Annotated in this window: 46 protein-coding genes, 1 pseudogene and 4 riboswitches; of the genes and pseudogenes, 8 read left to right on the top strand and 39 right to left on the bottom strand. The window is 37.3% G+C overall.

The window, feature by feature from the left end; genetic code table 11:
• Nucleotides 1–245 precede the first annotated feature (245 nt).
• The gene (locus IEO70_RS03270; protein WP_190996924.1) at nt 246–1,541 is read right to left on the bottom strand and encodes an NCS2 family permease; all 1,296 of its coding nucleotides are present in this window, start codon (nt 1,539–1,541) and stop codon (nt 246–248) included.
• A gap of 153 nt (nt 1,542–1,694) precedes the next feature.
• Nucleotides 1,695–1,796, bottom strand: a riboswitch (purine riboswitch).
• 373 nt (nt 1,797–2,169) lie between these two features.
• On the opposite strand from IEO70_RS03270, the gene IEO70_RS03275 reads away from it, so the two are divergent.
• Both IEO70_RS03275 and IEO70_RS03280 read left to right on the top strand, forming a co-directional pair.
• Complete coding sequence (locus IEO70_RS03275) at nt 2,170–2,799, top strand: nitroreductase family protein (RefSeq protein ID WP_190996925.1); 630 nt, start codon at nt 2,170–2,172, stop codon at nt 2,797–2,799.
• Between the two features lie 45 nt (nt 2,800–2,844).
• A complete protein-coding gene (locus IEO70_RS03280) occupies nt 2,845–3,273 on the top strand; it encodes a MarR family winged helix-turn-helix transcriptional regulator (protein ID WP_190996926.1) in 429 nt (142 codons plus the stop codon).
• Nucleotides 3,274–3,479: 206 nt separating this feature from the next.
• Here the strand turns inward: IEO70_RS03280 and IEO70_RS03285 are convergent, their stop codons facing one another.
• Together IEO70_RS03285 and IEO70_RS03290 are read right to left on the bottom strand one after the other, a co-directional pair.
• Nucleotides 3,480–4,091: a hypothetical protein gene (locus tag IEO70_RS03285; protein WP_190996927.1), complete on the bottom strand. Its 612-nt coding sequence runs from the start codon at nt 4,089–4,091 to the stop codon at nt 3,480–3,482.
• Between the two features lie 553 nt (nt 4,092–4,644).
• On the bottom strand, nt 4,645–4,911 hold the full coding sequence (locus IEO70_RS03290; RefSeq protein WP_190996928.1) for a hypothetical protein: 267 nt from the start codon (nt 4,909–4,911) through the stop codon (nt 4,645–4,647).
• 638 nt (nt 4,912–5,549) lie between these two features.
• On the opposite strand from IEO70_RS03290, the gene IEO70_RS03295 reads away from it, so the two are divergent.
• Nucleotides 5,550–7,001, top strand: coding sequence for an ABC transporter permease (locus IEO70_RS03295; protein ID WP_190996929.1), 1,452 nt, complete (start codon nt 5,550–5,552; stop codon nt 6,999–7,001).
• Between the two features lie 12 nt (nt 7,002–7,013).
• Nucleotides 7,014–7,691 carry an ABC transporter ATP-binding protein gene (locus IEO70_RS03300; protein WP_190996930.1) on the top strand — a complete coding sequence of 226 codons (678 nt, stop codon included), beginning with the start codon at nt 7,014–7,016 and terminating at the stop codon, nt 7,689–7,691.
• Nucleotides 7,692–7,789: 98 nt separating this feature from the next.
• Here the strand turns inward: IEO70_RS03300 and IEO70_RS20495 are convergent.
• The 5 genes and pseudogenes from IEO70_RS20495 to IEO70_RS03325 form a co-directional block, all read right to left on the bottom strand.
• Nucleotides 7,790–7,987, bottom strand: a pseudogene (locus IEO70_RS20495) (IS110 family transposase); the annotation flags it as partial.
• A 149-nt stretch (nt 7,988–8,136) separates the two neighbouring features.
• Nucleotides 8,137–9,450: an ABC transporter ATP-binding protein gene (locus tag IEO70_RS03310; protein ID WP_190996931.1), complete on the bottom strand. Its 1,314-nt coding sequence runs from the start codon at nt 9,448–9,450 to the stop codon at nt 8,137–8,139.
• A gap of 18 nt (nt 9,451–9,468) precedes the next feature.
• The gene (locus IEO70_RS03315; protein WP_190996932.1) at nt 9,469–10,512 is read right to left on the bottom strand and encodes a FecCD family ABC transporter permease; all 1,044 of its coding nucleotides are present in this window, start codon (nt 10,510–10,512) and stop codon (nt 9,469–9,471) included.
• The gene (locus tag IEO70_RS03320; protein ID WP_190996933.1) at nt 10,499–11,452 is read right to left on the bottom strand and encodes an ABC transporter substrate-binding protein; all 954 of its coding nucleotides are present in this window, start codon (nt 11,450–11,452) and stop codon (nt 10,499–10,501) included. The genes IEO70_RS03315 and IEO70_RS03320 overlap by 14 nt, the downstream gene beginning before the upstream one ends.
• Nucleotides 11,453–11,511: 59 nt before the next feature.
• Nucleotides 11,512–12,054, bottom strand: a complete 543-nt coding sequence (locus tag IEO70_RS03325) for a cob(I)yrinic acid a,c-diamide adenosyltransferase (RefSeq protein WP_190996934.1) — start codon at nt 12,052–12,054, stop codon at nt 11,512–11,514.
• A gap of 284 nt (nt 12,055–12,338) precedes the next feature.
• Nucleotides 12,339–12,529, top strand: a riboswitch (cobalamin riboswitch).
• A gap of 132 nt (nt 12,530–12,661) precedes the next feature.
• Here IEO70_RS03325 and metE point away from each other — a divergent pair.
• Together metE and IEO70_RS03335 are read left to right on the top strand one after the other, a co-directional pair.
• Nucleotides 12,662–14,962, top strand: coding sequence for a 5-methyltetrahydropteroyltriglutamate--homocysteine S-methyltransferase (gene metE / locus IEO70_RS03330; protein WP_190996935.1), 2,301 nt, complete (start codon nt 12,662–12,664; stop codon nt 14,960–14,962).
• A 22-nt stretch (nt 14,963–14,984) separates the two neighbouring features.
• Nucleotides 14,985–15,458 carry an acyl-CoA thioesterase gene (locus tag IEO70_RS03335; protein WP_190996936.1) on the top strand — a complete coding sequence of 158 codons (474 nt, stop codon included), beginning with the start codon at nt 14,985–14,987 and terminating at the stop codon, nt 15,456–15,458.
• Nucleotides 15,459–15,911: 453 nt separating this feature from the next.
• Here the strand turns inward: IEO70_RS03335 and IEO70_RS03340 are convergent, their stop codons facing one another.
• The 19 genes from IEO70_RS03340 to IEO70_RS03435 form a co-directional block, all read right to left on the bottom strand.
• Nucleotides 15,912–16,217, bottom strand: coding sequence for a hypothetical protein (locus IEO70_RS03340; RefSeq protein WP_190996937.1), 306 nt, complete (start codon nt 16,215–16,217; stop codon nt 15,912–15,914).
• 73 nt (nt 16,218–16,290) lie between these two features.
• The gene (locus tag IEO70_RS03345) at nt 16,291–16,866 is read right to left on the bottom strand and encodes a class D sortase (protein ID WP_407948407.1); all 576 of its coding nucleotides are present in this window, start codon (nt 16,864–16,866) and stop codon (nt 16,291–16,293) included.
• A gap of 1 nt (nt 16,867) precedes the next feature.
• Entirely contained in the window at nt 16,868–17,572 is a 705-nt protein-coding gene (locus IEO70_RS03350; protein WP_190996939.1) for an ECF transporter S component, read from the bottom strand.
• Complete coding sequence (locus tag IEO70_RS03355) at nt 17,545–19,224, bottom strand: ABC transporter ATP-binding protein (RefSeq protein ID WP_190996940.1); 1,680 nt, start codon at nt 19,222–19,224, stop codon at nt 17,545–17,547. The genes IEO70_RS03350 and IEO70_RS03355 overlap by 28 nt, the downstream gene beginning before the upstream one ends.
• Nucleotides 19,206–20,027 (bottom strand): energy-coupling factor transporter transmembrane component T, encoded by an 822-nt coding sequence (locus IEO70_RS03360; protein ID WP_328820858.1) that lies wholly within the window; start codon nt 20,025–20,027, stop codon nt 19,206–19,208. Before IEO70_RS03360 ends, IEO70_RS03355 begins: the two co-directional genes overlap by 19 nt.
• An 84-nt stretch (nt 20,028–20,111) precedes the next feature.
• On the bottom strand, nt 20,112–22,541 hold the full coding sequence (locus tag IEO70_RS03365) for a transglutaminase domain-containing protein (protein WP_190996942.1): 2,430 nt from the start codon (nt 22,539–22,541) through the stop codon (nt 20,112–20,114).
• A gap of 13 nt (nt 22,542–22,554) precedes the next feature.
• On the bottom strand, nt 22,555–23,724 hold the full coding sequence (locus tag IEO70_RS03370) for a DUF58 domain-containing protein (RefSeq protein ID WP_190996943.1): 1,170 nt from the start codon (nt 23,722–23,724) through the stop codon (nt 22,555–22,557).
• A gap of 1 nt (nt 23,725) precedes the next feature.
• Nucleotides 23,726–24,673, bottom strand: coding sequence for an AAA family ATPase (locus IEO70_RS03375; RefSeq protein WP_190996944.1), 948 nt, complete (start codon nt 24,671–24,673; stop codon nt 23,726–23,728).
• The gene (locus IEO70_RS03380; protein WP_190996945.1) at nt 24,663–26,360 is read right to left on the bottom strand and encodes an ABC transporter ATP-binding protein; all 1,698 of its coding nucleotides are present in this window, start codon (nt 26,358–26,360) and stop codon (nt 24,663–24,665) included. The genes IEO70_RS03375 and IEO70_RS03380 overlap by 11 nt, the downstream gene beginning before the upstream one ends.
• Nucleotides 26,333–27,208 carry an energy-coupling factor transporter transmembrane component T gene (locus IEO70_RS03385; RefSeq protein ID WP_190996946.1) on the bottom strand — a complete coding sequence of 292 codons (876 nt, stop codon included), beginning with the start codon at nt 27,206–27,208 and terminating at the stop codon, nt 26,333–26,335. The genes IEO70_RS03380 and IEO70_RS03385 overlap by 28 nt, the downstream gene beginning before the upstream one ends.
• Before the next feature lie 33 nt (nt 27,209–27,241).
• Nucleotides 27,242–27,772, bottom strand: a complete 531-nt coding sequence (locus IEO70_RS03390; protein WP_190996947.1) for a DUF4430 domain-containing protein — start codon at nt 27,770–27,772, stop codon at nt 27,242–27,244.
• 21 nt (nt 27,773–27,793) lie between these two features.
• Nucleotides 27,794–29,704, bottom strand: a complete 1,911-nt coding sequence (locus tag IEO70_RS03395) for a prenyltransferase/squalene oxidase repeat-containing protein (protein ID WP_190996948.1) — start codon at nt 29,702–29,704, stop codon at nt 27,794–27,796.
• Between the two features lie 22 nt (nt 29,705–29,726).
• The gene (locus tag IEO70_RS03400) at nt 29,727–31,814 is read right to left on the bottom strand and encodes a DUF4430 domain-containing protein (RefSeq protein WP_190996949.1); all 2,088 of its coding nucleotides are present in this window, start codon (nt 31,812–31,814) and stop codon (nt 29,727–29,729) included.
• Nucleotides 31,815–32,000: 186 nt separating this feature from the next.
• Nucleotides 32,001–35,783, bottom strand: coding sequence for an InlB B-repeat-containing protein (locus IEO70_RS03405; RefSeq protein WP_190996950.1), 3,783 nt, complete (start codon nt 35,781–35,783; stop codon nt 32,001–32,003).
• Nucleotides 35,784–35,951: 168 nt separating this feature from the next.
• A riboswitch (cobalamin riboswitch) is annotated at nt 35,952–36,141 on the bottom strand.
• A gap of 730 nt (nt 36,142–36,871) precedes the next feature.
• Complete coding sequence (locus IEO70_RS03415) at nt 36,872–38,218, bottom strand: MFS transporter (RefSeq protein ID WP_328820859.1); 1,347 nt, start codon at nt 38,216–38,218, stop codon at nt 36,872–36,874.
• Nucleotides 38,219–38,336: 118 nt separating this feature from the next.
• Nucleotides 38,337–39,440, bottom strand: a complete 1,104-nt coding sequence (locus IEO70_RS03420) for a 5-methyltetrahydropteroyltriglutamate--homocysteine S-methyltransferase (protein ID WP_190996952.1) — start codon at nt 39,438–39,440, stop codon at nt 38,337–38,339.
• Between the two features lie 98 nt (nt 39,441–39,538).
• Nucleotides 39,539–40,456, bottom strand: a complete 918-nt coding sequence (locus tag IEO70_RS03425) for a LysR family transcriptional regulator (RefSeq protein WP_190997003.1) — start codon at nt 40,454–40,456, stop codon at nt 39,539–39,541.
• Nucleotides 40,457–40,693: 237 nt separating this feature from the next.
• Nucleotides 40,694–40,886, top strand: a riboswitch (cobalamin riboswitch).
• Between the two features lie 333 nt (nt 40,887–41,219).
• Nucleotides 41,220–41,792: a hypothetical protein gene (locus IEO70_RS03430; protein ID WP_190996953.1), complete on the bottom strand. Its 573-nt coding sequence runs from the start codon at nt 41,790–41,792 to the stop codon at nt 41,220–41,222.
• Nucleotides 41,793–41,825: 33 nt separating this feature from the next.
• Nucleotides 41,826–42,224 carry an outer membrane protein assembly factor BamD gene (locus tag IEO70_RS03435; protein WP_190996954.1) on the bottom strand — a complete coding sequence of 133 codons (399 nt, stop codon included), beginning with the start codon at nt 42,222–42,224 and terminating at the stop codon, nt 41,826–41,828.
• A 321-nt stretch (nt 42,225–42,545) separates the two neighbouring features.
• Between IEO70_RS03435 and IEO70_RS03440 the strand changes: the two genes are divergently transcribed.
• On the top strand, nt 42,546–43,049 hold the full coding sequence (locus IEO70_RS03440; protein WP_190996955.1) for a hypothetical protein: 504 nt from the start codon (nt 42,546–42,548) through the stop codon (nt 43,047–43,049).
• 705 nt (nt 43,050–43,754) lie between these two features.
• Here the strand turns inward: IEO70_RS03440 and IEO70_RS03445 are convergent.
• The 9 genes from IEO70_RS03445 to IEO70_RS03485 form a co-directional block, all read right to left on the bottom strand.
• Nucleotides 43,755–44,879, bottom strand: a complete 1,125-nt coding sequence (locus tag IEO70_RS03445) for a YcjF family protein (RefSeq protein WP_190996956.1) — start codon at nt 44,877–44,879, stop codon at nt 43,755–43,757.
• 457 nt (nt 44,880–45,336) lie between these two features.
• Entirely contained in the window at nt 45,337–46,320 is a 984-nt protein-coding gene (locus tag IEO70_RS03450) for an aromatic ring-hydroxylating dioxygenase subunit alpha (RefSeq protein WP_190996957.1), read from the bottom strand.
• A 14-nt stretch (nt 46,321–46,334) separates the two neighbouring features.
• Nucleotides 46,335–47,459, bottom strand: coding sequence for a BMP family ABC transporter substrate-binding protein (locus IEO70_RS03455; RefSeq protein ID WP_235973479.1), 1,125 nt, complete (start codon nt 47,457–47,459; stop codon nt 46,335–46,337).
• A gap of 32 nt (nt 47,460–47,491) precedes the next feature.
• Nucleotides 47,492–48,421, bottom strand: a complete 930-nt coding sequence (locus IEO70_RS03460) for an ABC transporter permease (protein WP_190996958.1) — start codon at nt 48,419–48,421, stop codon at nt 47,492–47,494.
• A gap of 12 nt (nt 48,422–48,433) precedes the next feature.
• Nucleotides 48,434–49,537: an ABC transporter permease gene (locus tag IEO70_RS03465; RefSeq protein ID WP_190996959.1), complete on the bottom strand. Its 1,104-nt coding sequence runs from the start codon at nt 49,535–49,537 to the stop codon at nt 48,434–48,436.
• Nucleotides 49,534–51,072 carry an ABC transporter ATP-binding protein gene (locus tag IEO70_RS03470; RefSeq protein ID WP_328820857.1) on the bottom strand — a complete coding sequence of 513 codons (1,539 nt, stop codon included), beginning with the start codon at nt 51,070–51,072 and terminating at the stop codon, nt 49,534–49,536. Before IEO70_RS03470 ends, IEO70_RS03465 begins: the two co-directional genes overlap by 4 nt.
• Before the next feature lie 3 nt (nt 51,073–51,075).
• Entirely contained in the window at nt 51,076–51,591 is a 516-nt protein-coding gene (locus IEO70_RS03475; protein ID WP_190996960.1) for a (2Fe-2S)-binding protein, read from the bottom strand.
• Nucleotides 51,582–53,843: a xanthine dehydrogenase subunit D gene (pucD, locus tag IEO70_RS03480; protein WP_190996961.1), complete on the bottom strand. Its 2,262-nt coding sequence runs from the start codon at nt 53,841–53,843 to the stop codon at nt 51,582–51,584. The genes IEO70_RS03475 and pucD overlap by 10 nt, the downstream gene beginning before the upstream one ends.
• A complete protein-coding gene (locus IEO70_RS03485; RefSeq protein WP_190996962.1) occupies nt 53,830–54,702 on the bottom strand; it encodes an FAD binding domain-containing protein in 873 nt (290 codons plus the stop codon). Before IEO70_RS03485 ends, pucD begins: the two co-directional genes overlap by 14 nt.
• A 239-nt stretch (nt 54,703–54,941) precedes the next feature.
• Between IEO70_RS03485 and moaC the strand changes: the two genes are divergently transcribed.
• Nucleotides 54,942–55,439, top strand: coding sequence for a cyclic pyranopterin monophosphate synthase MoaC (moaC, locus tag IEO70_RS03490; protein ID WP_190996963.1), 498 nt, complete (start codon nt 54,942–54,944; stop codon nt 55,437–55,439).
• 192 nt (nt 55,440–55,631) lie between these two features.
• Here moaC and IEO70_RS03495 read toward each other — a convergent pair whose 3' ends face one another.
• The 3 genes from IEO70_RS03495 to IEO70_RS03505 form a co-directional block, all read right to left on the bottom strand.
• On the bottom strand, nt 55,632–56,282 hold the full coding sequence (locus tag IEO70_RS03495; protein WP_190996964.1) for a hypothetical protein: 651 nt from the start codon (nt 56,280–56,282) through the stop codon (nt 55,632–55,634).
• Between the two features lie 101 nt (nt 56,283–56,383).
• A complete protein-coding gene (locus IEO70_RS03500) occupies nt 56,384–56,734 on the bottom strand; it encodes a hypothetical protein (protein WP_190996965.1) in 351 nt (116 codons plus the stop codon).
• Nucleotides 56,735–56,912: 178 nt separating this feature from the next.
• Nucleotides 56,913–57,569 (bottom strand): NUDIX hydrolase, encoded by a 657-nt coding sequence (locus tag IEO70_RS03505; protein WP_190996966.1) that lies wholly within the window; start codon nt 57,567–57,569, stop codon nt 56,913–56,915.
• Nucleotides 57,570–57,671 lie beyond the last annotated feature (102 nt).

Raw genomic sequence — 57,671 nt, forward strand, 5'->3', positions numbered from 1 at the left:
TTGTTTTGTTAAGCAAACTCATCCAATGATACTTAGCCTTCTATGAAGTTCGTGTTCCTCAGACCGGAAGTTTGCCGCCCGCTTCCTTCAGATTCCGCGTCACCACGGACATCCTTGCGTTAAGCTAACTGTTACTTCTGCCTTCACAGCTCGGGACTTTCACCCTATAGATTGCACCCATGCCGGGCGCACTTAAAAAAGACATAGATTAGTTAAGCTAACCTATGTCTTTATATTGCTCTTCCCTATACGATAAAAGCAAAGTATAAAAGGAACAATAAACAAAGCACATACATAATTGGATGAACTTCTTTATAACGCTTTTGTGCTACTAAACAGATTGGATATAGAATAAAGCCTAATCCAATACCAATCACTACACTAGAAGTTAGCGGCATCATAATAATTGTTAAGAAAGCTGGTATAACCACTTCTAGCTTCGTCCAGTTGATTCGACGAATTTCCATAGCCATTAGTGCACCTACAACAATTAATGCAGCTGATGTTACTTCAACTGAAATAACGTTAACAAGTGGTGAGAAGAATAAAGCAACTGCAAAACAAGCCGCAGTAACAATAGCCGTAAAGCCAGTCTTACCACCGACTGCTATACCAGCAGAAGATTCAACGCTTGTCGCCGGTGTTGATGTACCTAAAATAGCACCAATAACACCCGCAGCTGAATCAGCAAGTAAACCTTTGCCGATGTTTGGAATTTTATTACCTTTCATCATGCCTGCTTGACTCGTTAATCCAATTAAAGCACCAGCAGTGTCAAAGAATGCAACGATTAAAAATGTGAAAATTACTGTTAAGGTTTGAGCATTAAAAATGTCGCCTAAATGGTTAAATACAACACCAAATGTTGGCTCTAAGCTTGGAATACTACCTACTACTGATGAAGGAACATCAATCAATCCAAAGATCATACCGATAACTGTAGTAATAACCATTGCATAGAAAATGCCGCCGTTAATGCCTCGCACTAACATAATAACTGTAAGAATAATACCGATAATCGCCAGTAAAGTCATCGGTGAAGTTAAATCACCAATCGCTACGAATGTATCTGGGTTACCAACAATTATGCCTCCATTTTTTAAGCCGACAAATGTGATAAAGAAACCAATACCAGATGCGATTGCATATTTTAAATCGATTGGAATAATCTCAATAATTTTCTCGCGGATTTTTAATAAGCTTAAAATCATAAAGATGATTCCAGCAACAAATACGCCAGTTAAAGTAACTTGCCAGTCAATCCCCATACCAATACATACTGAGAATGTAAAAAATGAGTTTAATCCCATACTAGGCGCAATGGCGATTGGGAAGTTTGCAAGTATACCCATCAGAAGTGAACCGATGATTGCCGTAAGTGCCGTTGCAGTGAATACAGCACCATGATCCATACCAGATTGACTTAGTATTACTGGGTTCACGATTAAAATGTACGCAATTGATAAGAAAGTCGTAATTCCGGCAAGTGTTTCCGTTTTATAGGAAGTACCTCGCTCTGCAAATCTAAAAAAGTTTTTCATGTTGTAATCTCCTATTTGCTAAATTAAAGATCGATAGGGAATGATTTTAAGATTAGTTTTCCAACTAATTCATTTTATTTTCTCATTAGGCAATAAAAAAAACTTTGACCACTATTTGGCCAAAGCTTTTCTACAAAAACGGAATAAAAATATCATTAATTTCCCATTCCTTGTAGACAAGCTATTTAATGGTAGCTGGTAGAAACTTTCAAGCCGTATTCTTGAAATTATACAAGGTATATCTATTCTTTTTAAAAACAATAGGAGAATAATATCAAGTTCAATTTAATATGTCAATTAATATAAATCGGAATAAGGTTTTCCTGTAGTATCAGCAAGAATATTCAGAATGATAAATAAATTCAAGAGGTATTAACCCAATAAAAATTATAGTGCAAAAACTTGGAGCGAAAATTAGAAAAACCTAAGTTCGAATAGACGGACCCAAATTCGATTGGGCTGACCAGCTATCTTTTGGTCCCCGCTATTAATACTACTAATCTATCTTTACAGTAAATTTTTTCAGCTAGGAATCCTAGTTTTTTTAAAAAACATATGACTTGTCAACTATTGATAAATCAACTAAAATAATAACCGCTTCTAAATTTAAGGGATAAAGGTGAAAACAATGCTAAAACAACAAACAACTTTACAAAAACTAATGGAAGAACGTAAATCTGTCCGTAAATATGATCCTGATTTTAAAATTCCTCGCGAAGAAATTGAGCATATTTTACAACAAGCTACATCTGCCCCTTCATCAAGCAACTTACAACCTTGGCGCTTCCTTGTAATTGATGATACTGAACAAAAGAAAGAATTACGTATTGCCGGATTTAATCAAGAGCAAATTGAAACATCTTCTGCGATTATTGCCGTATTAGGTGACACAGAAATGTACAAAAACGCACAACAAATTTACGATGCAAATGTTGAACTTGGATACATGCCACGTGAAATTGCAGATATGCTGATTGCGAACGCTGAAGCAATGTATAGCGGTCTATCTGAAGAAGCTCGCTCTAATATTGCACACTTAGACGCAGGATTAATTTCAATGCAAATTGTTCTACTTGCTAAAGATATGGGTTATGATACTGTTATTATGGGTGGATTTGACAAAGCTGCATTTGCGCAAAAATATGAACTGCCTGCTAACGAATTACCAATGATTTTAATTGCAATCGGTAAAGCTGCAGCACCAGCACGTAATACGTCACGTCTACCATTCGAACAAATCATTCGTTTTTCTAACTAAAACAATTAAGTGCGAAATAATATAATTAACGCAAGGAGGATTCAGATGGAAGTTTGTTTAAATGACAAAAAGCAAATGATGATGACACTAAAAAAGTTAGACCGCCATATAACACAAACGTTCGAAAAAAGAACAGAAATCAGTCTAACTCGATATGAAATTTTAGTTTCTTTACTAGAAAAGGATTGTGTCACACAAAAAGTCCTTCAACAATCTTTAGCGATTGATCAGGCAGCTATTACACGTCATTTAAAAATACTAGAGCAACAGCAATATATTGAACGTAAACGTAATGAAAAAAATAATCGAGAAGTACTTGTCACGATTTCAAATAAAGGACGTGCCGCACTAGAAAGTTGCACGATGTTTAAAGATCAATTTTTAGATAACCTTTATAACGGATTTTCAAATAGTGAATTAAAGCAACTTAAACAATCTCTCGCTCGTTTAAGTGACAATATTAAAAAGCTGTAACAACACCAAAGTTTCTTCTCCTTGCTTAATGTTAAATAGCATTTCCAATACATTTAAATAAAAGCTGTACCAAAATCCTTGTTTACTCGGAGATTGGTACAGCATTTTGGGTTTTATTAAAGTAACTCTAACCACTCCACCGCCTCACAATGTGTGGAGTGAGTGTGACAATATATGGTGTCGGCGGTTTACCTGTCCCCCTCAATTTATTCTGCTGTTTCTGTTTCCTCTTCTTCTAGATCATCCGGATAAACGATTGTATTATAGACTTCTGATGTTGTACCATCCTTTAAATGTATCGTTGCCGTAATATCATCGGATTTTCCACCGTTAAATAACTGATAGTACATCGATTGCAGTCCAATACCGAATATGGCAAAGCCCTCAAAGCTATTCTCGAATTCCTCGCGGCTCGTTACGGTAATCGTAAATTCATTAAGAGACTTATTATAGTCTACACTTTGAATGGAAGGATACTCTTCACTCGTTTCCATTTCTTCAATAGATTGTATAACTTCCTCTTTCATTTCCTTCATAAGCTTTTTATGCTCCGCTTTAGACATAATGTACGTTACAGAACCGTCGTCATTTTTAATGACTTCTTTTACGCCTTCTTCTTTCGCATTCGCAATAGCTTCATCTAAATCTTGTCCTTCAAAGAGGGATGCAGGCAATGTCACTTCTACATTCAGTAGACCTTTATCCACTTCAACAGACTCATTATCCTCTTTCTTTGACTCACTCTTATCTTCTTGAGATGAACAAGCAGCCAAAGAAAGCGCCAACAACAGTAATAGTATTATTTTAAATTTCTTCATAATGTAGCCTCCACTTTTTAGTATACTAAAAGCCTATCAGAAATCATTAATAAATGTCTAGACCAACTTCATTGAGAATAAATTCAAGTCACTTATTAAGATAGTTAAAAAAACAATAATGATAGCTTCCCCCTACACTATTCTGGTAGCGGGGGCTACTAAATTTCATTTACTGTCCATTCAATAAACAGTTACTGTGCGTACAGGGAAAAATCCTAAGGTGGCATGTGAACGATTGGGGCATGCAAGAACCGGCATTTCACTCCGTATTATTCACTATTCACATACAAATGAGGAGTTGCAACGAAAAAACGCCAAATGATTTGGCCAGAACTTTTAGACATAATGGGCAAAAAAGAAAAAATGAAACACACTGGAACCCTTGATACTAAAAGTTCTATTTAGTCCTGCCAAATAGTTTAATGTTAGTTCCAATACGGGTAAACCACTACTGGATATTCATTTGACATAATAAATAAAGCACCTCGTGTATGAGATGCTTAGACTCATTATTTATAATTATAGTTCTGAACATGTTGCTGACTAATTGAACTTATAAAAAACGATTAGCAATGTCCTCAATATAATTAATTCCACTCACAGTGGGGATGTATTCTTCCCCAGTAATACCTTTTTTAATCAGATTACTGTCTTCCAAATATAATAATGCTAAATCCAACTCACGATCCTTGATACGCTCTTTCTTATCTATACTATAATGCTTCGGTGAACTAAAATACTCATTGTATATTTTTATCAACAAATCATTTCTTAGTATCTTTCTTTCTCTAACATTACTTTCGATTACTTTGTCATTCATATAAATCCCACTTCCTTCTATGTACTTAAATTCGACAAAAAGTAATGAATCCCTTCAAATCTTAGCAAATAAATATATCTGGTAATCTCTACTATTGTTGAAGTAAAGACAAGAATCCACAATTAAGCGTAATCTGGTCCATTGATGAAGCTATCCGAGATATAGAAGGGAAATAGATTGTGATACATTATTACTTAAAAATAATTCAAGAGCGTGAGGCCATGCAAGTTTAAAAATCACAATTGATATCTATGGACATGTAACTAAAAAGCCAATAAAGCACATAATCACATACCCTTACCTTAATAAAATAATTCTGTTAGCATTCGGTTCGTAAGTGGCTTTTCCTCTTCCTACAACCTCAAACAAATTTCTTCTATAACTCCACATAAAAAAAGCCATTCTCAAAATCTATTGATTCAATTAATTTAAAAGTGAAAGTTATATTTTAAATTTTCTACTAAAAATCATGCTTTTACCGAAAAGTCTAAAAAGATTTCAGAATTCTTCTTTTCCTTGAAATAGTTTGGTCATTTTTTATTCATAAAACAATGATAATCTTCCAATTAAAGGGAGCAAGTAAGTTTATATTTTCTTACATAACATCTCTCTGTTGTTAATAGAAAGGAGATTCTAAAATGAATTTTATAAAACGTGCTTTTTTAAGTGTCAAAGCAAGAAAGGGCAAAACTTTACTGCAACTATTTATTTTTTCGGCTATTTGTGTATTAGTTTTGTCTGGTTTATCTATTCAAACAGCTGCAGATAAAGCAGCTGATCTTGCACGTCAGCAATTAGGTGGAGATGTTACCTTACAAGTCGATATGACGAAAGCAAGAGAACAAATGAAAGAACAGATGGAATCAGGGGAGCGCGAACGCCCTTCTTTCACTTCAACACCAATAACAGTTGAAAATGCAGAAGAACTAACATCATATGAACATATTAAAGGGTACAACTTTTACTCTACAACAACAGCTTTAGCATCTGATTTTGAGCCAATTGAAAGTTCAACAACTGTTGATTTTGTAGCAGGTAATAATAATGGTCCAGATATGCCAGGTGGTATGTCCCAAGGTGACGTTAGCATCGAAGGTGTCTCCTACACAGATTCTGTTTCAGATTTTATGGATAGTGTGGCCTCTTTAGTTGATGGACGTCATATTACAATAGATGATCTTGATTCAAACGTTGCAATAATTGAACAAACATTAGCCGAAGATAATGAGTTAGCTGTTGGAGATACCATTACAATAACTAATCCATCAGATAAAGATACTAGTTTAACACTTGAAATTGTAGGAATTTATGAAACAACTTCTACTGGTTCAAATCAAGGAATGAATTTTACAGCATTAAATCCTTATAATAAGATATATGTGCCATACACAGCTGCCTCTACTTTAAAAGGAGAAGATTATGCAGGAACTATTGATAGTGCAATCTACTATCTAGAAGATGCTCAGTATGTAGATTCTTTCATTAAAGAAGCAGAAGAAAACAGTTCTATCGATTTTAATACATTTGCATTAAGTGCAAATACACAATTGTACGATCAAATGATGGAGCCTATTGAAAATGTTGCCTCTTTTTCTGAAAATGTTGTTTATTTAGTGTCTATTGCTGGTGCTATTATTTTAGGTTTAATCGTCATGATGGGTATTCGTGAACGGAAATATGAAATGGGTGTTTTATTAGCACTTGGAGAAAAGAAGTGGAAACTAATTGGCCAATTTGTTGTAGAAATTTTACTAGTGGCAATCTTAGCAATTGGTATTGCTTCTATCAGTGGAAACGTCGTAGCTAACGCTATTAGTGATCAATTACTTACTCAAGAAACTGCTATTTCAGAATCATCTTCTAGACCTGAATCATTTGGTGGACCTATGGGTGGTGACATGGGCAAAATGTTGGGGCAACCTTCTAATACAGTGGCGGAAACAACAACTGAGTTTGATGTATCAGTTACTGCTAAAGATATCGGATTACTTTCTGGAATTGGCTTATTAATTACTTTTATCGCGGCATTAATTCCGTCACTGTCTGTACTTCGCCTACAACCAAAAACGATATTATCCAGACAAGATTAAGGAGGCCTATATATGAGCACTTTATTACAATTTGAAAATATCAGCTACTGGTATAAACATGATCAGAAACAACATGATATTTTAAAAAATATTACTGTTTCATTTGAAAAAGGAAAGTTTTATACAATTATAGGACCTTCCGGCTCTGGTAAAACAACGTTTCTCGCTCTAGCAAGTGCCCTAGATGTTCCAAAAGAAGGAAAAGTACTTTATAAGAATAAGGATATTAAAAAAATTGGTTTAACAAATTTTCGAAATAAATATGTTTCCATTGTCTTTCAGGCCTATAATCTACTACCATACATGACAGCATTGCAAAATGTTGTTACAGCTATGGAAATTACAGGTTCTAAACAAAATAACAAAGTGGAATTTGCATTAAAAATGTTAGAAAAAGTTGGAATCTCTCACAAACAAAGCATGCAAAAAGTATTAACACTTAGTGGAGGACAACAACAACGTGTTTCTATAGCACGTGCCCTTTGCTGTGAATCTGAATTAATTGTTGCGGATGAACCGACTGGAAACCTAGACGAAGAAACTGCTTCCGAAATTGTGCGTATTTTACAAGATTTAGCACATAAAGAAGATAAATGTGTTGTGGTTGTTACACATGACCATAATATTGCTGCAGCATCTGATGTTACAATTAAACTATCAAAAGGGCAAATTACTGTTGTAAACTATTAAAATAACAAAAAAGACACCAAGGTGTCTTTTTTTGTTATTTTAAACATACTATCTATAAAACGTTCATCCTTACTCCACAATAACCACTTACATATTTTATTTGTCAGTATCTCTTGTTGTCTCGATAGATTTCGAAAGTTTAGAAGGTGAATTCCTCTCCTTTTTTGGGGTTCAAATTTCTCTTTGTAGTAAAGAACACACAATTGAAACGTATCAAATGCGTCTGTTTTTACCTTTCTAAAACTGGATTTCTTTGCTTGATTCGAAATGATAGGATTCAACAAATATATTGTGATTTAAACAAAGAACCTTCACACTCCTTTACGTTGTGAAGGTTCTAAGCCGTAAACCAAAATAATCAATTAGGATAGATGTAAAACCGCTTCGAAGACTTTCAGCTAATGAGTTCTTCCAAAAACAAACACCCTATTTTATAACTTTCCACTCACAATAAATGTAGACCACACTGAACGTTTTTTTTCTGGCTGTGATCACGCCCAAATAACCATAATTGCTGCATTTCCTCAATGACAGACTTTCGCGTTTCTTTTCTGTCATAATTGCATGAACTAATAGTTAATAATGAGAAAGGTGATTCTTCTTTCATATTGTCCTCTTCAGTTATAGAATATTTTTTCATGAAAGAAGTAAGTTGAACAACACTGTTCATCATTTCTATGTCATCTATATTTTCTTCCGTCACAAATCCAACTCGGACATTATTGTTTTCATTAGAAAAAAACATTAATGTTGACCAACTTTCTGGAATCGTCCTACTAAATATTTCACAGCATTTTTTCTTCGCATTATAGCCAATTACATGAACAGATTCATTTGTGAAGCTCCAACCTTGCGCCCAATCAATACCTCTTCCTTCCTGGCCAACAGATATTGTTCGAAGAGCATGTTTAAATACAATTTCATTCTTCTGTACAGATACGTATTTCTTTAACGTATGCTTCTTATTTTTTTGTAAAAATTGTGGCAACAAAAAGATTTGATTTTTAGCTACTTTAGGATGCTGTTGGAACTCCATTTGCACTTCGTATACTTCACTGAAGTCTTTTTTATCCTCATTTTTAAAGCCATCATATATTCCTTGCAATTCACCAGTACGTAATAAGCAGATATGATCTGCGTACAAGGATGCAATATTTAAATCATGTAAAATCGCTAAAATAGTTAACTGATTTGCGTGCTGTAAATGCTTCAACAAATCTAATAGTTCCATCGAATGGCGAATATCCAAATGATTGGTAGGTTCGTCCAACAATAAGACAGTCGGTTCTTGTGCTAGAGCTTTCGCCAATAAGACACGTTGCTTTTCTCCGCCGCTTAAAGCCGTAAATGATTTATCTCGATATTTCCAGATATTTGTTTGCCTCATCACCTTTTCAATCACTTGTTCATCCTGCTTAGAATTTTCCCAAAAAAGCATAGAATTTTGATATGGATATCGACCTGTTGCAACAATTTCCTTTACAGTGAAATCAAGTCCTATTTCATGCTCTTGCGTCATAACAGCCACTTTTTTTGCAAGCTCTTTAGGTTTATACTGTTTAACATTTTTACCATCTATAATAACGTCGCCTGAATGTAAACTTAAAACACCCAACATTAAACGAATGATCGTTGTTTTCCCGCTGCCATTCGGCCCTAATAACGCAAAAAAACTTCCTTTTTCCACTGTCAAGGATAGGTTGCGAACAATTGCATTCTCTTTGTTGTATCCGCCTGTCACATTATGAAGTGTAATCATTATCTATCCTCCTTGCGGTTAAGCACTCTTTCTTTTCATTCGTTGTTGTATCAGCAAAAAAGCAAAAATTGGAGAACCAATTAAAGCCGTCACCACTCCAATCGGCAACTCACTAGGCGCAACAACTGTTCGAGCAACAACGTCCGCCAACACCAAGTATCCCCCTCCAATCAGAAGTGAAAAAGGTAACACATAACGGTGATTTGCTCCAACCAATAAGCGAACCAAATGAGGAATAACCAAACCAACAAAACCAATGGCTCCTGACACGGCTACCGCTCCACCCGTCAATATGGAAGCACCTATTAAGATTATTTTTTTCTTCCTTTTGACATCCATACCGGTAAACTGTGCAGATTGCTCACCTAAAGCCATATTGTTCAATTCACGATAATGAAATAAAATCATTATCAACCCTACAATGAAGAAAGGCAATATAAGTTGTACGTGACCCCAACCTCTCATCGCCACGCTTCCCATTGTCCAATACAAAATATTGCTTACATCCTCGCGAGGTGTAAGTGCAATTAACAAAGAGATAATAGCGCTAAAAAAGGAGGACAAAATAATCCCTGCTAAAATAATCGTTTCATTAGATAGCTTTCCTGTCGAAACATTCGTAATGAATAGAACAATTAATAACGTTAACATCCCAAATATAACCGCCACGACTGATTGCGTATATCCTCCAATTAAAGTGGCTGGTATTTGTAAAAACATAACAAGAACAGCGCCAAGCGATGCACCTGACGACACACCAATCGTATAAGGATCGGCAAGCGTATTGCGCAATAATCCTTGGAAGGCAGCTCCAGCTAATGCTAAAGAAGCACCGACAAGAAACGCCAATACAACACGCGAAAAACGGATATTCCAAATGATGAGTTCTGTACTTTTAGAACCATCATAAAAAGAGGTATGAAAAATCTGATCAGAAAAAATATCTAAAATATCAGGGACAGTAATAGAAACTGCCCCTACAAATACTCCTATAACAATAGAAAGTAACACAAAAGCAAGTGCTAACAGCGTTATAGGGAATATCTTTTTATTGGAAAACATCTGGATACACTGCTTTTGCGATTTCTTCCATACCTTCTACTAAACGTGGACCTGATCTTGTGACCATATCACTATCCACATCATATACATCACCGTTTTTCACAGCTGTTACTTCTTGCCAACCATCACGGTGCAATATTTGCTCTGTAGCATCCTCGACATAATAACCATATGTTGTTAGAATCACATCAGGATTCATATTTACTGCTTCTTCCTCACTTACTTTCGGCCAACCTTCTAAATCACCTGCTACATTTACAGCACCAATCATCTCAAGCATTTCATTGATGTATGTACCATTACCTGCTGTATAAATATCTGGTTGAGGAGAAATTTCTACCCAGACCGATTTCGTTTCTGTAATTCCTTCTGCCTTTTCCTTCAATTCGTTCACTTTATCTTTCATGTCTGTGATAATCTCTTCTGCTTCCGTTAATTTTCCTGTAGCTTGTCCAATCATTTCAATACTTTTATATACCGAATCAAACGTCGAACCGATCTCTACAATTACAACTTCAGTACCTGCCTCTTGCAACTGTTTAATACCATCATTAGCATTTGTTACATGATAATCTTGTAGAAATGCTACATCAGGTTGTAATGCCAAAATCGCTTCCAAATTTAAATCCATTGAACCTACTTTTTTCTTATCAGCTGTCTCAGCAGGATAGTTATCATAATCCGATACACCGACAATTTCTTCGTCTAAACCAAGAGCAAACAATGTTTCTGTTACACTAGGTAAAAGAGAGACAATGGAATCAGGTTGTTCTTCTATCGTCACTTCATTTCCAGCATCATCTGTTATAGTAACGGGAAATGCTGCTGTTTGCTCGTTATTCTTATTAACCTCATTTGATTCTTCTGTCGAACCACAACCAGCTAGGATCGCTAGCATCAAAACCAATGTAAGAGAAAATTCCCAAAAACACTTTTTCATGTATGTTGTACCTCCAATGTAGTTATCATTTTTCTTTTGAAACATTAGCCCATGATTTGTTAATATTCAATTCCATATATGGCATCGACACCATCTTGATAGTAATGTTTTTCTTCAGTGATGACGGATACAAGATCTGCCGCCTCTTTAATTTCTGGCTTCGCATCTCTTCCCGTAATAATCAAATGGGTTGTCGCCGGTTTATTTTGAATAGTTTCCACAACATCCTTAATCGGCATGACGTCCTCAATCGGAAAAGAATCAATCGCTAATGCATTGTTCAACTCATCCCAAATGACAACGTCCCACTCACCACTCATCAATTGTTCTTTAGCCTTTTTCCAAGCAGCTTCTATTGATACTCGATGTTCTTCAGGGGTTTTTAACCATGTAAAGCCAATTCCTAATTGTTCTACTTTCGCTCCTAGCTTTTCAAGTGCAATTTGTTCTCCGTACGTGTTTTCAGGAGATTTAATAAATTGCAGAATTAATACTTTCATATCTCTTCCAAGCGCTCTGGCTGCCAATCCAAAAGCCGCCGTTGTTTTCCCTTTTCCATTACCTGTATAAACAAGTACTTTCCCTATTTCTGTTTTTCCCATCAATTTTCCTCACTTTTTCATGATTTCTTTACACAGAAAATAACCTTGTCAGAGCAAGGTTTTTAAAGTAACTGCTCCATATATAACAGACAGTTTACTTATTTTCATAGTATAAAAGGCATACTTTTTGTAATTATGAATTTTCAGTGGCAATATTGTATACAAGTATACAAGTATTTGATATTTAACCTTATGCTTTTCTATTTACCTATTAGACTAGAAGAATTGACGATAGTAAATAAAAGTGTTATGATTTGATGGATTTATTTAGAATTATCTGAAAATGAATATTTGTGGGAATAGGTTTCTTAATATGTATTAAGAATTAAAAGGGAAGTTTGGTGTAAATCCAACACGGTCCCGCCACTGTAAAAGAGAAGTTAGCACATTTATATCACTGATCATTATTGATTGGGAAGATTGTGTCTAATGTTGATCCTTAAGTCAGGAGACCTGCCTATTCCGACAACACTGTTTTTTACCTACGGGAGATAGGGAGGTGTTAGAATGAATAAACCTGTACATACATATAGGCATTTCTAACTTTTTTCTATGAACAAAGTTTGAAATGCCTATTTTTATTTTAATATATTTGAACAACAGGGAGATGAATTTGTTGAAAACAAGTAACTTAGGGTATCCACGTATCGGTGAAAATAGAGAATGGAAAAAAGCACTAGAACAATATTGGGCTGGGAAAATTGATGAACAAACACTAGAGCAATTAACAGAGAAGGTATTGTTATCTAATATTCAAAAACAAATTAAACAAGGAATTGATTTCATTCCAGTAAATGACTTTACTTATTATGACCATATGTTAGATACTGCTACAATGTTTGGTGTAGTTCCAACTCGTTATGGAGATATCAATGACACAATAACTTTAAATCAATATTTCTCAATGGCTAGAGGAAATAGTACAGCTGTTGCCTCTGAAATGACAAAATGGTTCAATACAAATTATCATTACATCATTCCCGAACTCAATGATGTTACATTTCGACTAGTAGAAAATAAGCCATTAAAGGCTTATCGGAAAGTAAAAGATAAATTAGGGATTGAAGGGAAACCTGTAATGGTAGGACCTTATACATTTCTAAAATTGTCTAAAGGATATAATGAAAAACAAATTCCAGGCATTCTTTTACAACTAATACCTTTATATCAACGAATTCTTAAGGAATTACAAAATGAAGGTGTTCAATGGGTACAAATAGATGAACCGATTCTTGTTACGTCCATTACATCTGATGAATTAAAGATTGTTCAATATATTTATAATCAATTACATGAAGCTACTCCTTCTCTAAATATTATGCTTCAAACGTATTTTGATTCCGTAGATGCTTACGAAACAATCACCTCGTTACCTGTACAAGGAATTGGATTAGATTTCGTTCATGGATTAGATCATAACTTACGAAATATACAAACATTTGGTTTTCCAGAAGATAAAGTACTTGGTCTAGGAATTATTGATGGTCGTAATATATGGAAAGCAGACTTAAATAAAAAGAAGGAGATCATCGATACTATTTTAGAATTGGTTGATACAGAAAATGTTTGGATTCAACCATCTTGTAGTCTACTACATGTTCCGATCACAACGAATAATGAATCTTCAATAGATGAAATGTTAATAAATGTTTTAGCTTTTGCTGACGAAAAATTACATGAAATCCAACTGCTAAAAAATAGTTATGAAAGTGATTCAAATGACTTAGAAGAAGTATTTACAAATAACAAACGAGATATCCAAATAATAAATATGTCTCCTGCTCGCAATAAATCATATGTCCATGCAGCAATAAAAAATATTACTGACCAGGAGTTCAAGAGGAATGAAAACTTCGAACAGAGAAAGGAAATTCAAAAAAAATATTGGCAACTTCCAGACTACCCAACTACTACAATCGGCAGTTTTCCACAGACTATAGAAGTTCGAAAAGCTCGACGTCAATTCAAAAATGGCGAATGGACCGCCATACAATATGATGAGTTTATTGAGAACGAAATTGCTAGATGGATTTCTATTCAAGAAGAAATCGGTTTAGATGTACTCGTTCATGGTGAATTTGAACGAAATGACATGGTAGAATATTTCGGAGAAAAATTATCAGGTTTTACTTTTAGTTCTAATGGCTGGGTGCAATCTTACGGCTCACGTTGTGTAAAACCACCGATTATATATGGTGATGTAGCCTTTATCGAACCAATGACATTACATGAAAGCTTATATGCAAAGAGCTTAACTAATAAGCCTGTAAAAGGAATGCTAACAGGCCCTGCTACCATATTAAATTGGTCTTTTGTACGAGATGATATAGCTCGTAAAGAAGTTTGCTTTCAAATTGCGTTAGCTCTAAGAGAAGAAATTCAACTTCTTGAACAAAATGATATTAAAATGATTCAAGTTGATGAACCAGCATTGCGTGAAGGTTTACCTCTTAAGAAAGAAAACTGGAAAGAGTACCTAGACTGGGGTGTGCAATCATTTTTATTAGCCACATCTTCGGTCGAAGCAACAACTCAAATCCATACACATATGTGCTACTGCGATTTCAATAATTTCTTAGACGTCATAAGCAAGCTCGATGCTGATATTATTTCTATTGAAACTTCCCGAAGTCATGGAGAACTTCTTCAATCGTCACAATTGAAATCTTATGACAAGGGAATTGGTCTTGGCGTATATGATATTCATAGTCCTCGTGTTCCATCTGTAGAGGAGATTACAGAGATTATTGAAAAATACACTAAAATACTACCAAAAGAACAAATTTGGGTTAATCCAGACTGTGGACTAAAAACAAGAAAAGAAGAAGAAACAGTAGCATCTCTTCAAAACATGGTTAAAGCGACTGAATTCGTCCGTAATCAAAAAACGGTTAATCAAGGTATTTAATAGTAATTGAGGAGTATCCGATATGGTAGAAATCAAAAAAACAGTTAGTCAATCTAAAGCAGAGCTAATAGACTTAGTACTTCCCCTTGATACAAATATGCACGGTACCATTTTTGGCGGTAAGGTGATGGCCTATGCCGATAAAATAGCTGCTATATCTGCCATGCGTCATTGCCGAATGCCTGTCGTCACTGTTAGAAGTGACTCATTTGAATTTCGTGCTCCTATAAAGATTGGGGAAGCTATTTGCATAGAGGCGATGGTCATTTGTGCTTTTAGTACATCTATGGAAGTCTTAGTAAAAATTCATGCTGAGCATTTATTAACCGGAAAGAAAACTCCCACTTCACAAGCCTATTTAACTATGATAGCTATTGATGAAAATTCAAAAGCCGTAAAAGTACCACCTATCATTCCTGTTACTGAAGAAGAGAAAGAGCATTATCGCCTAGCAATGGAACGTTATCAAATTAGAAAAAGTAAAAAAACAAATTAAAAACAAATACTTAAACTATAAAAAGGAGTATTCAAAAAGTCAGCTTTTCTGACTCTTTGAATACTCCTTTTATTATTATATTTCTTTTTTAAGTGCAACTTTGCTTGGTGCTACTTTTATCCTCAATGAGCAATAGCATACAACTTCTGAGGTAAGCCAATATGAAGAATGGACATGTTTACCCACGGACAAAAACTTATACAATTATGTATAACTTGAAGAAAGATCCAATAACAGGAAAGTGAAGACAGTGATCAGTTGGAGGTATCAAATGAAGTAACCGGTAAACACGTGAAAGTTCAAAAAACAAGAAAGAAAATCCCAGGAACCAAGCACAAAAAGTCTCCATCCTTTGCAGCACAAGAGATTGGAGATTCTAAAAAATGATGATTCTGGCGGGGCTCAAATCCACGACCTCTACCCAGGTGAAAGATCTTGCTTAAAAAATCAATTTCAAGAAAATTTATTCTTAACTATCTCTTCCCCTGTAATTTCGCCATCTCCATAGGTCCAAATTCTATATTTTGTATCAGTCCCTTTTTTTACTACTAAAACGTATTCCAAGAAAAACTCTTCCCAGCCTCCTAATTGAGCTATACTTTCTATAGAAGTTATTTCGGGATTATGCTCTAACACTGCCTTTTTAACATTATAGAACTTATAGTTTACAAATAACGTAATACACAGATAACCTACTATCAAAAATGGGCTAATCATTAATATTACTTTCAAGAAAACTTTCTTATTTAATAAGTTCATAGTTCTCCTTCTACAAAAATGTTAAGTGTTTTAGTCTACTCGTAACAACCCTTCTGAAAACAACCATATAAAACTAATTAACTGGATATGCATAAAAAATGAATCGTTCAGGTGCGTTGCCTATATAATGGAAAGGATAACAGGTTGTGACGGTAAGCACCTCTTCTCCTTTTGATCCGATAACTGTTGTATCGTCCGCATCAACAACTTCTGTAAAGAGAATTTCATATGTATAAGTTCCGTCTGGAAGCTCAACTATGAATAAATCACCTATTTCCAATTTATCAAAATTCCTAAATACTGTATCTCGATGGCCGGACAAGACAATTTGTTCACCCTCTTCTGGTAAGGCGGTTCCATTGTAGTGTCCGACTCCTTTTTCTAATTCTTGTTCATCTGTTCCTTCAATGATTGGCAGTGATGCATGAAGTTTAGGTACTCTAAGAATGCCGATTAACTGTTCTTCATTATTTACATACTTGGTTTCTCCCGCCTCTTTATTCCTTGCTTCTTCGATATATTTTTCTGCTTTTTCAAGTGTTTCCTTCGTTTGTTGTTTAGATGAAACAATTTGAAAAATAGAAAAGGCTATTATGAACAATCCACCCATCAAGAATAATAAAGCTATTTTCCCCCTCAAAAAACACACCTCACATTTCTTCATGTACTTTGTTCAATAGTCCATATTTCTGTTTAAACCGTTCCAAAATTTTGATCCAAGCCTTTGCAAACAACAGAATAAATACTACGTTCGATATTCCATGGGCCATATCAAAAAACAGACTTGAAACAAAAACACCAGTAAAAAATTCCCAAGTGAAGTTTTCAGTATTACTAACGATAATCCACATATTCATCATCCAACCATATAGGTATCCCCATATAAATCCGAAAACAGCCATCCCCAAAATTTTCTTCATCCACCATGTATGGCGAAGTAAACCAGCAGACATTCCCATCATGCCCCAAGCAAACATTTGCCAAGGTGTCCATGGTCCTTGTCCAAGAAATATATTCGAAACAAGAGCTGCAACAGCTCCAATGATGAATCCTGATTCTGCCCCGAACACTAAACCTGCCATAATGATAACAAACGACGTTGGCTGAATGCTCGGCAAACTTGCAAAAGGAACACGGCCAACAGCTGCAATTGCTGTTAAAATTGCAATAATCACGATTTCTCGCCCAGATATTTTTCTTATTTCGAACCGAGCGAAAAAGGGTACGATAATGCAGCCGATCATGATAAAACTCAGCAACATATAGGAAGAATAGTGAAACAAAAGTTTTGACAACAGTAGCAACACGGGAATGAGTATTGAAACAATTAATAAGTAGCCTTTGGAGCTGAACATTTGGATAATGCCTCCTCTAGTGTTAGCACTTCGTGGACTTGTGTTGATTGGGTCACACGATTGATTGCAGTTGTATAAAAATAATTGCCTTTAAATAACTGATTAGGCGATCCATCAGCTGTAATCTCTCCATCAAACATTAATAAGCATCGGGTCGCACAGGCAGCTGCAAAATCAATATCATGTGTTACCATCATGATCGACACGCCACTCTGATGAAGATTCTTAACAATCTTTAATAACCGTTGTTTTGTCACAGAGTCTAGCGCTTTTGTTGGTTCATCTAAAAAAACCAGTTCCGGTTTACCAATCAACATGCAGGCTAGAGCGGCCAGTTGAATTTCTCCACCTGAACAATCATGTGGATGAAAATTTCGTATATGTTCGATCTGAAAAGATTGTAATAATTTTAATATCACATCTTGTCCATTCTCTACTTGATTTCTGCGAACAGCTTCAGCCATTTCTTTTTCAATCGTTTCATGAACAAAATATGAAATCGGATTTTGCGGTAAGTAGGCTATTTTTCCTTGCAGCTCTTTTCCTTTCCATTTCCAAGCATCTTTATTAAAAATTCGTGCTTTTCCACGTTGCGGTCTTATACTGCCAATGCACATTTTTAATGCTGTTGTTTTACCTGACGCATTACCCCCAACAACTGCAACCAGCTCTCCTTTATGCAATTGCAATGAATATCCTTTTAAAATATATGGACCCTTTTTATCATATTGAAAATAAACATTTTGTACGTCAATAAGGACAGAATCATCCCCTTTATTACTCGGAACATCTAAATGAGGCACTATAGGATTACTATCTAGAGAACGAATCCATTTTTTCGCCTCTTTCACAGTTAGTGGTATTTCTTCCATTATTGGAGATTGTTCCATTTCCATATAATATCTTGAAACGGATGGCAAATAAGCAAAAAATCGTTCATCTTTGTATTTATAAATTTGTTGTACGATTTCTTTGCTACTACCTTCATAGGCCACTTTCCCATCGGCCATCATATACAATCGATCTGCATACGCAAATACTTCCTCCAGCTGATGCTCTATCATAACGATTGTTAAGCCCATTTCTTTGTTCAATCGTTCAAGCATCATCAAGAGCTCTTTTGTAGCAATCGGGTCAAGCTGTGACGTAGGCTCATCAAGCAGCAATACCTTTGGTCTCAATAATAGAACCGAAAGCAAATTCACCATTTGCTTTTGTCCGCCGGATAATAATGAAGGTTTTTGCTTCAATAATGGTTCAACGCCAAAAAAATGAACCATTTCAGCCACTCGTTTTCGAATTTCAAATGAGGAATATCCTAGATTTTCTAAGGAAAAAACGATTTCCTGGATCACCTCATCCATGATAATTTGATTGTCAGGATTTTGCATAACAAAACCGATTTGTTCTATCAATGTCCATTCATCCCAATAATCTAATGGTTGTCCCATGTAGATAATTTCACCTGACTTTGTTCCCGTTGAGATAAGCCCTTGTTTTAGCAAACGCAGCAATGTAGTCTTTCCGCAACCGCTTGGTCCGCAAAGTAGAATAAATTCTCCCTCATTGACATGAAACGAGAAACCATCTAACACCTTTCTCACTTGATTGGGATATTGATACGATACATTCCTTAATTGAAATATTTCCATCTCAGCTGTTCTCCTCCTTCAACAAGTAACGGAAACAATAAGATAAGTACAGAACTAATCAGCACAAAATAATCTAATAAATTAAGAGAAAAAGAACTTAGCTCCGGATAAATGACGACCCTCCCACTTCCATTCAATCCTCCTAAAATACTAAAAATGAATAGAGAGGAAAGTACTGCTAACCAACCTTTATCCCTTCTGCACCATCGATACGACTCATATGAACTTCGTTTACCGATTCCATAACCTCTAGTAGTCATTGAATCTGCCGTATCCATCCCTTCCTCCAAAGACCAGGTTAATAATATTTGTATAAAGATCATTCCATTTGTCATTCTTTCTTTTAATGTACCCGAAGCAACAGATAATCCTTTTATTCGTTGAACATCGACTATTTCATCCATACGCTTTTTTAATAAAGGGACGAAGCGAATGGAGAGCATCGTTAGAAAGACTATTTTCGGCAAAAACTTCGAAAAAATGTATAAAAATTTATTGCCATTCAAGATTGTATTAAATGAAATGAACAAGAGTAAAATGGAGGAGATTAAAAGAGCCAAAACTCCCCCATATACAGTTGCTTCAACTGTTACTTCCCTCCCAAAAAACTCAAATAATATATGTTTCCCTTTAGGAACAAGGAGGGCATTCATAATAATCAGCATACTACTCATACCTATTAATAGTGGACTCCACTTCTTCAATGCTTCCCCGTTGTCATGTGTTAAATTGACTGCTATTAAAATCAAACAACTAAACAACAAAAATAACGGATGATTAAAGAAAAGAGCTAATATGCCCACACATAAATAATAGAAGAAGATAACAAACGGATGAAAACTCCGGAAACTAATATTTATATTCGAAACCTCCTTTAGCTCCAATGATTAGAAAATAAAATCCCAATACTTCATTTTTAAGCGTTGTAACCAATTCTTTGATTGAATCAGTTCTGTCAGTGTACGTTTCATCAATTGATCCACTTGATTATATTGTTCTTGTGAAAGTTTATGAGTACTATATTTGCACTGTTGATGAATGATGATGACGCTTTGAAATTGTTGTGCCAATCCTTTTGAATAGACGGTTTCCACTTCGTCCACATAGCTCCACACCGAACCTCTCTTTGGAGAAATTCCACTATATTGGAATAATGACAATGTGTACGTAAATAAGGCTGGAATCGCCTCTTTATAATCCGATTGAAGGAAGCGCTGATTTCTTTTTCTAACATCCATTCTACCTTTAAGGACATACGAAATGACGATTAATAGGGCAACAATGAAACCGAGCAGAACAGCAATTCCGACCTTCTGCCAAAAGCTAAGCGGCTCTTTCGGCTTTTGGTTTGAATTATTATTCTGTTGTTGCGGTTCTTCTTTTATTTGTTGTGCTCCTTCATCAGAGGAGGAAGCTTGAGAAGGCACATTCGGCGCTTTCACTTCGCTATTTGTTTGATTGCTTTCGTTCCCTCCAGGATAATTAGAAAAATCCGTATCCTCCATTACATCATAATAAGGTGGTGTTACTTCAATTGGTATCCATCCCACTTTGTCCAAATAAATTTCTGTCCACGCGTGAGCGTTCGTTCCTTTTATGGGAAATTCCTCAAATTGAGCAATATTTTTAACATCTTCAGGTGTAATAAGGTATCCTTCAACATAGCGCGAAGGAACCCCATAATAGCGGAACAGTAAAGTTGCCACGGTAGCATAATGTGTAGCATATCCCGTCTTGCTTTCCTCCAATACATATTGAACAAAATCCGAAGACTCCGGTAAAGCTTTCACATTTTTATTGTATGAGAGTTCTTCATTCACAAAATCTTTTACGAGACTGATCGCTTGCTCATACGACATTCGTTCATCCATTGCCTGTTCAGAAGATTGTAAATGATTATCCAAAATTCTTTTTGTATCTTCCGGTATTTGCAAATAATTTTCATACACATAAGAATTGTACTGGCTTTCATTTTTAAAATAACTCTCTTCTTGCCCATCCTTCTCAAGTGTGTATACCTCATTCGCCAATGAAGGGTATTTCGTAACCAAGTTCGCACTCGATTGATAGGAATATAGACGGGTTCCGAATAAAGATTTGGATACAATGGCTCCTTCATCGAATGTCTTTATTTCGTCCAGTTGACTTGGATTTGTTTTCAACTCATATGGCGTATAAACGTAACGACTGTTAGCATTAACATTATTGATTGTTATATTAACTGTCTCTTCTTCTCGGTTCACCATCTGATTAACGATGCTTAACTGGTTGTTAGCACGGAACCCCGATTTTTCTAACCAATAAAATAATCCGTTTGCCTGGTAATACACCTCATTGTCAAGTGGCTTCCAAGCCGTGTCCGTATATTTCGAACCTACAAATCCTCTTAAATAAAGAGATGTTGGTTCATCCATTACTACTTTCAGAGCGGTTGATTCCGACAATGATAATTTTCCTAATTTACTAAAATCTCCTTGTGTGAATGTATTTGTCTGATTATTTTCATAGCGAAACTCTTCTACTTCATCCAATAAATGCTCCTTTGCCTTAACGACTGTTTCATTCTTTGTATAGTCAGAAGCCGGTTTTATCATGTGCAGAAGGATATAACAGGATACAAATAAAATTAATACAATAGATATATTCCTAATGATGACACTATTTTTACTTTGATTATTTCCTCTTATAATTGCATAGCTGCTGGCTATTGTTCCTGCAAAAAACAATAATGTGTTACAATATACAGATGGCGTCATTTTCGTCACCACTTGTAAGATAAAAAGGGCGATAATAATCAACCAAACGAAAAGATGCTTTCGGTGATTCACCATCAAAAAAATAATGTAAGCAGCTAAAATTGAAAAGTAACCTATAAATATAAAAACGGCCAGATTTTCATATTCTGATTCCAAAGTAAGTTTATATTGATGCAGTATTATCCCTGTCTCATTTCCAATTAATACAGCGACTTGATTTAAACAGAGAAAAAGCCCGTTTACTATATATTCTCGCATTAGTAAAAATAGGACCAGAAAACAACTGGTTATCATAATCGCCCATTTCCAATCAACTTTTATCTTTTGGTGAAAATAGCTCAAGAAAAAGATTACGAGTATACCAAAAATTGCGCCTAATAGAAAAGCAGATTTCAACTTGAACATAGAAAAAATGCTGTATACAATAGCTACATATACAATTATGGAGACAAAAATAGTAACTAATGGTTGAACCATTCTTTCTTCGTTCGTCTGTTTTTTATTTTTTAATGTGAGTTTTATCGTCTGTTTAAAAGATATATTATCTTTAGTTACGTCCATCGTTCCATACCCCTTAAATGATAAGTTGGTGTAAATCCTCCTTCATACCCTCGGGAGTGAACACAACAACCCCACTCTTATTAACTGCCTTTTCTTGATCCGTTGATGATTCTTGACAATGTAACATCGTGACATGAATGGATTGATTTTTCATTTTCGTTTTAAAATCGCCCATTTCAGTAGTGATATATACAAGATGAGAACATGGCGGTATTGTTCCAAGCACAGGTAATTCCTTTTGTACTTTCATCTCTATTTGCATCAATGATTCCGTCAAACTCATTAAATGGTTAACAGAAGACACCGCTTCGACACGCATAGTGCTTAATGAAGAATCATACCAGCCGAGATAGTGCGGATAATTCCTTTTGAGCAGGCTATTTGAAACTGAAACAAACGACTCCAGCAAACTGTCTAACACGCCTAGAGAAACTTGAGTTGTGATGTTAGTTTCCAGAAAAACAAAAATCGCCTCATCTACTGGATTACTCAACTCTTTTACATACAAATCTCCTAGTTTGCTAGAAAGCTTCCAATGAATTTGTTTTACGTTATCTCCAGGTATATACTCTTTTATTGATATAAGCTCCTGACTATTCGCCCCCGCTTGATTGGAAGCAAGCATAGATGTCGACATCTGAGTGCTTTTTTCCTCCAATAAAAGCATATCTATCTCAAAAATTTCTGGTAACATACAAATGCTTGTATTAACTTTCAGATCAATCGTAGTGGAGAAAACACTTAAAAAATCATAACAAGTTGCTTTCTCCATACATAATTTAACAGTTCCGCAGTATTGATTTTCAATTTGTAAATATATTCGCTCCGTCGTTTTGCTGTTCAGTGAAAAAAAAACATCCTGCTTCTTCACCTCTCCAGTTAGTAGATGATGGATTTCCACAGTGCATTTTACTTTGGAAATCGGCCAAATCGTGTGATTTTTCGCTTCTATATAACATTCTCCACGTTCATTTTTATTCATCATTTTCGGCGCGACAATATCGAATTGCACATTCTTTCGATACATTTTGGTACTAAAAACTAAATAAAAAAGGATAATGAAAGATATAGTCAATAGAAACAAAGAGAAATACGAATCAATAAACAAGTAGAATAATAAAACAAATAGAAACCAACTAATCGGTTTTATCGTTGTTCGGACTAAATGGCTCACCTTTCTCATTTCATTTCACGTTTCCCATAATGAAGTCTGGAGATTTTACTTCGTGTAAGATTTCCTTCAATAACGACTCTGCTTTTGCATTTCCAACCGTTGTTCTTTGTTCTAAAACAATACGGTGACTGCAAGTATCAATGAAAATCTCCATGACATCCTCCGGAATACAATAATCTCGCCCGGATATATAAGCTTTTGCTTTTGCCACTTTACAAATTGCCAGTGCACCTCGGGGACTTATTCCTTGAACAATTAGTGGATGGCTTCTCGTTGCTTCGGTTAAATAGGTCACATATTCTAAGATTTCTTCTGCAATAAAAATCTCACTTACTTCCTTTTGCATCTGTAGAAGATCACCCTTCTCAATAATTGGAGATAATTCCAATAATGGCTGTGTTCCTTGACGATTTCGCAACAACTCAACTTGACTTTTAAAGTCCGGATAACCGATGCTTAACTTCATCATAAACCGATCTAACTGCGCTTGCGGCAATGCTTGCGTACCATAAGAACCGAACGGATTTTGCGTAGCAATGACGTTAAATGGCTTTGGAATTTCATATGTCACACCATCCACTGTTACATTGCCTTCCTCCATTGCTTCTAACAGAGCGGCTTGCGTTCGACTCGATGTACGGTTCATTTCATCACCTAGCAGCAAATTGCACATCACCGAACCTTCCTTATAAACAAATGATTCTTTCTCCTTATCAAACATCGTGAACCCCACAACATCTGATGCAACCACATCCGGTGTAAATTGAATTCTATTAAAATCCAATCCCATTGTTTTACTGAATGCCAATGCTAATGTTGTTTTTCCTACACCCGGTATGTCTTCGAGCAATATATGCCCTTCTGCTAAAATAGACATAAATACTTTTTCCAGGATTTCATCTTTTCCTACAATTACTTTCTTTACTTCATTTATGATCATTTCTGGTCTAGTTAACATTATTTATCCGCTCCTTCAATCCGTTCAATTGGCATATATGAATAACATCCTCACACGTAATGGCATTTCTGTACCTATGTCTTGAAATACGGTTTGCCATCGTTGTATAAAAGTTGTTATTAGAAAAGAACTCTACGGGAGAATCGAGTGACGTAATTTCTCCATTAAAAAATAATCCGCACCGATCAGATACAAGTGCAGCAAATTCCACATCATGGGTTACGATTATTATTGTGATACCTTGTTTCTGCAAATCACGTAATATGGAAAGCAACTTTCTTTTCGAAAAAACATCGATTCCTTTAGTCGGCTCATCTAATAGAAGAATTTTTGGCTGCAATAATAAAACTTTTCCGAGAGCAACCTTTTGCTGTTCTCCCCCGCTTAAATTAAACGGATGGGCATCAAGTAAATCTTCAATCGAGAGAATGCTCGTAACGTGCTCGATGTGGTTCGTCATTTCCTCTTTAGAATAACCCATCACTTTACTAATCTCTTGATAATCCTCCCGCACAGTAGATTTAATAAAAAGTGTTTGCGGGTCTTGAGGCAATAGTGCTAAGTGATGCTTATACAGTTCTTTTCCTTTGTATTTTTTAGCTTTCTTCCCATCAATGAAAAATTCGCCTCGATACGGTTTGGCCTGACCCGACAAAACATTTAACAAAGTAGTTTTACCTGAGCCGTTCCCTCCTAAAATACTGATAATTTCACCTTTTCTTACGTCAAAATGAATGCCTGCCAATACATCAGGCGTATCTCTTTCATATCGAAACCAAACGTTCTTTAACTCAAATACTTTTTCATTAGATCCTTCACTAGAAACTTCTCTTTCTATGAAAGGAATATGATTTTCGTAATGAGTAGATAAATAATTCATCCCTTCTCGGACTGTTAAAGGACTTTCCCCAATTCCACCCAACCCGTTAAAAATACGAACAGAACTTGGTAATGCTGATAACATTGCATGATTTTCATCGATATTTTTTAATTTTTGTCCGATATACCGAGGATGGTCTGTCAACATGATCTCCCCGCGCTCTAATAAAATCACTTTATTCGCAATCGGAAAAATCTCTTCTAAACGATGTTCGACAATAATAATTGTCAATCCCAAATCCCGGTTGAGCTTATGCAGCATATCTAAAAACTCGGAAGCAGCAATCGGATCTAACTGAGAAGTAGGCTCGTCTAAAAGAAGCACTTTCGGTTGCATAATCATAGTAGAAGCAACATTTAATAATTGTTTCTGTCCGCCGGATAACTCAGATGTTTTCTTGTGAAACCAATGATGAATGCCAAAAAAATTAGCCATCTCACCAATTCTTCTTCGCATCACTGTTGTAGGCAAACCGATGTTTTCTAAACCGAATGCCAATTCGTGCCAAACTTTATCCAATACGATTTGATCGTCCGGTTTTTGCATTACATAACCTATTTCACTTGCGCAAACACATTCATCTACTTCATTAAGCTTCGTACCCTTATAAAAAATTTCTCCCTCTAAATTCCCAAAAGGAGTCAACTCTCTTTTCAACGTTTTTAATAAAGTGGTCTTCCCTGATCCCGATTCACCAAACAAAACAACAAAGTCTCCTTCATTTATTGAAAAAGAAACATCATTTAAAATCTTTTTTTGGGTTTCCAAAAAGGAGAAGCTTACATTTTCGACCTTAAATATTTCCACTTGATATTCTCCTTTATTTCAATAATCGATGGTATAACCATCAGTATACTAATCACTGCATATTGAAAGGCGGTCGTGATCGACCATTCCAATGAAGCTATTTTCGGATAATAAAAGTAGTGAAATGATGGAAAGGACCACAAACTAAGCAAAAATATAATGACAATGATAATCAGCATGGCCTCATCTTTTTTACGGAACGTAAAGATGGAGAAATTCGTTCTCTCCTTCAATCCATAACCTCTTGCTTTCATCGATTCAGACTGATGAATCAGGTGTTCAAGAGCCCACAAAAAAGTACTTTTCAGTACACGAATACTGCCGAATAATCTGTCTGTCATACTGTCGCTCGTGTAGAAACCAAGTGTTTTTTGTGCTTGATTCACTTTTTTGAATTGACTTTTAAACATCGGAATAAAGCGCATTGTCATCGAAAAATATAATGAAAATGTAGGGATAATCCGTCCAAATAGATACAAGAATTTATCCGCAGACACGATTTCACTATACGATTTACACCAAAACAAAATGGTTACAACGAGAACACCTATATAAATTCCATATATGATGGCTTCTAATGTAATCGCATTGTCATTCATAAAAAATAAAACAGTGATGCCGTTATGAATAAATAATGGATTGATCAATGCAATCAACAAAAATAAAAGTGAATAAAACCCCAGCTCTTTTACAACAACCTTGAACCGGTTTAGTATACTAAACAAGAGAATACTGCCTAAAAATGAAAAACCAACAACAATTGGATTGGCTGTCATCAAGGTCACAAACATCACTACGGCATAATATAAAAATAAAACAGTCGGATGAAACGAAGAAAAATTTTTCAAATCAATCACCTAATCTCTTTAAAAAGAAGTTAATTAAAACTCATAACCAAGGTCTCTTCCAAAATCACAGGTATAATGAAACTCAATAATGTCCCCGTCCTCCAATTCATACTGGCTGACACCATAGAGAGGAAATTCCCCATTCACCTTATACATCCAACCACTGAGGGGCCCGCATGAAAACTCGTATAAATAATTAATTCCTTGTATATAGACGCTGTTATATACATTGGCATCTGCCCCTTGAAACTCCATTTGGATTTTGTGGTGACGAACGGCACGATGCAATATATCAAACACTGTATCCCCCGGTCGCAGTACATAATCTGTTTTTGCCAAAATAATCCCGTCTTCAGGTACAAATTCACGAAGCTCCGGCTTCAATTGATCAAAATGATCCAATATCGTATCGCTGCGAATAGTGAGAGCAACTGTCTCAGAATCCTCCGTAATATCATCTGCATGAGTCAAATAATATTCATCAACCGATTGAATTTTTGTACCTGAGGCAATAATGACAATAAGGAGAATAACGAAGGCTAATGACAATAAATCTTTTCGCAACGCATATCCCCCCTATTTCCGTTACCCATCATAATCTGTTTGCCACTCTAGCTTTCTTTTAGCTTTTCGTTGTCTCATTCTCCAAATGATGCCTCCTGCAAGAACAAGTGCCAAAGCACCTAAAACTATGGTGATATTACGTGCGCGTATTAAGTTATCAATTTGCGTTTTGGATTTTTTCACATCTTCATTATTCAAAATTTGCTGCTGATCATAAGCACTAAGCTGCTCGAAGCGATTGAATATTTCCTCGACTACTTCCTTATCCTTGATTGATAGATCACTAAACGGATAAAGCTTTTCAACTATGTCTTTATTTAACGCTTTAATTTCCTTATTGATTTTGTCTAACCTCGTCTTCTTCTCTTTTAAATCCGTTAGAACATGTGAGTATTCATTTTGATTTTCCGCATTTTCTAACTTATCCAGCAATTTGACAACCTCGACATAATACTCCGTTGTCAATTCTTCAGGCAAACTGTTTACTTTTGCCTCATCATTCTCACTAAAATCTTTCTCTTCCATGATGTATGCTCCATTAAATAGCGGGGTTACTGTTCCATTTCCATTTTCTGTTACTGCCATTTCACTAGAAATGAATGGTGATGTATTCTCTATTCCTACAGTTTTCATCGCATCAGATAATCGATGATAATTATAGACATACGAACGTTCCGAAGCCGGTATTTGTAAAAAGGATTCAAATATTTCGTTTATCTGATTCGTGTTCTTCTTTGATAGTTTGTCAGGCAAGTTGTCAATTGATTGTTTAATTGTTTCAATTTGTTCTCTTAACTCGCTATCTATTTCCGGACGAAAATCATATAAACTTCTGTAACCTTCTTCGAAACGATACAAAGATATTAACGCATATAGCACTTGCTCACTTGCCATTGAATTTGATTCATCAGGCAGGGAAGTGGGGTTTTCTGGATTATACGTTTTTGAATGGACGAATCCACCGTCTTTCATTTTGTATTTTAAAATACCGTCCAAAAGCGTATTACCTTTTTTTATAAATCGCTTATCTTTAAGAGGATCGATTCCAAGCGCTGTCAGAGCAACCATCACTTGCGCTGTACTTTCTGCATTTTCTTCTCCCCAACTTTCAAAGTCCCCATCACTCAACTGAAGTGTCGACAATGCTTCCAATGCTTCATTCACCACTTGGCGAACCGTTTTCGTCACTGTTTTCCTTGTATTTTTCTGTTCATATGTATAGCTTTGCTCACTGTTATAGTAAGGAGCTAAAGCTTGCAAAGCCATTCCTGTCATGTCAGGCTCGGTCTGATCATTGTAAAAGGAAAATCCACCATCCGGTAACTGCAAACGCAAAATCGCTTCAATTATTGTATCTCTATCATAATAGGCATTGGCTGGGATACTATATCTCATGCTATCAAGCGTAATTAACCCCCATATCCAGCCATTCATACCTTGAGCCCCTAAAGAAGCCTTCAAACCACGATTATATGTACCGTCAGCAATAAGATTAATATTATTTCCTTCCTTATCCTCACCAATTTGAGTCGGATCTCCTCCCATCGATAAAATTGCCAACGAAATCCGGTGCCATTCTGTTGCCTTTGTTTCATCCAGCTCATTTTTCCCTTTATATCGTTCACTGACAACATCATCGATCACAGCCAAATATGCTTCATAATCATCGTTATAGCCGATTCTTCCTAAACCGATTGGATACCAATCTCCTGTCGTATCTCCGGCATTTTTTAAAAATACATTACTTAATAAGTAATCCCCGGTCTCTAAACCTACACTCTCTTTCTTCCAATTAATAATACCTTCGATGAGGTCGAGTAATTTTTCTGTCTCGACCTCTTCTGCCTTCGATGTTAACGGGAAGATGGTCAACATCAATAAGATTGATAAAATACTAGTAATCCATTTTATTTTCCTAGTTGCCATTTTCATTCTCTATAACACCTCAGTTGCGTTACCATTCTTTATACCAGTCTCCTCCTGATCCTTGTCCCATGCCGCCATATCCACCAATATCTTTACCATAATGTAAAGTAAATCGAACCCGTACAACATCACCATCATTTAAGTAGCTATCAGCAAACCCAAAGTTTGGATAACTACCATTGACGCTGTACATCCAGCCTGAACCATTCGCAAAATCGAATTCCCCTAACGAATTTACATGATAAGATTCCGGATCATAAAAGTCCGAAGCTTCTTCAACAAGTTGCGCTAAATCCTCAGGAATAGAAGGATTCGTTACCAAGTTCTCTTTAGTAATAACAGACAAGTAAAAATTATTCTCATGAGCTCCCGTAAATTCGTAGCCAAAACCATAATCGCTCAACAGTTCATCTAAAATATAAGATGTCGGTTTCCCTTGATGAATGTCTACTTTTGTCGGAGGAATTAAATAACCTAATCCAACTGTTGATGCCTCAATGCTAATCGTTGCTGTACCAATTTGACCCCCATCTTCCACTGCTGTTCCATAAACCGTATATACTAAGGATGATGTTCTGCCTTCATCATCCCATGCCGTGACGACAACTTTATTTTCGCCGTCTTTCAATACCAATTTATAACTTGTTTTCGTACTATCATCCCACGTATACGGTACACCAACCCCATTAACCGTTACTGAAACTTTACTCCCTCTTATTCTTGTTCCTTCATAATCGACGGGCATGACATCCATCGTTATGATTGTTCCATTTTTGGTCATTCCATCCTTCAAATCTGTCTTAATAGTCGGCGCTTTCTCATCTTCTTTTGCATCTGACTCTTCTTGACCAGCTGGCTTCACGAACGACACAACATATTTTTGTATGACCGAATCATTTCCGCTACCTGCGGTTAACGTAATGTCATTCTCACCTTCTTGAAGGGTCAATTCATAATTTCCGTCCCCAGCAATGACATTACCTTCATGTTCAACAATTAGCTCAACATCTTTTCCACCGTCTGTTGCGGCAGCTTGGAACGTGAATTTTTCTGTTGTCACATCTTGGTCTCTTAAATCTGTCTCAATTTCTATCGTTGTTTCTTTCGGATCAAAAAGAATGATATATTCTTTTTCTTCTTTATTCCCTTCACGATCATCGGCGGAAATAGTAATAATATTTTTTCCTTTCTTAACGGTAGACTCATACTGTTTATCGCTTGTTAGTTTCAATGAATCCCCATTCAAAGCAACTTTTACATCTACCGCTTCTCCATTACTTTCCGCTCTTGCCGTAAATATAAGTACTTCCTTCGTTACTTCCATTTCCTCTTCAAGGGATGTGTAAATGACAATCTCATTCTCTTTATAGTGAACTGTGTATTGTCTGGAAACTATAAAATGCTTTCCTTCTTCATCTTCATAAGTAATATTTATTTTGATTGCATTTTGCCCTTCACTTAACGTGACACTACCTTTAAATTCTTCGTCTAATTGTTCGTTTACATATACATGCGTCTGTTTAACTAAATAAGAATGCTCTTTTTGTTTAATAACAAAAGCAAATTCCTCTACTGTTACCGTTTCATTATCAATAATGGATGTTGTGAAATATTCATTATTATTCGTGTCTTTAGCAGAACCTGAAACAATTTCAATGAATGAACTATCAGGATCATTTTTATTATCCGAATTCAAACCACCTTCTCCATTACCAGCAGAGTCTTCCGGATTTTCATTCGCTTTCTGTTCGCTTGATTCTTCTTTAGATTGTTCTTTTTCATTTATTTGATCTTGTTCTGTTTCTTGATCAGCCTCACCTTTTTTCTGATTGTCTTTCTCATGCTGTTCTTCTGGCTTATTTTCTAATTCCTTCTGATTATTTTCTTGAACATCTTCCGTAAAAATTAATTCTTTATTATGTCCTGATAATTGCAGGTGAGAACTATTTTCCGCAAAATCTTCAATTGGATTTTTCGGAACTGTAATGACTTGTTTACTGAAAGCATTGTTAACAGACACAGTTAAAAAAAGTATAAAAACAATAGAAACAATATATTTAATTACCGTGTGTCGAGAAGACAATCTTTTTTTTATTTGACTAAAAAAATTGTTCATATCCAATGTCCTTTCTTTATAAGGAATTTCACCTCAATCATATATTGAATAAAGACCATCCCTATTCAAAGTGACGATATTTATTCAATATAAGATCACTTTATAATCGGTTCGGATCATCGTAAAAATACGACAATCCGAACCCGTTAAAAACTAATTCATCCTAGATTTTCTTACTAAAAACTATTAATCCAGTTTTTTTCTACGAGAGAAATAAGCAACGCTTCCAACTAGTACTAATACAACACCTATTAACAGCATGTTGAAATAATTTGTAGCTGTTTCCGGAAGTTTTGATCCTGAACCTGTAGTTTTTGTTTCCTTTCTCTCAGAAGAGGATTTGTCTTCATTCATTGACTGAGCTTGTCCATCATTTGTTGACTTTTCTGAATTACTATTCGTTACTGCTTCTTCTACTTTTTCTTGATTATTATTTATTTCTGGTTCTTCTACTTTTTCTTGGTTGTTATTTGTTTCCGGTTCCTTATCTGCACTATTTTTATCTTGAATAATAGAAGTTGACTGAGAACCGGTAATATTGTTTACTATACCTTCTCCATTAATTGTTGCTTTTGCCTCTGCCTTTAAATTCTCTATTACTGCTTTCTTTGCAATTTCTAGAGTTACTTCAGCATTAACAGTTAAATTTGTAATAGTAGAAGATTCCATAATCTTAACGGTATTAGCTTGTTCAATAATAACGGATGTAATATTCCCTCCAATAACGACATCACCAGGAGTATTAATAACTACTGTGCCAACATTTGCCCCTTCATTATTAATAAATCTCGTGCCATCTTTGTCTAAAATAATGACTTCTCCTAATTGACCGTTATTTGTCAATGTGTGAATTGCTACATTTTGAATTGTTGTATCACCATCAACTTTAGTGCTGTCTTCTATCACAACAGATGCATTCGGTGTGTTAACAAATAAATTCCCTTTAATTGTTGTATTTCTTAAGGTGATTTTTCCGTTAGCATCTCCATTAATGACAACATCCCCTGTAACTTCGATCGTTCCTTCTTCTGGCCCATAAACAACATCGGAAGTTCCGGAAGCAGTTAATGAAATATTTTTAGAGATTTTACCCGCAATCAGCAACTTCTCCGATGCAATAGCTTGTTCCGCTGCTTGTTTGATTAATGCGTCAAGCTTAGATTGAATCGCTACGAGCAAGTCATAGTTTGTTACATACTGCTGTTGAGCAGATGTTAAGTTTTGATACGCTGCTTTCGCTGACAAAATTTCCGATTCACTCTCTATGCTGATAGCTGACTCTTTCGGTAAAGAATTGATTTGTTCTATCACTTTTATTGCAGCTTTTTTATCCTCTGCTTCTTTTAGCAATTGAATAAGTTTTGATTCTAAAGCAATTAATTTGCCATGATTTTCAACATAAGCTTGTTGCTCCGTTGTTAATTTTGCAAATTGTGCTTTAACTTCTTCTACCTGTGTAAGATAATCCAAAGTTACATTAGCTTCCTCCGGCAATTTATCAATAATTGCCGATACCACTTTTGCAGCAGCTTGGTCTTTCATTTGTTGGTCGACCTCTAGCCCCAATTCCACTAATTTTGACTCCAATGTCAAAAGAGTTTCATAGTTTGACACCCATTTTTGTTGCGTTACTGTTAATCTGTTAAATGCTGATCTTGCTGCTTGTACGCTTTCCTGATCGACTAATGAAATAGAATCAGCTGCAGGAAGTTTCTCAATTAATGTAATTACTGAGTTAGCTGTTGCTTGCTCTTCTTGAATTTCCAGTAGCTCTGATAGTTTTGCCTCCGCTGCGACTAAAACGTCATAGTCTGTAACAAACACTCGTTGAGAGTCTGTCAATTGATCATATAATTGCCTTACTACTTTTACAGTTTCTTGGTCCTCTAACGTAAGTTTTTCTAGTTGAGGTAGTTTGGCAATCTGTTCGATAACTTCTTTCGCTATATCCTCATCACTTATCCATTTCGCAAAGTATTGTCGGTCTCCTAAACTTCCGGATGGTATAACCAATATTGCTTCTCCTGTCAGCTCTGCATTATCGTACCAGCCGCTGAATGTATGATTCTCATATGCCATTTCTTCTGCCACCGGTAGTACGATATCGGAATCTGCTATTGTATATTTTCCCTGTACTGATTCATTAATTAAGTGACCGCCATTCAACTCGTAGCTTATCGCATAATCTGTGTTTTTGTATTGTGCATACAATTTGATTTCATGATTTGGAGTCGATAGTCGTTCTCCCGGTTTATACATTGCACCCGTTCCGTCAGCCTTCGTATTCCATCCAACAAATTCCTTACCATTCACCTTATGGCCTTCTCGAATTTCCATTACACTATATGGTGAATACTCTTTTGTATCTATTACTTCTTCATCAACTGATACGTATTGAGCTGTAAACTTTGTTGCCTTCATCCCTTTATATTGTCCGCTCGTCATGTCGGTCATATCATATAAATCATTTTCGCCCTTTAAAAAGCGATCATAAGCAATAAGTCCATATAGCGCTTGGTCTGTTGCCATCGCATTGACGCCTGTTCCAGAACCGCCTCCGCCATCATAACCTGCAGTTACGTGTTTAAAACCGCCCACTTCTGGCGATGATCCACTTCCATTCGCCCAGTATGTAAGCAATGCATCAATCATATTGTTTGTGAAAACACCTTCATACTCTTTTCCTTCTGTTATAAAATCAATTGTCTTGCCAATATGCTTTAATTCAATATTTTCCTGTAAAGGATCGATATCTAAAGCAGTAAGTGCTGTAATGACCTGTACGATACTTTCTGAGCCAACAGATCCAAAACTAGCGTAACCTCCGTTTTCTCTTTGAATTAACGAAAGTACATAAATGGCTCTTTCTACTGCCTGGGCGAATTCTTCGTACGTATAGTCCTTTACTTTATTTCCTTTAGTATCCACAAAAGATACTAGTTCTGCTTCAAATTTTGTTCTGTCTAAATAATAAGGAGCTAACGCTTGCAATGCCATCCCTGTGATATCAGGATCCGGACTAGCGCCTGAAAGCGCCCAGCCACCAATCGTTCCATCTTTTTGTGTAATTTCTTTACTTAAAACATAGCCAATCATTTTTCCAACTGTGTTGACATCAGCATTTGTTTCATCCTCATATAAATCGTATCCGCCTGTATTCATCGCGATTGTTACCCAAATTGGACCATTAATCCCTTGTCTGTATGAAAATTTATAAGATTTTGATAATTTATCTATGAAATCATAGCCTTTTTCAATTGTAACAAATTGATTAACAGTACTTAGTTTGAAAACATTACCGGATTCGTCAGTAATCGTATTAGCTTCTTGATCCAAGTTGTATTTACCAGCCGGAAATTCAACGTATTGATTTGTATATTTATTCGTTTTATCATTCAATGCATTAAGATAAATTTTCTCTGGATTCTTTAACACTATTGAATTCCCGGATATAGGAACAGCATTCACAATGCCCGTATTCCAAGTAGTATAAGTCAGTAGATAATCACCGGGTGTACCGACATTTGTAATGTCATAGCCTAATGAAGAAAGAGCTAATATTAGCCTTGACCATTCAGTCGATTTATTGCGGTCAAGTTCTCCCTTTTTCCCGATTACATAACCTTCAATCCCTTGTAAATACTTCTCAAAATAATTTTCGGGAATGTAATTGATGTAATCATAGCCTGTGTACATCCCCCTCAATAAATCCATAACGGACCATTCACCAAAAGTTGAACCCATCTTTGGCTCTGTAACCGTCTCCAAAATGTAACGTGATGAAGCATTAATATAAAACCCTATATCGGGCTGCTCATCTTCCCAAAAGCGTAAGTCCAACTGCTTATGATCTTCTTTAGGATCAAATGCTGTCTTCGCAAATGGTTGAATCGGCATCATCGATAATATTAAGGTTAATACTATCAAGATTGAAAATAGCTTTTTACTAAAATTTCTATTAGTATTCAAAATCTCTCCCCCTTCTTTTTCTCTCAACACCAACTTCTATATGATTCCCAGCCAATAAAAAAAGCTCTTACCTTTACCAGATAAGAACTTCATACGTATGTAATCAATACTCTGAAAATATATTATTTCCAGACTTACATATGCATACCTTATATCCAGGAAGGTGCTGCTAAACCTAATATTTTGGCAAGTCTCCTGACTCAAGGGATTTTAAACGTTTCTTCCGCCTTCCCAGTTTTTACACCAGTGGCTTATTGGAAGTCACTCCCTATTACAGTGGCCGGTCCGTTCAGGATTTTCACCTGATTCCTTTTTCATATTTGCTCGCAAGCAAATAACCAAAATATTTATAAAATTGTTAAACTTTTTTCATTTTAAATTAATAATAATCTAATTTCAACAACTTTAGTCTTTTTTCTCCAAATTTCTTTTTCAGCGTTTTTATGAACCGCTTCTTTTTGCTAACATTATTTGTTTAAAAGACTACACGGAAAAAATTAATTATGAAACGAAGGCCAAACGAAATCCAGATGGTTTGATTTGGCCTTCTTAGTGCTTCATCCAACTAACTCGTTTTTGTTTTTCACTCTAAAAAAAATTAATCGATTTGTATTCATGATTGTTTTCCTTAATCAATTGCAACATGTATTGTTTAAAAAATGTTGATTCCGGCGGGGTTCCGACTAGTAGAAAATTGCACAGAATTCCTAGAAATAATGGATTTAAGAGATTCAGATTGCATAAATAAACCTAAGTCGAACCCACGGCCTCTACCCTGTCAATTTTAGGAGTTGTTTTTTATTCATTATTTTTGTATAAAGTCAGTCCATTAAGTCCGATAAATCAAGGTTGCATGGTAATTTGTATTGAACCATTTTGTCATCTCAGAGGCAACGGCTGTATTATAGCAATGGAACATTATCAAATTAGAAAAAGTAAAAAAACTTTTTAAAGTATAACCTGCCCACTGGTTTATATGTCCTCACTGAGCAATAGATTGTCTAGCTTCATCGCTACCCGCGAGATCAAGAAGTGGGTTCCCTTTAACACAGGATAAAGTTTTAAATTAGCTTCTATCAAGTTATATATTAATGCCCAGCAGTATCAAGGACAACTTGGTTAGAAGTTACTCGCTTCTCTACTGCGTAGTCTGCACGGTCATCACGAATAAAGCTCATAGCTATTGCGCCAAAAATAGCAGCAATACCAATTGCAAAAAAGTTAAACTGTGGTTGGAGATTAAAGGTTAATAGAATCCCCATATAAGTTGGAGCCACAATAGAACCGATACGTCCAAATGCCATTGTACTACCGAGTGCTGCTGCTCGAACATCGACTGAATAATACTCCGCTACGTATGCATTCGACATATTTTGTAATCCGACTGAAGCAGCTCCAATAACTGCAATTAGCCCGTATGCGATATAAATATTTTGAGAGTAGCCAATCAGCACCAATGATATTGCCCCTACTATATAAAGTGGGATTAGAACACGTTTAAAACCAAGCAATTGAATGAAATTTCCGAATATCATTGTTCCGATAATGGCCCCAATTTGTAGTACTGCTACAAATGTAAGACTTGATTTTAAATTATAGCCTGCATTCATCATTAATGTTGGAAGCCATGTATTTAAAGAATACATTAGTATAAATGCACAGAAACAAGAGAGCCAAAACATCATCGTACTTAAACCAAGTTTATTTTTAAAAAGATCACGAACCGATGATTTTTGTAGTTGTTCCTGCTCAACATATGTAAATTGGACATCTTTTGAAAGCGTTGGCTCAATTTTCCGAAGGACTGTGACAACACCTTTTGTGTCCTTTTGTTTCATTAAAGAATTAATCGATACTGGAAGGATACGTGCAATAAGTGGTAACAAAAGTAGTGGTAACCCTCCGATCCAGTATACTGGTTGCCAACCAAATTTCTCGAGAAATACTTGCCCACTAAATGATGCCATCATCGCGCCAACGGAATAACCGCAAAAAATAAATGAAATAATGGCAGCACGATGTTTTGTCGGTGCATATTCTGAAATTAATGCAGCGACATTTGGCATGACACCACCAAAACCTAGCCCTGCAATAATACGACAAATAATAAAAAATATAGGTTCCGTTGCAAATCCAGATAATAATGTAAAGAAACTAAAAAAAAATATTGTAAAAATAATGATGCGCTTTTTCCCAAAACGATCTGCGTATAGCCCAAAAACTATTGCACCAACAGCTGTACCAACTGTAGTATAACTGCTTATAGACCCTGCCACGATATTCGTAATTCCCCAATCTGCTTTTAACAACGGAATTGTTGCGCCATAAATGACAACATCATAGCCATCGAACATCATGATAAAAAACATACAAACAATAAGAATATAATGAAAACTTTTTAATTTGCTTTTATTAACTATTTCAATAGGATTCACTGTATTCAAGATAGCCACTCCAACTCACTTTTGAGATATAAACCTCTCTCTAAAGATAGTAGCATTCAACTTAAATCTGTTAACTTTCGTAACAAATTCCAACATTACGAAAAATGTATTATCCCCAAACTTCTTCTGCAATTTCTTTAACAAAGCGCAGTTTGTTCCATTGCTGTTCTTCTGTTAAGATATTGCCTTCTTCTGTCGATGAGAAGCCACATTGAGGACTTAAGCAAAGTTGCTCTAATGGTACATACGTAGCCGCTTCTTGAATACGTGCTTTAATTTTTTCTTTATCTTCTAATTCACCTGCTTTAGATGTTATTAATCCAAGTACGATTTTTAAATCTGTACGGTTCACATATTTTAATGGCTCAAAGCTACCTGAACGTTCGTCATCAAATTCTAAAAACAGGCCGTCAACATTTAAACCACCAAAAATAACTTTTGAAGCATAATCATACCCACCGCTTGTAAAATAATTCGATTTATAATTACCACGGCAAATATGCATTGTCACCGTTAAATCTTCTGGTTTATTTGCAATTGTTTCATTAATCATCTGCTGCATAAGCTTTAATTCCTCAGCTGGATCTAACCCTTTGGCACGTAATTTCTCGTGACCTTCTGCTGAAAATAAATCTGCCCACGCCGTATCATCTAATTGCAGGTAACGACAGCCTGCATCATAAAATGCTTGAATTGCTTTTTGATAAGCTGCAATGATATCTTGCTTAAACTCTTCTTTATCCTGGTACACCTTATCATTCATATCCACGCGGCGAATCAACATATTTGGACTTGGAATCGTTTGTTTAACAACAGACCCTCCTGCATGCTGTTTTAAAAATTCAAAATGCTGTACGAATGGGTGAGTAGTAAAACCAACTTTTCCAACTATGCGAACACCTTCTTTACGCGTCTCCATTTTATGGAAGTCTAATCCTTTATCTTTTTCATAATATTCCACACCATCAAAGCCGCCTAAAAAATCAAAATGCCACCAGCTTCTACGAAATTCGCCGTCAGTTATAGCTAATACGCCATTTTCTTTTTGCTTTTCAATAAGGCGAATAATCTCATTATTTTCAACATTTATTAATTGTTCTTGAGTAATAGCCTCAGCTTTATATTGTTCGCGTGCCTCAATCAAATTAGAAGAACGTAATAAGCTCCCTACTTGATCATATCGAAATGGTAAAGTAATTGTTTTTACTGTCATAATATGTATCCCCCTCTATTAATAGTGTAAAGAGAGTGTATCATGACAATTCCGCTATCATATAACACTTAAAATGTATCTCTAGCTATAGGTAAAAACTATACCTTACTTCGTTCCTCCTCAATGGAGGCCTTCAGATACTCAATATAGATATTTGCTAAAGGGCTATTTTTCACATTTTTATGCGTTATGTATCCAACCGTAATTCGTTCGTCAACTAGTAAAGGAATAGCTACAATATCCTTACTATTTAATTTATGACTAATTACACCCGTAGAAATCGTATAGCCATTTAATCCGATTAATAGATTAAACAACGTAGCGCGATCGCTTACAGTAATATTTTTAGGTCTTGAAATCGTACTTAAAATTTCTTCAGAAAAGTAAAAAGAATTATAGTCGCCTTGCTCAAAAGATAAGTACGGATATGGCATTAAATCTGATAGTGTAACAAAATCCTGCTTGGCAAGCGGGTTTTGCGCGCTAATAAATACATGTGGATTCGCTTCGAAAAGCTGGTGAAAAATTAGGTTTCCCTCTTCAAGAAACTTATAAATTACTTTTTTATTAAAATCGTTAACATATAAAATCCCTATCTCACTGCGTAAGTTTTTTACATCAGCAATAATTTCATACGTTTTTGTTTCTTTTAATGTAAATTCAAATTCCTCCTGATTGTATTCTTTTAATAAACGGACAAATGCACTCACTGCAAAAGCGTAATGCTGTGCAGATACCGAGAAATGCTGCTGTAATGGTTGCGTATTGGAATAGCGATTTTCTAAAAGTGAAACCTGTTCTACTACTTGTCGAGCATAGCCTAAAAACTCTGATCCTTCAGTTGTCAAAATGATTCCTTTATTCGTTCTTAAAAATATAACAATACCAAGTTCATTTTCTAACTCTTTTATTGCATTTGATAAGCTAGGCTGACTAATAAATAGATTTTGCGCAGCCTTACTAATGGAACGACTTCTTGAAACTTCAATTACGTATTTTAACTGTTGCAACGTGATCATTTAATGCCTCTTTCTATAAATGTTTTATTAATATAAATGAAATGCAAATTTGAACTAAATAATTAAATTAGGTCTAAATAGATTTAAGACGGCGTATCCGAATATGAAGTTAATCCATCTATGTCAAAAATACAGTGCGTCTCTATAAAAAAACAGATAAGTATTAGAATTGAAGAGATAATATCTGTAATTTCTAAATTATTCTAATATTATAATATTACGGGAATTAAGTAAATAGAAGTGCAGGATAAAGGAGCCTAATTAGGCTTAAAAGAGAATTCGGTGTGATCCCCAAGCTGTTTCCACAACTGTATGTGCTGATGAAATAAGATAACACCACTGTCAAAGGGAGAAAAACTCTGTAGATGGGAAGGTTCCTAAAGTAAAGAGAAGCACGAGTCCGACCTACCTTTATCTAATCGTATTGCCCCTCATCGGAATAAAGAGAAAATACGGCAAATAGGTTCAGATTACTCAAATGCCTTTTGCTATTTTTCGCTATTTCCCTTTGAGAGAGAGATAGCGGAATCTACTGTACGATTGTTATAGTATTCAATCGTGCGAGTGGGAATGAAGTTTCTCATGGACATAGCTTCGTTAGCCAAGATACAAAAAAGCCCCAACCCCTTGCAGCACAAGAGATTGGAGCTTCTAAAAAGAGATGATTCCGACTAGATTCGAACCAGCGACCTCTACCCTGTCAAGGTAGCCTCTTTTCAAAGCATTTTGCATCCATAGAATCATCTTTTTGTTATTTAGATTAACCTTGAGACCCACCTTCAAATGATCCAGAAACCTCATTAACCATCGAATCATACTGACTCGATAAACTAGCCGGATACTCAATAATTAAAGTTGAAATAATACCATCTTGCGCAATTCCTTTACGAAAGACAATAGTGTCACCCTCAAAATATGAAATTACATAGGAATTCCCGTTTACGGTCTGATGAGAAGCTGAGTCACCGATGGCTTCTAATTCTCTTTGATAATACGTTTCAATTGTCTCATTATCTTCAAGTACGTTCATATGACCTGCGTAGACTGTAATCGTACAAGTACCGTCTGTATAAGTTGTACCGTCCCCATTGGTTGGCTCTACCCCGCCTGAAAAAGTGGAAGGATACTTAACAGAGAAGCCAAACCGAGCGTTTGAGTAGGTGTTGTATGTATATTGAGTTTCTTTGATATCGACTGTCGGTTCGTCTTGTCCGGCTTTAGCTGCTGCTTCTTTTTTTCCCTTGCCTTCCTTAATTAAATCGGATAAGGATGCCAACTGATCTTCAAATGCGGATTCTCCATCTAAAAGGTTCTGTAATGTAGTGAGTTTCATCTCTGCTTGGTCGTATTCTCCCTCGCCAATTAATTAGCGAATGTTATCAATTTCTACTTGATAGGCTTGTTCTTTTTGGATTTCCTCATCAAGTTTGTTTGCTTTTTCTTTGACAACATCTAATGGTCCATCTATCTCATTAATTTTCTCTATGTATGTTAGAGCTTCATCATAATTACCATTTTCCATCGCTGTCTTTGTATCTAGTAAAAGTTTTGCCTGAGTGAGGTAAGGAGCTGCTTCATCATTTTCTTTCTTCTCTCCAGCCGCTTTTTCAAAAGATGATACGGCATCTACATATTGTTCATTTTCTATGGCAGTCATCCCATTTTCAATCACTGTCTCGTAAGCTTTGTCATCCGAAGAACTGCACCCAGAAATAATGAAAAGCATTCCAAAGAGCATTACACTTGTAAGAAGTTTAAATCTCATAAGTTACAAATCCTCTCCGTATGTAGTTATGTAATCCAGTATACGATTCCACTTCTAAATTCCTACCAAACCAAGTTTATATGGAGAGCCAATTCTATAAATTAAGATGAGCTATCTTTAATGCAAACAATATAAAATTATTTATATATTCCTCGCTTCACTTATTCAAATTCAATAGCTTTTTAATCGTTGTTTAAAATTTTTAATTTCCGCTATAAAAGGGGTTCAAATAAGTCATACTATTTTAAATACAAGGTGTATAGTTGTATAATAAAAAGAACGAATGTTCTTGTCTAATCCTAATACTTTGGAGGAATATCAATGTTAACTAACAAAGACTATAAAGAAATGGTCGAGCAAAAATTCCGCAAACCCTTAAAGGATATTATGTATGAGATTTGTATAGAAAGAGGCTTAGAAAAATGGGAGGGAGCTAAAGAATTAGGAGTTCCAGAAAATACTTTTGTTAGATGGAGAACGGATTACCGCTATGGTCCTCTTCAATATAGTGCTGATATGGCAGAAAAATCAAGAATTAAAACAATTAATAAATATAAACAAGAACTTGAAAATATCAATTTAAATAGAGAATTGGTCTTCCAAAACGAAGTCTCATTGAGAGGTTTTAAAGAATTAGCTGAACGTATGCTAGAACTAAAGAAGATGGAACGTACAGAAACTGACGACAGTATGTCTGATTATTATGGATTACATGGATTAATGAACGTAGCCATTTGGGAATCAATTATTAAATACATAGAGCAATATGAAAGTGGAGGTCTACAAAAACAATTTGAAAGGGAATTAAAATACGTGAAGCAATGAAATAAAACAGGGCTGCTTAATAAGTAAAGGGTTCCGATTTGAGAGTCATTTCTAAAAAAAATGCTTAGAAATGACTGTCCTTTTGACATCGCAAATGGCAAATAAAACAAAGAAAACTCGCTCCAAAAATGGCGAGTTTTCTTTTGTTGTAAATACTTGTTATTGAACTAAAACCCCCCGTTCAATGATTGTCTTTTATCAATCACATCATTCCCCCCTTTTGTAATACTAGTATCTTATTGTCGTGGTAGCCATATTTCCACTTACCTGGGGATTCAGGAGAAATCACTTGTTCAAAATATTGTGTTGGGATATTAATGGAGTGTATCTTCCAAGTTGCGCCATATTTTTTGGGAATAAAAGAATTACCGATTGGATGGATGGCTATTTGCTGATTCTTTTGATTGACTAAAAAACACAATTTAGAATCGTGTACCCAATTAAGCTTTGTTCTACTGATTTCGGTGTCTTGATTGTCTCATCGCCAGTATATATCATGTCTAACCATTCGACTGTCTTTAAGTCACTTCTTTTTGGCTTCTTCTTTCTATTAAAATATATGTGTTGAATCTGCATGATTACCAATGGCATACAATTAAAAACATGATGAAGTAAGAGCATCAAATGATTTGCTGAGTTTTCATGTCTAGCAATAAAAGCTATATCCACTTGAATTAAAGGATATAGCTTTTATCATAGTCATGATTATAAATTTTTCTCATTTCTAATGTTATCTTCATACATTGCTTTCATCATTTCAGCAATTTGTTCATTATCGTAACATTTACCTTGATACTCTGCTGCAGCTACCCTTGCCATTACTTCTATATAAGAAAAAGCTAAGGCAGTCGTTAATATTGACGCAGTAGAACCACTAATTACTCCCCCTGCAACAGTACCGACTCCCGGAATTAGTTTAAGTAAATTTGAAACGATATATCTTCCCAAGAATGTAGCTCCCCCACTGCCCCCAATTGAAGCCACAATTCCACTTAGTAACGCTTTGTCTAAAGAAACCCCAAATATTGCTGTTATGTGAGCTAACATTCCTACTTGCATAGGTACTAATATTGCAGCGTCTGAAAATGGAATCGGGGTAAAACCAGCCCCAAAACTACCAGCAATATAACTAGTTGACCAAATCCTTGCCTCTTTTACTTTTCCTTCAATATCAACTTTCTGAGCATTATTAAAAGACTTTTTTACTCCTTCGGGTAAAATCTCATATGTTTTTCCAACTAACTCTTTTAGCCCATATGAAGGAATAGATATATCTTTAGTTATTTTGAATGGCTCAGCTAACACTGTTTGAACTGCCTTTAAATTAAGATTCAATTCTTCAATGACTTTCTTAAATTCAAAAGCTCCTTCACCATAACTTTGTGTCAAAACAAGAATTACTGGTACCTTTGTTGCAAGTGTATTAATTAATTCTATTTCTATTTCTTCAATTCGGTTTGAATTTGAATTTATACAATACCATATTGCATGTATATATTCTTTTTCATCTTGATTTAGATATAGTTCATCTATTTTACTATTAATTTCATTAATAATTTCTTCTTGAACTTCACCTTTCAACTCTAAGCCTTTAGTATCATATATGCATAGGGGTATTCCACTTTTTGTAATCTTTCTCAAGCGTTTAGTTACTGGTTGTCCAATACCGGTTTCTGCTAGATTTTCTCTAAAAACATTATTTATTAAAGTACTTTTTCCTATACCTGTTTTGCCAATAATCATAATATTAACTGGCATTAACTTATTAATTTCTTCCCTAGTTTTATTAAAAATATCGTCAATAATATCAGAAGCCGTTTGAGTAGCCATAATAACACCTCAAATATTTATAATAATACTCCACTTCTTTAGTTATACCCAGTTGGTATAATACAGTAACCACAACCATAACATAATTTAGCAAACAAACAGATTAACATAAATTTTACTAATCTTACTCCTTAACAACACTTTTTCTGTGTAAAATTTGTGTAAAACGATACCAAATCCTATCGTTTTCTATCTTGTACTCTAAAAACAAAAAAGCCCACAAACGCTGATTTAACAATATTTGTGAGCTTTCTCTAGCGATTAATCTTGGCATGAATTAATCAAATGATACCGGTGTTCGGGGTCGAACCATTAAGTTCAGTTATACTCTTATCACCATTCATTAAAGATTGGTTCAGCAATGTAATCTACCTAAAAGCTCTTCAATAATTTATATATATATCACCTTATATCCCAAAACATAAAAAAGGCTTGGAGTCACCTCCAAACCTTTCAATCAAGCTGTCCCAAACGTAACCCCACTCTCCCGCAACATCTTCCGATAAGCAATACTCAACCGATCGCAAACAAGATGCAGTTCCGCCTGCAAATCGAGCGGCAGCAGTTCAGGCTTTTGGTTTTCGACTATGATTTTGTCTTGTTCTAGTAGTGTGTTTTGGAAATCGATGAATACTTGCGGGTCGTCGTCGAGTGCGTAGTTTCGTTCCATAATCATAAAGGCTATGCTTTTTTGTTCGTTTACAGGAAGGACGATCAGGAACAGTTTAAAAAAATCATTGGACTCCTCGGTTATTTTCATCAGTGAGACAGTGAGCGGACTGTACACTTTGTATGTGTATTTAGAAATGACGGGGTAGCCTCTTCCGTCAGGATCGGGCTGGTACACGTCGATCTCATCGGTGACGAGAATGCCGTTTTCGTTATGGACGCGGTAGTCGTTTATTTCGGCATATTGCGTGTCGCCTAGCAATCCTTCATGGACGAACATGAGATGAGAGACATCGAGGAAGTTTTCGATTACTCTCGGACCGGCTGCCTCGACATCGTATGGTCCCATCAACACTCTCGCCAATGCCAGGTCGTCCAGTTTTTCATCGCCAATTAGCGGGATGTCTTGCTCAGGCTTCGTTAACGAGACCCAAACAAGACCGTATGCTTCTGTACAATAGTAAGCTGTCACCTTTGCTTTGGACGGGATAGCCTGATTTTTCGGCAGAGCAGGGATGCGCGTGCATACCCCGCAAGCATTATACGTCCAACCGTGATACGGGCAGACAATTTCATCATCAACAACTGTTCCAAGTGATAATGGCACTCCTCGATGAATGCACAAATCTTTAAAAGCATGAATGCCCTTTGTTGTGCGAAAGACGACGACTTTTTCACCAAGAACTTCCACTGACTTCGGATTTGCCTTCAAATCATTAGAAATCATGACTGGATGCCATTGATGGAGCAAAACAGGATCTTTTACAATCATCTAGCGTCCTCCTTTTATTCTGGGATGGTTCCTTTAATGCCTTTTACAAACCAGTTCATTGCCAAAATTTCTTCGACTGTCATGCTCTCGCCTTCTGGAACTCTCAGCTCGCCCTTTTGATCATAAATCGGACCTGCGAATACTTCGAGTTTGCCGTCGATAATTTCTTGACGTTTCGCTTCAACAGCGTCTTGTACTTCTTTCGGAACACTTTTACCAAAAGGCGCAATGTCAGCCATATCCTCTTTCAGCCCCCATAAATGAGCTTCTGGCTCCCAAGTTCCGTCAATCACACTTTGAACGGTTTGCACATAAAATTCTCCCCAGTTTAAAACAGGATTTGTAATATACGTATCCGGCGCATACTTGTTCATGTCGGAGTCATTACCCATTCCCCACACCCCGCGCTCAGCTGCTGCTTGAATGCCGGCAGGAGAATCTTGATAATTCGCTAAAATATCAATACCTTCATCAAGTAAGCTGACAGCTGCCTGTCTTTCTGCTGTCGGATCATACCATGTGTTACTCCACAATACTGACACTTCAATATCCGGATTGACACTTTGCGCTGCCAATGTGAAGGCGTTAATCGTATAAATAACTTCTGGAATCGGGAATGCGCCAACGTAGCCGATTTTATTGTTTTTTGTGATGGCACCGGCCGCTAAACCAGATAAGTAGCCTGATTCATAGCCTTTTGCCTGGTAGATGCCGACATTTTCAGCTGTTTTATAGCCGGTAGCATGCATGAATACCACGTCAGGATACTTCTTTGCGACATTGATAGTCGGATCCATATAACCGAAGCTAGTTGTAAAAATAATATCGTGATTTTGCGCTAGTTCCTCGATGACACGCTCCGCATCGGGACCTTCGGGAACATTTTCCACAGTCGTACTTTTAATGCTGAATGTTTCATCAACCAATTGTCGGCCTTTGTCATGCTCGAATGTCCAACCGCCATCACCAGGAGTGCCGATATAAACAAAACCTACTCTCGGCTTTTCTTCCTTTTCTTCGACCGATACATCTTTCTCCGGCTCTTTTTCCTCAGATTCAGACTTGGAAGTTCCTTGCGAACATGCCGCCATTACGAGCAAAAACATCATTACCAATACCGAGAACAATTTCTTTTTCAATATAAATCCCCCTTTTCATTGTTCAAATTCATTTAAAACCTTTGCTCACGGAAATACGGCACTCCTAATGATTGCGGCTCGATTGATGGTTTGTTGCGATTTTTCCAGCCGACAAACATCAGCACGACAATTGTCGCAATATATGGAATCATCTTCAGGAAATAAGATGGAATCCCTAACTCAAATAATTGAATGCGGAAGCCGAGCGCGTCGAGCCCACCAAAGAAATAGGCACATAGCAAGGCGTACAACGGATTCCAACGGGCAAAAATGATGAGCGCGATCGCAATCCAGCCTCTGCCTGAAGTCATGCCTTCAATCCAGTTCGGCGAATATACCATGATTAAGTAATAGCCGGCCATCCCCATCAGCATTGAGCCGGCGATGACATGCAGGTAACGGACCTTCAGAACGGAAATGCCCATTACATCCGATGTTGACGGATTATCACCGACTGCCTTCAAATGAAGACCCCACGATGTTTTGTACATGTACAAATATAAAAATACGGCCAGTACAATGCTGATCCATATAAATACATCTAAATTGGAAAACACAGTCCCGATTATCGGAACATTTTCCAGAAAGCCAAGTTCCAGCTTCGGGATGGTTACCGGTAAAGCCACGCCAGCAATCGATCTTCCTAAATAGGCGCTCAATCCTGTTCCAAATAGTGTAATCGCCAAGCCGCTGACAATTTGATTTGCCCGCAGAGTAATCGTCAAAAATGCATGGATAAGACCTAAGCCACCTGCTGCCAGAAGCGAAACAAGCAAGGTAAGGGCCAAGTTCTCCGTTTTCAGAAAGACAATACACGACATGACAGCCCCGACAAGCATGATGCCTTCGGTGCCGAGGTTGATGATGCCTGCTTTTTCATTTAAAATACCGCCCAGTATCGCGAATAATAACGGAGTGCCGCCTGATATGGCTGCGGCAGCCACTAGCGCAATCGAATCCATAACCACCCTCCTTTAAACTTTTCTTCTGATTCGAAATTTGCTAATCATATCACCGCCAATCAAGCAGAAGAGAATCGCTCCCTGCAGCATCAATGAAAATGAAGAAGGCAATCCGATTGTTTGGACGCTGTACCCGCCGACAATCAATCCTCCAATTAATACAGATGTGACAAGCATCGCAAACGGATTTAGTTTGGCAAGCCACGCGACGATAATTGCTGTATAGCCATAGCCTGGCGAAATGCCGTACATGAGGCGGTGAGCCACGCCTGATACTTCAATCGCTCCCGCGAAGCCCGCTAATCCGCCGCTCAGCATCATGACTATTAAAATATGTTTGTTGATTTTGATACCGGCATTTTTAGCGGCGATCGGGTTCGCTCCCAATAGCTTAAGTTCATAGCCCCATCGCGTTTTCGCAAGCAGAAAAGCAAAAATAACAACTGCAATTAACGCAAAGATTAAGCCGATATGGAGTCGGGTACTGCCGATGTTGGATAGCATTTGGAATGGATTGAAAATTGGCGTTCCCGGGAAATTAAATCCTTCGGGGTCGCGCCATGGTTCAAAGACGAGATAATCAAGAAGTAAAAGTGCCACGTAGTTTAACATTAAAGATGTAATCAGTTCGTTCACTTGAAAATATGTACGCGGGATGGCTGTGAACAAGCCCCAAACCGCACCTGCTGCCACACCGGCAAGCATCATGAGCGGGATGTACAGCGCACCCGGCAAGTTCGGCATGAAAATCGTAATCGAAGTCGCGCCGATTGCCCCTAAAATGAATTGCCCTTCTGCGCCAATGTTATAAACAGAAATGCGATACGCAATAGAAATGCCGAGCGCACAAAGCAAAAGCGGGGTTGCCTTCACGAGCGTTTCGCTAAAACCGAAGCTTGAGCCGAAAGCGCCTTGGACCATCTTCCCATAAACAGTGAGCGGATTCATTCCGTTCACGGCGATGAAAATGGCGCATATTACGAGCGCGGCAGCAATCGAGAGAAGCGGTACAAAAAAACTGCCTGTCTTTTTATGTGCGTCATATTCCAGTTTAAAAGGGATGAAAGCTAATCCTTTCGGGGACTCCGGCTGTTCGTACGACGTTTTCTGATTCATTGCGCCACCCCTTCCCGGACGCTCAACCCTGCCATCAATTGTCCGATTCTCTCCTTATCGGCTTCTCCTCTGGCAAGCTCGCCATTGATTTTGCCGTTAAATAAAACAAGAATGCGATCTGACAATTGTATCACTTCGTCCAAGTCTTCAGATATCAGCAAGACACCGCTGCCTGCACTGCGTCGCTCAAGCAGCATTTTATGCACCGCCTCCGTTGCCGCGACATCAAGTCCCTGTGTCGGATGAACAGCAATCATCAGCTTCGGCTCCAAATCAATTTCTCTCGCAAATAGAAGCTTTTGCTGGTTACCTCCTGAGAGCTGACCAACAGGGCTTTGCAAATCAGGTGTTCGCACATCAAAGCTACTCACCAGACTCTTAGCCCAATGTTCATTTTTCTTCTTATTAAGGACACCATATTTAACTCGTCCCTTACTGCGATAAGACTTTAACAACAAGTTTTCAACGACTCCCAAGCTTCCTGCCAAACCGCTTTTCATACGGTTTTCAGGGATATGAGCGATACCTTTGTCAATCAAGGCTTTAACGCTCGGCGATTCCAAATATTCTCCGTTAAATATCACTTCGCCTGAAGACCATGGAATCAATCCTGTCAGCGCTTCTGCCAGTTCTTTTTGTCCGTTTCCGGCAACACCGGCAATGCCGACGATTTCATGCTCGTGGATCGTGAAATCGACACAGTCGACAGCATTCAGCCGATGCTCATTTTTCACAACCAGCGCTTCTATCTGCAAAATCGGTTTGCCGATGTCGATTTGTTCGATATGAATCGCTGAAGACACCTCATGCCCAACCATTAACTGCGCAAGCTCTTGCACAGACGTTTCTTCACAATTCATCTGCGCAATCATTTTTCCTTTGCGCATAACAGAGATACGGTCAGCAATTGCCATTACTTCTTTTAATTTGTGTGTCGTAATAATCATCGTTTTGCCATGCCTCTTCAGCTCCCGCATCGTTGCGAACAGCTGCTCAACCTCACCGGGCGTCAAAACAGAGGTCGGCTCATCAAAGATGATAATATCTGCGCCGCGATACAATGTTTTGATGATTTCCACCCGTTGCTGCTCCCCGACAGATAGCTGCCAAACCGGGACTGAACCAGGAAAACTGAGACCATATGTTTCGGCAATATTTTCGATCTCTGCTTTCATTTTTTTCATCCAAGCCGTACCGTGCCAGATGCGTCCTTTACGACCTAAAATAATATTTTCAATCGCGGTCAAAGTTTCTACGAGCTTAAAGTTTTGATGCACCATCCCGATTCCGAGCGCCATCGATTCCTTCGGCGAGCGAATATAACAAGGAACTCCGTTAATCGCAATCGTGCCGCTGTCCGCTTTGTATACGCCAGCAAGCATGCTCATGATTGTGCTTTTCCCTGCACCGTTTTCCCCCAGCAGCGCATGAATCTCGCCTTTCTTTACGGCAAAATTGACATGATCACTCGCTGTCACTTCACCGAACTTTTTGACAATATCCGTCATTTCTACCGCATAAGTCAAAGACTTCACCTCCTATTGTTCTTTATTGGCTAAACATTGCACCGCTCGTATAATACCTCCGTAGCCGGTGCAGCGGCATAAATTGCCGGACAAAGCTTCTTTAATGTCACATTCGCCCGGTGACGCATTTTCATTAAGCAGTGCTTTTGCCGCAATAACCATACCAGACGTGCAGTAGCCGCATTGAAAGCCGCCTTCCTGCAAAAAAGCTTCCTGCACTTCATCAAGCTGAGTTCCTGCAACCCCTTCGATTGTCGTAATTTTTTTGTTGTTTACCTGAAAAGCCATCAGCAGGCAAGCATTAGCAAGTTCTCCGTCGACAAGCACTGAACAAGCACCGCACCTCCCGATTCCGCACGAAACCTTCGTGCCAGTCAAATACAATTTATCCCGTAACAAGTCAACAAGTTTTTCAGTCGGGTGCACCTGCAATTCGTACTGCACACGATTGACATTTATATAAAGGGTCATTTTTTGCCGGTCGTTCACATATAAAAAGTTTTGCAGCTCACCATTTTTCACATCCATTCAATCATCCCCTTTCGTTCTACTACTTGCAAAATTTCCTCCGATGAGACCGGAAGTTTTTGAACCCAATAGCCGATTGCATTATGAATGGCGCTTACGATTGCCGGTGTTATCGAGATAGTGCCGATTTCTCCGACGCCCCTCGGACCGAATTGATCGTCCTCATACAGCTCTTCAATAGCGAACACATTCGTTTCAAATGGAGTATCGGCAATCGTCGGGATTAAGTACGAATCAAAATTGCGTACAGCATATTTGCCGTCAATCATTTTTGCTTCTTCCATTAATGTATAGCCGAGCGACATGATGCCGCCTCCTTCTATTTGTCCTCGGTAACCGTTCGGACTGACAACTGGTCCTGCCGCAATCACATGGTCAAGCGAAGTCACTTTCACCTTTCCCGTCAGCAGATCGACTTCCACATCAGCTCTTATGCCGCCGAAAGAATATAAAAAATGCCCGCCTGTGATTGCATCCGGGGTTGTCGGAAAATGAAAGCTCGTCAATACGGTGCAATCTTCCACCAGTTTTGAAGACAATTGTTCAAATGTAATGACAGGCCCTTCATCGTTATTTTCTTGCCAGATGCCTCCGGGACCGACATACAGCTCTGCCACTGAGATACCTAAAAGCGATGAAGCATTACGGCACAGCTTATTTTTAAAAGGCGCTTTCATCCACTGTACGGAATGCCATACCATGCTCGTGCCCCGCGATGCGGTTGATGAACCGGACATCGGCACGAGTTCTGTGTCGCCGATGACAATTTGAATATCTTCCTTTCTGCAGCCGATTTCCTCGACAATAATATTTTCAATAACTGAAAGAAGCCCTTGGCCACACTCTTCGAACCCAAAGGAAATTTCAATTTTACCGTTTTTATTGAATGACAGTCTACCCCCGGCTGCGTCCAATCGTCCGAATCCTAAACCTCCGCCATGCATTGAAATCGCATATCCGGTGCCGGTTTTCTTCCATTGATCGGAAGCTTCCTGAGATTGTTTGCCCGCCGATTTAGTTTGCAGGAAGTGCAGGACGTCAGCTGCTCCGTTCGTCGGAGCGATCCGTTGACCTAAAGGCCCTAAATCAGTTGCGCTTCGCAAATTGATTTTTCTTAATTCAAGCGGGTCGATTTGCAGGACGGAAGCGAGGCGGTCCATTTGGCCTTCCAAAGCAAAAGTAACTTGATTGCCGCCGAATCCGCGGAACTCGCCTGCAACACCGTTATTTGTGAAAACAGACACCCCTTCCGTCTCGATATTCGGAATGATATACGGACCTGCCGCATGCTCAACCGCAAAATCTAAAACAGCAGGACCTAATGTCGCATAAGCACCAGTATCGGCAATAATCCGCGTTTTATGGGCTAAAATTTTCCCCGATGCATCCGTTCCGGTTTTCATCGTAATTTTCATCGGATGTCGTTTCAATCCTGCATCAATCGATTCCGTTCTGGAATTGTGTATTTTCACCGGACAGCCGCTCGCAAGTGCAAGCAATGCTCCGTACGGTTGAATATTCAATTCATCTTTACCCCCGAATGAACCGCCCATCGGACTGGAAATGATTCGTATCTTACTCTCCGGCAGCCCTAAAATTCGTGACAATTGGAAACGGTCTTTGAAACCGTGCTGCGTGCCGGCATAGACAGTTATTCCGCCGTCATCTTCAGGCACAATCACACCACCCTCCGTTTCCATGTAAGCATGCATTTGCCTTGGAAGCTCATACGTCTCTTCGACGATGACGTCACATTGCGCAAACGCCGCCTCAACATCTCCATTTTGATAACCGGCACGATGAAGCACATTACCGCCCGGGTGGAGCTTTACTGTATCCGAAAGCAACGCTTGTTCCGGACAATCGACAACCGGCAGCTGCACATACTCAACTTCAATCAGTTTGACCGCCTGCTCAGCAATCTCAAGAGTGTCTGCGGCAACCGCCGCGATTGCATCACCAACATAGCGCACTTTCTCTTCGCAAAGTACCGGCTGATCGGGCATGACAATACCGAAACGATTCATCCCCGGCACATCTTTATAAGTAACAACTGCCTCCACACCCGGCAGCAGCTCTGCTTTCTCTGTTTGAATTGAGATGATTTTCGCATGAGGAAACGAACTTCTCAGCACTTTTCCATACAGCATGTTCGGGAAAGTAAAATCTGTTAAATAGAATAGTCCCCCCGTCACCTTCGAAACGCCGTCCGGTCTAATTCTTCCCCGTTCTTCCGTCTTATTGAAGTTCATTTACAGTCCCTCCTTTTCGCAAAAGATTTTTCAGCTCAGAAATAATAAGATTAGCCGCTGCCTTTTGACGATAATCGGCAGAAACAAAATCATCAGAAGCTGCTTTGAATTCGCTGTAAATTGATGCAAAAACCGCTTTCCAATCGATTTCTTCTATTCGTTTCCCTCTTATAATCGGCTCGGTTTCATCTAAAAGGATCGGCTTATTGTCGCCGCCTCCTGCCGCAAGCCTGATATCATCAATGGTTCCAAGATCTGTTTTCGTTATTGTGCCGGCAACTGTCACAATCGCTGCCGTGAATGATTCGCGTCTGCCAATTTTTTTAAAGAAGGACGACTCTTTCGTAGCCGGTAACAAAATGTGCGTCAGAAGCTGATTTTTAACGGGGCTTTTCAACCAGTTTGATATTTCGATTTCTTCTCCTTGAACGAGAAGCTTTGCATTCAGCGCCAGCAATAACGGAATAAGATCGCCGATTCCCCCCATGATATTGCCGCCGATTGTCGCACGAGATCGAACAGCCGGTGCTGCGATCGATTGGACAGCCTGCGATAAAATCGGCTGCGCTGTTTGAATGGTCGAGTGTTTGCGACACTGTGCCAATGTCGTTAAAGCGCCAATCTTTAATAGACCTTCTTCTGCCACCTTAATTTCTTTTAATGAAGGAATGAGCTCAAGACTAATTAAATGGCGCGGAATACGATGCCCGCTTTCCCATTGAATTTGCAGCAATGTTCCGCCGGAAATATATCGCGCCTCACTACCGAGTCTGCTCATTTGTTCAATGGCAGTTTCAATGGAGGTAGGCATCCATACTTGTGTAGATTGTAACGCGGAAGCTTCATTATGCTGAATCATCTCGATTAACCTCCTTCTTGTAAACTTTTAATACGGTAATTATCCTTACATTTTATGTAATATTAAGTAACATGATAACAATTTATCCTTTTATTGTCATTGTGTATTTTGCACTAACTTCTTATCTTCTTTAGTTAAAATAAACAAAAATGATGTTAGATAATATCACATTTTCCTTTTTCAGCCACCATCCATTATAATGAAATTATCACTTGCGATTAGGGAGGATTTTTTTACATATGGGTCAATTCACGCATTTCAACGGACAAGGACGGGCAAAAATGGTCGACATTTCAGATAAAGCCGAATCAATTCGGACAGCTGTCGCCAAATCCTCGATCTCAACCAATCAAGCAATCTATCAGCAAATTATTGACGGCACCAATAAAAAAGGTGACGTGCTCGCTGTCGCTCAAGTAGCAGGGATCATGGCTGCCAAACAAACGTCAAACATAATCCCAATGTGCCATCCGATTGCTCTGACAGGCGTCAATATCAGCTTTGAGTGGAAGATTGATGAGCTGAAGAGCGAGTATGCAATAGTAATAGAAGCTGAAGTGAAAACGAAGGGTTCGACAGGCGTGGAAATGGAGGCACTGACAGCTGTTTCAGCTGCGGCACTGACGATTTACGATATGTGCAAAGCACTCGATAAACAGATGGTAATTGGTCCCACGATGCTGGTTAAGAAAACAGGCGGTAAGAATGGGGATTTTTTCGTGGAGAAGACTTTATGATTTGGAATGCTAAAATTTCGGGTTTTCATTTGCAGCAAGCAATATGAAAAAAATTTATCAGCTGTTGGAAGAGGATGAAGTTTTAGTTAGCGAAGTTGGAGTTCTTAAGAGCTACTTAATTTAGTTGAACGAGTTGAATAAGTAAAAAAGGAAACCCGCGAAAATCAGGTTTCCTTTTAATCTTAATATTTATTAAAACTCAATATCCGGCTCGTACGTAAATGGCTCACGGACGAAAATCTCATTGTTTCCTGATTGCCCGATTACTTCCTCTGTACCATTTCCGTTCATCAGCAGCTTAATGCCCAGCAAGTCCGGGAAATTCGCAAAATAACTTTCTGTCATTGCATTTAAGAAAATATAAGTACCTGCTGAACCTTGAACTTTTGTTGCGTTTTCATCATAATCAAGTACCAACAATTTATTGTCATCTTCAAATCGGTAGCTGTTTAAACCAATATCATATCCTTTTGTAACAAAACTATGAATTGTTTCTACTAAATCTTTTTCTTTATCATAAGGCTGGATTGTCGGGTATACATAACTTGCAGTGTCATCCCCTTGGAAAAGAACGATATAATCTTCTGTTTTCGCTATGTCTATGCTTCCTTCTTCAGAATTGCTATCTGATTCTGTACCTTCTGAACTGCCGGCTTCTTCTTTCAACTGTTCAATCTCTTCCTTTTGTTCTGCAATTTCAGCTTCATATTCTTTTATTTGTTCCGCCTGTGTATCAACTGTTTCCTGCAAAGAATCCTTATTTGTATTATCTTCCGATACACTTTCGGCACAGCCAGCTAACAGTAAACATGTAAGCCCAATCGCAAACAATGTCTTTTTCATATTTTCCCCTCAAATCCATAACTATGTAAGGTTTTAATTATCTAATTAGCACAATAATTCCCATATAGCTGAACGACTAATGTGACAGCTATATAGATTATTTAAAATGATTTAAGTAAAGAAGAAAGATTGTTTAACGTATGCAGCCTCGCCGTCATAAAAAACAAATCGTTTTCATTTCTTGCAACGAATTCATTAATGACTTGCAGAGCTTTTTCCAAATCATTTACGAGTAAGGTCGTATATGATTCATTCCAGCAAAAGCGGTTAATGCGCTCCAATTCATCTGCAATGACACGAAGCTTATACTCATCGATAAACAGCTTCACTTGGTACCATTTATCTTGATCTGTAATGAGGGCAGTTTTGTTCTCCCAATTATTCTCCACAAAATCTATAAATCCATATAGATTTTCCGCTAATAGATTGGCCATTCTCATATAATATTCCATCCAACATCTCCTCAAATCTCTTATTTTTATTACAGTATATGATTTTAGAGATTGGAAAAATTCCGAATTGACTACATTTTTAGTAAAATAAAAGAAAAGGACGAGACTCTGTTAGAGTTAGAGTCACCGTCCTATACTCATGCTTCAATATTCAGTTTGCTATTTTATCACTCATTGTTCATGAACAGACACTATCCCCTAAATCTAAAAAATCCCCTTTTTTCAATATTGTAATAAAATGCTTCAATATCCTCGCTGTCAGGCCCCAAATCGTATACTGCCCGTATTCGAAAAACCATTCCTCCATCGATCGCGCGCGCCATTGGTATTCAGTGCCGTTCATGATTTTATCGAAAGGAAAGTCCGGTGATGGCTCAGGCGTAATGTTTACATGATGCAAGTATGGCTCGTGATTCAGCAGCCATTTGACAGGAACTGTGAACAATTCTTCCACTTCATCCTTACTGTAATCTCTCAAAAACTGATCCCCTTCAATCACCCCAACAAACGGATAGATGACAAATGATGGCGAGGCTATATACGGACTTAGTTGTCCAATTACTTGAATCGTCTTTTCATCAATCTTCAATTCTTCTGAAGTTTCACGTAATGCCGCAGCTAACGGAGAGACATCCGTTGCATCAATTCGTCCTCCTGGGAAACTGATATCGCCCGGTTGCTTTCTCATTTTCAATGCACGAACCTCGAACAAAATATGCCATTCACCCTCGACTTGCACTAACGGAATTAAAACAGCTGACCGAAATGCCGTGTCTTCCCCAATAAATAATCCTTGATGTTTACTTAGCTGACCTTTTAATTTATCCAGGAACATGAAAAATTCCCACCTCAATGTTTTATTTTAATCGTACCATTAATCATACTGCAGGATAAAGATTTCTTTCTATTAATTCAGAAAATGAAAATAATTCTTTTT

It is taken from the genome of Peribacillus faecalis (genome assembly GCF_014712675.1).
Classification (GTDB): domain Bacteria; phylum Bacillota; class Bacilli; order Bacillales; family DSM-1321; genus Bacillus_AD; species Bacillus_AD faecalis.

What these genes read in the sequence shown, in the direction of transcription:
- IEO70_RS03270 (WP_190996924.1), bottom strand. Translation starts at nt 1,541, where the DNA reads ATGAAAAACTTTTTTAGATTTGCAGAGCGAGGTACTTCCTATAAAACG.
- IEO70_RS03275 (WP_190996925.1), top strand. Translation starts at nt 2,170, where the DNA reads ATGCTAAAACAACAAACAACTTTACAAAAACTAATGGAAGAACGTAAA.
- IEO70_RS03280 (WP_190996926.1), top strand. Translation starts at nt 2,845, where the DNA reads ATGGAAGTTTGTTTAAATGACAAAAAGCAAATGATGATGACACTAAAA.
- IEO70_RS03285 (WP_190996927.1), bottom strand. Translation starts at nt 4,091, where the DNA reads ATGAAGAAATTTAAAATAATACTATTACTGTTGTTGGCGCTTTCTTTG.
- IEO70_RS03290 (WP_190996928.1), bottom strand. Translation starts at nt 4,911, where the DNA reads ATGAATGACAAAGTAATCGAAAGTAATGTTAGAGAAAGAAAGATACTA.
- IEO70_RS03295 (WP_190996929.1), top strand. Translation starts at nt 5,550, where the DNA reads ATGAATTTTATAAAACGTGCTTTTTTAAGTGTCAAAGCAAGAAAGGGC.
- IEO70_RS03300 (WP_190996930.1), top strand. Translation starts at nt 7,014, where the DNA reads ATGAGCACTTTATTACAATTTGAAAATATCAGCTACTGGTATAAACAT.
- IEO70_RS03310 (WP_190996931.1), bottom strand. Translation starts at nt 9,450, where the DNA reads ATGATTACACTTCATAATGTGACAGGCGGATACAACAAAGAGAATGCA.
- IEO70_RS03315 (WP_190996932.1), bottom strand. Translation starts at nt 10,512, where the DNA reads ATGTTTTCCAATAAAAAGATATTCCCTATAACGCTGTTAGCACTTGCT.
- IEO70_RS03320 (WP_190996933.1), bottom strand. Translation starts at nt 11,452, where the DNA reads ATGAAAAAGTGTTTTTGGGAATTTTCTCTTACATTGGTTTTGATGCTA.
- IEO70_RS03325 (WP_190996934.1), bottom strand. Translation starts at nt 12,054, where the DNA reads ATGGGAAAAACAGAAATAGGGAAAGTACTTGTTTATACAGGTAATGGA.
- metE (WP_190996935.1), top strand. Translation starts at nt 12,662, where the DNA reads ATGAATTTGTTGAAAACAAGTAACTTAGGGTATCCACGTATCGGTGAA.
- IEO70_RS03335 (WP_190996936.1), top strand. Translation starts at nt 14,985, where the DNA reads ATGGTAGAAATCAAAAAAACAGTTAGTCAATCTAAAGCAGAGCTAATA.
- IEO70_RS03340 (WP_190996937.1), bottom strand. Translation starts at nt 16,217, where the DNA reads ATGAACTTATTAAATAAGAAAGTTTTCTTGAAAGTAATATTAATGATT.
- IEO70_RS03350 (WP_190996939.1), bottom strand. Translation starts at nt 17,572, where the DNA reads ATGTTCAGCTCCAAAGGCTACTTATTAATTGTTTCAATACTCATTCCC.
- IEO70_RS03355 (WP_190996940.1), bottom strand. Translation starts at nt 19,224, where the DNA reads ATGGAAATATTTCAATTAAGGAATGTATCGTATCAATATCCCAATCAA.
- IEO70_RS03365 (WP_190996942.1), bottom strand. Translation starts at nt 22,541, where the DNA reads ATGGACGTAACTAAAGATAATATATCTTTTAAACAGACGATAAAACTC.
- IEO70_RS03370 (WP_190996943.1), bottom strand. Translation starts at nt 23,724, where the DNA reads ATGAGAAAGGTGAGCCATTTAGTCCGAACAACGATAAAACCGATTAGT.
- IEO70_RS03375 (WP_190996944.1), bottom strand. Translation starts at nt 24,673, where the DNA reads ATGTTAACTAGACCAGAAATGATCATAAATGAAGTAAAGAAAGTAATT.
- IEO70_RS03395 (WP_190996948.1), bottom strand. Translation starts at nt 29,704, where the DNA reads ATGAAAATGGCAACTAGGAAAATAAAATGGATTACTAGTATTTTATCA.
- IEO70_RS03400 (WP_190996949.1), bottom strand. Translation starts at nt 31,814, where the DNA reads ATGAACAATTTTTTTAGTCAAATAAAAAAAAGATTGTCTTCTCGACAC.
- IEO70_RS03420 (WP_190996952.1), bottom strand. Translation starts at nt 39,440, where the DNA reads ATGACAGTAAAAACAATTACTTTACCATTTCGATATGATCAAGTAGGG.
- IEO70_RS03430 (WP_190996953.1), bottom strand. Translation starts at nt 41,792, where the DNA reads ATGAAACTCACTACATTACAGAACCTTTTAGATGGAGAATCCGCATTT.
- IEO70_RS03435 (WP_190996954.1), bottom strand. Translation starts at nt 42,224, where the DNA reads ATGAGATTTAAACTTCTTACAAGTGTAATGCTCTTTGGAATGCTTTTC.
- IEO70_RS03440 (WP_190996955.1), top strand. Translation starts at nt 42,546, where the DNA reads ATGTTAACTAACAAAGACTATAAAGAAATGGTCGAGCAAAAATTCCGC.
- IEO70_RS03445 (WP_190996956.1), bottom strand. Translation starts at nt 44,879, where the DNA reads ATGGCTACTCAAACGGCTTCTGATATTATTGACGATATTTTTAATAAA.
- IEO70_RS03450 (WP_190996957.1), bottom strand. Translation starts at nt 46,320, where the DNA reads ATGATTGTAAAAGATCCTGTTTTGCTCCATCAATGGCATCCAGTCATG.
- IEO70_RS03460 (WP_190996958.1), bottom strand. Translation starts at nt 48,421, where the DNA reads ATGGATTCGATTGCGCTAGTGGCTGCCGCAGCCATATCAGGCGGCACT.
- IEO70_RS03465 (WP_190996959.1), bottom strand. Translation starts at nt 49,537, where the DNA reads ATGAATCAGAAAACGTCGTACGAACAGCCGGAGTCCCCGAAAGGATTA.
- IEO70_RS03475 (WP_190996960.1), bottom strand. Translation starts at nt 51,591, where the DNA reads ATGGATGTGAAAAATGGTGAGCTGCAAAACTTTTTATATGTGAACGAC.
- pucD (WP_190996961.1), bottom strand. Translation starts at nt 53,843, where the DNA reads ATGAACTTCAATAAGACGGAAGAACGGGGAAGAATTAGACCGGACGGC.
- IEO70_RS03485 (WP_190996962.1), bottom strand. Translation starts at nt 54,702, where the DNA reads ATGATTCAGCATAATGAAGCTTCCGCGTTACAATCTACACAAGTATGG.
- moaC (WP_190996963.1), top strand. Translation starts at nt 54,942, where the DNA reads ATGGGTCAATTCACGCATTTCAACGGACAAGGACGGGCAAAAATGGTC.
- IEO70_RS03495 (WP_190996964.1), bottom strand. Translation starts at nt 56,282, where the DNA reads ATGAAAAAGACATTGTTTGCGATTGGGCTTACATGTTTACTGTTAGCT.
- IEO70_RS03500 (WP_190996965.1), bottom strand. Translation starts at nt 56,734, where the DNA reads ATGGAATATTATATGAGAATGGCCAATCTATTAGCGGAAAATCTATAT.
- IEO70_RS03505 (WP_190996966.1), bottom strand. Translation starts at nt 57,569, where the DNA reads ATGTTCCTGGATAAATTAAAAGGTCAGCTAAGTAAACATCAAGGATTA.